Here is a 57,671-nt window from a genome sequence, read left to right on the forward strand (position 1 = left end):
ACCCGATCCCATCCCGAACTCGGAAGTGAAACGCAGCTGCGCCGATGGTAGTGTGGCTCAAGCCATGCGAGAGTAGGTCATCGCCAGGGTTTACACCCAAAACCCCGCTGCTCACGCAGCGGGGTTTTTCTTTGTGCGCAGTAAATGCGGGTAGTGCCGGCCGCTGGCCGGCACCCGATGGCATTACATCACCCGGTAGATCCACGCCATGCGTGGATGCCCTCTGCGAGGAGCCAAGGCGCCAACCAAGGTTGGCCGCTACCAACAGCAGGCCCGCACAGCAATCGATTGCCGGGCAGCAGCCGGCAACTTTGTGCGCGGTAAACACCGGGTAGTGCCGGCCGCTGGCCGGCAACCCGATGGCATTACATCGCCCGGTAGATCCACGCCATGCGTGGATACCCCCTGCGACGAGCAGCGGTGCCAACCAAGGTTGGCCGCTACCAACAGCAGGCCCACACAGCAATCGGTTGCCGGCCAGCGGCCGGCACTACCAGGGGCAGGTCACGCATAAAAAGACGGCGCCCTGCGGGCGCCGTCCTGATCAAACTCGAATGGAAGGTCCGGATCAGGCGACCCGCGAGACCTCGAGCGGTTCCTGCTGGCGGAATACCGAGACTGCTTCGGTCAATGTGCCGGCCTGGTTCTGCAGCTCGCGTGCGGCAGCGGTGGCTTCTTCCACCAGCGCCGCATTCTGCTGCGTGGCCTGATCCATCTGCACCACTGTCTGGTTGATCTGCTCGATACCGATCGACTGCTCCTGCGACGCCGCGGATATCTCGCGCATCAGGTGGCTGACATCCTCCACGCCGCCGACGATTCCCTGCATGCGCTGGCCGGCATCGGCCACCAGCTGGGCACCTTCGCCCACCTGCCGGCCCGCTTCGTCGATCAGCTTCTTGATCTCCTGTGCGGCCGCCGCCGAACGCTGCGCCAGCACGCGCACCTCGCTGGCCACCACGGCAAAGCCTCGGCCCTGCTCGCCGGCGCGTGCCGCCTCCACCGCTGCGTTCAAGGCCAGGATATTGGTCTGGAAGGCAATGCCGTCGATGACGCCGGTGATGTCGCCGATCCGCTTCGAGGCACCTTCGATGGCCTGCATGGTATCCACCACCCGCTGCATGGCCGTGTTGCCGTCACTGGCAGCGTTCTGCGTGGAGGCCGCCAACGCACTGGCCTCACGCGCATGGGCGGCGTTCTGGCGCACGGTGGCGGTCAGTTCCTCCATCGATGCTGCGGTCTCCTGCAGGTGCGCGGCCTGGCGCTCGCTGCGCTCGGACAATGCGCCGTTGCCGGCCGCAATCTCGCTGGCGGCGGTACTGATCGACGCCGCACATTCCTGGATGCGGCCGACCATGCGTGCCAACTGCCCGGCCGTGGCATTGGCATCGCGTTGGATGGCAGCGAAGGCGCCGTGATACTCGCCGTGCATGCGCCGATCCAGATCGCCGTTGGCCAGTGCCGAGAGCATCTGCCGCACTTCGTTGACGGTGCTGCCGAGCGTATCGAGCAGCTGGTTGATGCCACCGGTCAGGCCATCGAGGAAGCTGGCGCCTTCAGTGGCCTGCAGGCGCTGGTCGAGGTCACCGGCCGCTGCCGCTGCGACGATGCCGGCCACGGCATTCTCCAGCGCGAGCTCATGGGTGCGGTCATGCCATTCCACGGCGAAGCCCAGGCGCACGCCCTGCGCGTCGAACACCGGTGTGACCACCTGCGCGAAGTGCACCGGGCCGATCTGCACCTTGCCGTTGTGCGCTACCTGCAGGCCGTTGAGGATCGCGCGGATGCGGTCCGGGTTGGCGTGGAAACGATGGATGCTGCTGCCGACCAGGCGCTCGGCGTCGAAATCGGGGAAGGCCTGTCGCAACGTCGCCTGCTGGTTGCGCAGCAGTGCCACCACCGAGCGGTTCACGTAGCGGATCACATGGTCGTTGTCGGCGATCATCATCGCGGTGCGCGAGGCATCGAGGGCCTGGCGGATCTGCGCGTTCTCGGCATGTGACGCGGCTTCGCGCCCACGCTGGGCCTGCACGTGGCGTGCAGTGTCGGCCAGGGCATGGGCCAGTGAACCCGGCGCATAGGCGCCGGTATCGGCATGCGCGCCAAGATCGGCACCGGTGGCGATATCGCGTGCGAGCGCGGCAAGCCGACGCGGGCCGTGGCCGAGGGCCTCGGTCTGCTGCCGAAGGCGCAGTGCGACCTGGCCGAGGAACAGGGTCAGGCCCGCGAGCATGCCGGCCTGCAGCAGCGTCGGCCACAGCGCGGCACCGCCCTGTAGCGGTGCCAGCAGGGCGAGGGTACCGACGCCACCGGCCAGCCACACCGGAAGGCGATCGCGATGGCCCAGCAGCACGCCCAGCAGCAGGGCAATCGGCAATGCCGGTGACAGGCTGATGATCGCGCACAACACAGCCAGCTGCAGCGACAACAGCAACGCCAGACCGTTGCGGGCGACGGCCCGGCCCGCCTGGGCCCCGCCCAACCACGCGGCTGGCAGCACGGCGACGGCCGCCAACGCGGCAGCCTGCACCTGCGGGCCGCGCAGGGCCAGCGCCAGGCCAGCCAAGGCCAGTACCGCGCTGCCGATCAGCAGGCGGCGGTCAGCGCGGTGCGCGAGCTGCTGCAGGTGCGGCAGACGGGCGGTATCGGGGGGACGGGAGGATGCAACGGACATCGGCGACTCCTGGATCAGCAGACGACAACGGCCACGCCGCGGCGCACGCAGGAGTGCGTGACCAGGGCGCGAGCCGGGAATTCGGGGAATGCGACGCGATCAGCGACGCGGAGACGGGACACCGCGGCCACATCCTGTGGGTGACGGTGCAATGGAGCAGGCATGCGGACTTCCTTGCAGAACCAGACACACGCCGCAGGCCCGACCGGACCTGCGTGCTGCGGACGCAGGGGACCGCAACTGATGTATCGGCCGCAGACGCGCAGAGTGAAGCGCGCGGATACCTTTGCTCAGCCCGCGTTGTCGTTGCTGAAGAAGCGCAGGATCACGCCTGCGATCTGTTTTGGATCTTCCATGTGCAGGTGATGGTTGCCGGGAAACACCGCCAACCGCCCATCGCGCAGGTGCTGCAGGCGATCGCTGCGCATCGGCTCGGGGTAGTAGGACTGCGCTGGCGTGGCATAGATCACCTGCGTCGGGCAGGCGATGGCCTGCAGCAGGTTGTCGATCTGGCCTTCGCTGAGACGGATCGCAGTGGGCAGCATCAGGCGCGGATCGCTGCACCAGCGGTAGCCACCCTCGACCGGTTCCACGCCGCGCTCGACCAGCAGCCGTGCACAGTGCTCGCTGAGCTGGTTGGTCATCATCCGTGCGCGGATCGGCGCGGCGAGGTCGGGGAACACGCGCAGCTGCTTGCGTGCCAGCGCCCGCGTCGCGTTCACGTGTTCGCGCAGGCGATGCGCGGTGTCCTCTTCGGGGCCACGCAGGCCACCGAGTGCTTCGATCGCCACCAGGCGCTCGACGCGGTCACTGACCGAGGCGGTGAGGCTGGCGATGCCGGCGCCCATCGAATGGCCGAGCAGGTTGAAGCGGTCCCAGCCCAGTGCATCGGCGACGTCAAGCACGTGGCAGATCGCGGCGGCCGTGGTGTAGCTGGCACCGGCCGGCAGATGTGCACTGTGGCCATGACCGGGCAGGTCGATGGCAACCAGCTGCAGCGACGACAGGTGCGGCGCCAGCGGCACGAAGCTGGCCGCGTTGTCGAGCCAGCCGTGCAGGGCCAGCACGCGCGGGCCATCGCCGTGGTTGCGCAGGCCGGCGACGCGCGCGCCACCGACCTCCAGTTCAAACGGTTGCAGACTCATGCCAGCGAGGCCACGGCCAGCCGCGCAAGCGCGCGTGCGTGCTCCGGTTCGGCGTTGAGGCAGGGGATGTAGCGCATCGTCGCGCCGCGCTCGGCCAGTGTTTCGGTGAAGCCCATGGCGACCTCTTCCAGCGTCTCCAGGCAATCGGTGGCGAAGCCGGGGCACACCACGTCGATCTGCTTCACGCCGGATTCGGCCAGCGCCCACAGGCTGGGCTCGGCATATGGCTGCAGCCAGCGCTCGCGGCCGAAACGCGACTGGTAACCCATCTGCCACTCGTCCCTGCCCAGTTCCAGCGCCTTGGCGATGGCCTGTGCGCTGGCCTCGCAGCGCTGCGGATACGGATCGCCGGCATCGGCCAGGCGCTGCGGGATGCCATGGAAGGAGAACATCAGTGTCTGGCCGCGACCGTGCTGTTCCCAGTAGCGGCGGATCGAGCCGGCCACGGCCTCGACCCAGCCCGGATCGACCGAATAGTCGCGCACCAGGCTGACGGTCACGCCAGGATTGCGGCGCCGCCAGGCATCGACGCGGTCTTCAACCGAGGCAGTGGTGGTGGTGGAGTACTGCGGATACAGCGGCAGCACCACGATGCGGCGCGCACCGTCGGCTGCCAGGCGGTCGAGCTCGCTGGCCAGCGCCGGTTCGCCGTAACGCATCGCATGGCGCACTGTCAGGGTCGGCAACAGGGCCTGCATCGCCTGCGCCAGCTGGCGCGTATGCACCATCAGCGGTGAGCCGTCGGGCAGCCAGACCTGGGCGTACTTGGCCGCCGAACGACTGCTGCGCAGGGGCAGGATCAGTCCGCGCAGCAGCGGCTGCCACAGCAGTGGCGGGATCGCGACCACGCGGCGGTCGGACAGGAATTCAGCCAGGTAACGGCGTACGGCGGGGGCCGTCGGCGTCTCGGGCGTGCCTAGGTTGACCGCCAGCACGGCGGTATCGGGTGCGTCGAGCATGGGCGGTATTGTCGCCGATCCGGTGTCGCGCCGGGATGCAGGGTTCGGATTGCAGGCATAGCGCGCATCAATGTGAGCAGGGAACGCTCATTGGGGATTCATGACAACGCTACTAATTTCAGTCACTTGCTATATCTTCCTATGGACTGACTTCTGGAGCCTGCCATGCGTCGCCCGATCCAAGCCCTGCTGATCGCCGCCAGCCTGCTGTCCAGCCAGGCCATGGCCGGGCCGCAGGAAGACCAGCGTGCGCGCAATGCCGTGCGCGTGCTGGCTGAAATCCAGGAAATCCCTGAACAGGGCATTCCGGATAAATTGCTGGACGAAGGCCGCGCGGTCATCGTCATTCCCGACACGATCAAGGCCGGTCTGGTCATTGGCGGCCGTCGTGGCCACGGCCTGATGTCGGTGCGCATGCCCAACGGCGCCTGGTCCAACCCGGTGTTCGTGAAGCTCACCGGCGGCAGCATCGGCTTCCAGGCCGGCGTGCAGTCCTCCGATGTGGTGCTGGTGTTCCGCAACGACCGCAGCTTGGACAACCTGGTCAACGGCAAGTTCACGCTGGGTGCCGACGCTGGCGTCGCCGCCGGTCCGGTGGGCCGCAACGCCGCCGCGGCCACCGACGGCCAGCTGAAGGCCGAGATCTGGTCCTGGTCGCGCGCCCGCGGCCTGTTTGCCGGCGTCGCGCTGGATGGCGCGGTGCTGCAGATCGACGATGCCGCCAATCTGGACGCCTACGGCAGCAACACCACGCCGCGGATGATCTTCGAAGGCCGCGCCGCCGGTTCGCCGTCGATGGATGTGGTCGCCTTCCGCGATCGCCTGGAAGAGGCCACCTACGCGGCGCGCAACAACCGCAGCGGCAACGGCGGCAGCGCGCCGCGCCCGGCTGCCGCCCCGGCAGCTGCCCCGGCGCCTGTTCAGGCAGCACCGGCTGCGCCGGCTGAGGCCACCACCGCGCCGCTGCAGAACGTGCCGCAGACCCCGCCGCCGCAGCAGCAGGGCTTCCAGCCGGTGAATGACGGCGAGATCCGTACGGAAACGCTGGGCGGAAACTGACTTTCGTCACGCGCGCCGGCTGACAGCCGGTGCGCTATGCTCGACAGCCTGATCACTAACGTAACGAGCGTCTTTATGGGCAGTTTCAGCATCTGGCATTGGTTGGTCGTGCTGGCCATCGTCCTGCTGGTTTTCGGCACCAAGCGCCTGACCAGCGGCGCCAAGGACCTCGGTTCGGCGGTCAAGGAATTCAAGAAGGGCATGCGCGACGAGGACAAGCCGAACGCGCAGCTGGGCGATGAGTCGCGCAGCCAGGACGCCTCGCGCACCGCGCAGGACGAGCACGACCGTAACGCTCGCTGATCCGGAGCGGTTGCGGTGTTCGATATCGGCTTCAGCGAACTGCTGGTGATTGCAGTGGTCGCCCTGGTGGTGCTCGGTCCCGAGCGCCTGCCCAAGGCGGCCCGCTTCGCCGGCCTGTGGGTGCGTCGCGCCCGCAATCAATGGGATTCGGTGAAACAGGAACTGGAGCGCGAACTGCAGGCCGAGGACATCAAGCGGCAAATGCAGGACGTGCGCCAGGGCATGCAGGACGCCGAGAACCAGCTGCGCGCCAGCGGTGAAGCGATCCGTCGCGAAGCCCAGCAGGCGCAGCAGCAGGGCGATGACCTGGTGCAGCAAGTCCGTGCACCGGCGCCCGCGGATCTGCCGCCGCACATGAGCGCCGCGCCCGATGCCGTTGAACCAGCGCAGGACGGTGGTGCCGCCGAGCCGGTTTCGGCCGCGCCCGCTGAAGCTGGTACGCCGCCGCCGGCGCAGAGCCCGGAGCGCCAGCCATGAGTGAACAGGATTTCGGCGAGAGCTCGCTGGTAGAACACCTGGTGGAACTGCGCGGCCGGCTGGTGCGCGCATTGCTGGGCCTGGGCGTGGTGCTGCTGGCGCTGCTGCCGTTCACCCAGAAGCTCTACAACGCGCTGGCCGAACCGCTGGTTTCGCAGCTGCCGAACGGGCAGACGATGATCGCCACCAACCCGGCCGGTGCCTTCTTCGCACCGCTGAAGCTGACCTTCTTCGTCGCGTTGTTCGTGGCGGTACCGTGGCTGCTGTACCAGCTGTGGGCGTTCGTCGCGCCCGGTCTGTATGCACGCGAGAAGCGCCTGGCGGTGCCGCTGCTGGTGTCATCGGTGCTGCTGTTCTACACCGGTTGCGCCTTTGCGTATTTCCTGGTGCTGCCGGCGGTGTTCCACTTCCTCACCACCTTCAGCCCGGACGTGATCGCAATCACACCGGATGCGAATGCCTATCTGGACTTCGTGCTGGCGATCTTCTTCGCCTTTGGTGGCAGTTTCGAACTGCCGGTGGCGATGGTGATCCTGGTGCTGCTGGGCTGGGTGACGCCGCAGCAGTTCAAGGAAGGCCGCGGCTACGCGATCGTCGGCATCTTCGTGCTGGCGGCGGTGCTGACCCCGCCGGACGTGGTGTCGCAGCTGATGCTGGCGATTCCGATGTGCCTGCTGTACGAGCTGGGCATCCACGCCGCGCGCTGGCTGGTGCCGTCGTCGGTAGTGAAGAAGCCCGCCGCCTGAAAGACAAAAAGGGGACGGAGGGGATTAAGTCGTTAAAGGCAAAAACGACTTAATCCCCTCCGTCCCCTTTTCTATCCACGCATGGCGTGGATCTACCTGCGTTCTGGTCAGGCGTGGAACACGTCGCTGGAGGTCGGCGTGGTCGGGATCGGCGGCGCCGCGCGGCTGCCGCGGTGCACGAACATCTGCTTCCACGCGGCGTAGACCGCGCCGACATACAGCGGCATCAGCACCGTGGTCAGTACCAGCTGGGCGATGAAGGCGGCGGCCAGCGGGCCGCCGATCAGCATCGCGATCTGGATCACGATCACGAACAGGATGTACATGCAGAACGCGGCGATCAGGCCGAGTGCGGCGAACACGATCATCGCGCCGATGTTCTCGATGCAGCCCTGCAGGCTCAGGCGCAACGCGTGCATGCCGCTCTGCTTGTCGAACACCACCAGCGCCGGCTGGGTGAACATCGCCAGCGACAGCGCGACCGCACTCAGGAACACCAGCAGCATCCACAGCGCGATGCGCTTGGCCGGCAGGTTGGCAACCAGCGCGGCGGCATCGTCCGGCTTGATCTGCTGGCCACTGCGGCTGATCTCTTCCATCTTGGTCATGACCTCGCTGAAGGCGGTGAAGCCCTCGCGGCCGATCATCAGGAACAGCAGCGCGCCCAGCAGCAGCACCGCCAGCACCTGGATCGCCAGCGGCACCAGCAGGTGGCTGACGCGGTGGTCGCGGATCGGCTGCAGCAGGTGCGAGGCCAGGCCCGGGCGGCCTTCATCGATCTCGCCCACGGCATACAGCATGCCGCCGAACATGATCGGTGAAATGGCCAGCGTCATAAGCTGCACGGCCATGCCGGCGGCGCCGGGAATCAGCGTCGACAACAAGGTGACCACCCAGCTCACTAGCAGCCAGGTCAGGCCGATCCGGGCCAGCTGCAGCGGCGCACGCCGGTACAGGGAGAACGTATCCAGCAACCACTGGGCGCCCGCCGAAGCCGGCAGCTTGCGAATCTCTTTCATGGACATCCGGGAAGGACAGGAGGGGGCCGGGCGGCTGCCCGTGCCGCCGATTATCCCTGTTTTGCCACCGGCTGGGCTGAAGACAGCCGTGCCTGGCGGACGAAGCGCCGCAACAGCTGGCGGGCCAGCGGCGCGGCGCTGACCGCGCGCTCGATGCTGCGGGCGCAGCCGCCGTGGCGGCCGATGCAGTCGGCGCGGGCACGCACGTAGCCACGCATGTGGTGGGTGGCGAACTCCGGATGGAACTGCACGCCCCAGGCCTGGCGGCCCCAGCGGAAGGCATGGCAGCCATCCAGCGGTGAACGGGCCAGCACCTCGGCACCATCGGGCGCGCGCAGCACGGTCTGCAGATGGGTGGCATGGGCGGCAAAGTGCTGCGGCAGGCCCTGGAACAGCGGGTCCTGCGCGGCCTGCGGCTGCAGTTCCAGTTCGATCGTGCCGGACTCGCGGCCGGCCGGGTTGTAGGCCACCTCGCCACCCAGCGCATGTGCCAGCAGCTGGTGGCCGTAGCAGATGCCGAATACCGGCAGGTCGTCGTGGGCGGTCTGGCGCAGCCACGCGGCGCTGCGCTCGCTCCAGTCGGCATGGTCGGTGACGAAGGCGGCCGAGCCGGTCACCAGCACGCCGGCGAAGGCATGAGGGTCGGGCAGGGCGCCACCGTGCTCGACATCGACCACCACCGTCTCGTGTTCTTCCAGCCCGGCGGCGACGCGGATCCAGTGCGGAAAGCGCCCGTAGCGGCGCAATGACGGCACCGGTCGGCCGGTTTCAAGGATCAGGAACGGGGCTGGGTTCATCCGGGGGCGGCAGCACTGACAGGACTTCCTCGATTGTAGTCAGCCCCTGCGCCACCTTTTCAAGCCCGGCCTGGCGCAGGGTTCGCAGCCCTTCAGCCCGCGCGGCACGGGTGAAACCGGCCAGGTCCATGTCGGCGCGGATCTGCCCGCGCAGCCGCGAACCCAATGGCAGCAACTCATACAGGCCGATGCGGCCGAGGAATCCGGTGCGCCGGCATTCCAGGCAACCGACCGGCCGACAGGGCGTGGCGGCATCTGGATATGCAGCATGGCTATCAGCCAGCACCGCCCAATCGGCCGCGCCGAGGCTGTGCGGCTGCTTGCAGTGCGGGCACAGCGTGCGCACCAGGCGCTGGGCGAGGATGCCGTTGAGGGTGCTGGCCAGCAGGTAATGCGGCACGCCCAGGTCGAGCAGGCGGGTGACCGCCGAGGGCGCGTCGTTGGTATGCAGGGTGGACAGCACCAGGTGGCCGGTCAGCGAGGCCTGCACCGCCATCTGTGCGGTCTCCAGGTCGCGGATCTCGCCGATCATGATGATGTCCGGGTCCTGCCGCAGCAGGGTGCGCACGCCGCTGGCGAAGTCCAGGTCGATGTTGGCCTGCACCTGCATCTGGTTGAACTCGGGCGCGATCATCTCGATCGGATCCTCCACCGTGCACACGTTCACGTCCGGCGTGGCCAGCCGCTTCAGCGTGGAATACAGGGTGGTGGTCTTGCCCGAGCCGGTCGGGCCGGTGACCAGCACGATGCCGTGCGGGCGCTCGACCAGCGCATTCCAGCCGGCGGCCTCCTGCGGGCTGAAACCGAGCTGGTCGATGCTCTTGAACGCGGCATCCGGGTCGAAGATGCGCATCACGCACTTCTCGCCGAAGGCGGTGGGCATGGTCGACAGGCGCATCTCGACCTCGCGGCCACCCGGCGAGCGGGTCTTGATGCGGCCATCCTGCGGGCGCCGGCGCTCGGCCAGGTCCATGCGGCCCAGCACCTTGATGCGGCTGACCACGGCGGTCATCACCGCTGGCGGTATTTCGAACACCTTGTGCAGCACGCCGTCGATGCGGAAGCGCATGCGCCCCATCTCGCGGCGCGGCTCCAGGTGGATGTCCGAGGCGCGCTGTTCGTAGGCGTACTGCAGCAGCCAGTCGACGATGTGCACGATGTGCTGGTCGTCGGCATTGACGTCGCCGGTGCGGCCCAGCTCCACCAGCTGCTCGAAGCTGGGCAAGGTGGTGCTGGCCTCGCCGCGCACATCGCCACGGGCGCCGCGCACCGAGCGGGTCACCCCGTAGAACTCCATGGTGTAGCGGTGCAGGTCCAGCGGGTTGACCACCGCCAGCTCGATGCGGCGGCGGGTCAGGTGCTGCAGGTCACGACGCCATTCCTGCACCAGCGGCTCGCTGGTGGCTACCAGCACGCGCTCGGCATCCACCGCCAGTGGCAGGAAGCGATGGCGGCGGGCGTAGGCATGCGACACCAGCGCGGTCACCGCAGCGACGTCCACCCGGGTCGGGTCGATGCGCAGGTAACGGCTGCCGGTGCGCTGCGCCAGCCACTCGGTCAGGCGTTCCAGGGTCAGTTCGCCGCCGCCGGTGGCGGCCAGCTTGAGGTTGGACAGCAGTACCAGCGGATGCACTTCACTGGCGTTGCGCGCGCCCTGTGCGGAAAACCGCATGCGCTCGCGGTCATGCTCGGCCACCAGCCCATCGGCGGTCAGGGCCGAGGCAATCTGCTCGAAATGCAGCCGTCCCCAGGGCAGTGGGACGCCGTCCGCCTCGCCGGGCGTGCCTGCCGGCAGCCGATGTTCCATCTGCCTGCTCCTCCCGGGTACGGAATGCCCCGCAGGTCGGCCGTTATACTAGCGCACCCCCTTGCCGGCCAAGACTCGTACGCATGTCCGCGACCCCGACCGTTCCGATCACCTTCCAGGGCCTGATCCAGACCCTGAACCAGTTCTGGGCCCAGCAGGGCTGCGTGCTCATCCAGCCGCTCGACCTGGAGGTGGGCGCCGGTACCTTCCACCCGGCCACCTTCCTGCGTGCGATCGGTCCGGAAGGCTGGAATGCGGCCTACGTGCAGCCGTCGCGGCGCCCGACCGATGGCCGTTACGGTGAGAACCCGAACCGCCTGCAGCGCTACTACCAGTACCAGGTGGCGATGAAGCCGGCGCCGGACAACATCCAGCAGCTGTACCTGGATTCGCTGAAGGCACTGGGCATCGATCCGCTGGTGCACGACCTGCGCTTCGTCGAGGACAACTGGGAATCGCCGACGCTGGGCGCGTGGGGCCTGGGCTGGGAAGTCTGGCTCAACGGCATGGAAGTGACCCAGTTCACCTACTTCCAGCAGGCCGGTGGCCTGGAATGCCGCCCGGTGCTGGGCGAGATCACCTACGGTCTCGAACGCCTGTGCATGTACCTGCAGAACTGCGACAACGTCTACGACCTGGTCTGGACCTACGGTCCGGACGGCCAGCCGGTGACCTACGGTGACGTCTACCACCAGAACGAGGTGGAGCAGAGCACCTACAACTTCGAATACGCCGACGTGGAAGAAATGTTCCACCGTTTCGACGCCTGCGAGCGTGAGGCGCAGAAGCTGGTGGAAGTGAACCTGCCGCTGCCGGCCTACGAGCAGGTGATGAAGGCCAGCCACACCTTCAACCTGCTGGATGCGCGCCGTGCGATCAGCGTGACCGAGCGCCAGCGCTACATCCTGCGCGTGCGCGCGCTGGCCCAGGCGGTGGCCAGGGCGTACTACGAGCAGCGCGAGAAGCTGGGCTTCCCGGGCGCGAAGAAGGCCTGACGGTCCTCCCGCACCGACCCGCTTTTCATCAACTACCCGGGGCGCCGGACGCGTTGCGCGCTGCGCCCCCACCACAGGATCGAACCGATGAGCCAACTGTCCCCCCTGCTGATCGAACTGGGCACCGAGGAACTGCCGGTCAAGGCGCTGCCGGGCCTGGCCCAGGCGTTCTTCGACGGTGTCGTCGAAGGCCTGCGCAAGCGCGGCGTCGCGCTGGAACTGGACGATGCGCGCCCGCTGTCGACCCCGCGCCGACTGGCCGTGCTGCTGCCGGGCGTCGGCCTGGAACAGCCGGAGCAGCACAGCGAAGTGCTGGGCCCGTACCTGAACATCGCGCTGGACGCCGAAGGCCAGCCGACCAAGGCGTTGCAGGGCTTCGCCGCCAAGGCCGGGATCGACTGGACCGCGCTGGAGAAGACCACCGACAACAAGGGTGAGCGCTTCGTGCACCGCGCGGTGACCCCGGGCGCGAGCACCGCCAGCCTGCTGCCGGAGATCCTGCACGAGGCGATCGCGGCGATGCCGATTCCCAAGCCGATGCGCTGGGGCGACCACGCCTGGGGCTTCGCGCGCCCGGTGCACTGGCTGGTGCTGCTGCACGGCGCCAACGTGGTCGAGGCCGAACTGTTCGGCCTGCAGGCCGGCCGCGTCAGCCGTGGCCATCGCTTCCACCATGACCAGGCGGTGTCGCTGGCGCAGCCGCAGGACTACGTTGAAGCGCTGCGCGCCGCGTTCGTGCTGGTCGACCCGAGCGAGCGCCGCGCGCGCATCGTCGCCGAGGTCGAGGCCGCTGCGGCCAAGGCCGGTGGCAGCGCCCGCATCACCGACGACAACCTGGAGCAGGTGGTGAACCTGGTCGAATGGCCGTCGGCGGTGCTGTGCAGCTTCGAGCCCGCGTTCCTGGCGGTGCCGCAGGAAGCGCTGATCGAGACGATGGAGATCAACCAGAAGTTCTTCCCGGTGCTGGATGCCGCAGGCACGCTGACCGAGAAGTTCATCGGCATCGCCAACATCGAATCGAAGAACGTGGCCGAAGTGGCCAAGGGCTACGAGCGGGTGATCCGTCCGCGTTTCGCCGATGCCAAGTTCTTCTTCGACGAGGACCTGAAGCAGGGCCTGGTGTCGATGGGTGAGGGGCTGAAGACGGTGACCTACCAGGCCAAGCTGGGCAGCGTGGCCGACAAGGTGGCGCGCGTGGCTGCATTGGCCGAAGTGATCGCACCCCAGGTTGGCGCCGATGCCGCGCAGGCCAGGCGGGCTGCCGAACTGGCCAAGAACGACCTGCAGTCGCGGATGGTCAACGAGTTCCCGGAGCTGCAGGGCATCGCCGGCCGCCACTACGCCGTGGCCGGTGGCGAATCGGCCGAGGTGGCGCTGGCCATCGACGAGGCCTACCAGCCGCGCTTCGGTGGTGATGACATCGCGCTGTCGCCGCTGGGCAAGGTGCTGGCCATTGCCGAGCGCGTCGACACGCTGGCCGGTGGCTTCGCCGCAGGCCTGAAGCCGACCGGCAACAAGGACCCGTTCGCCCTGCGCCGCAACGCGCTGGGCCTGGCCCGCACGATCATCGAAAGCGGCTTCGAGCTGGACCTGCGCGCGCTGCTGGCCAGCGCCAACGCCGGCCTGGCCGCACGCAACGTGCAGGCCGACGTTGGCGAGCTGTACGACTTTATCCTCGACCGCCTGAAGGGTTACTACGGCGACAAGAACGTGCCAGCCACGCACTTCAATGCGGTGGCCGAACTGAAGCCTGTCTCGCTGTATGACTTCGACCGCCGCCTGGACGCGATCGGCACCTTCGCCGCGCTGCCGGAAGCCGAGGCGCTGGCTGCGGCCAACAAGCGCATCCGCAACATCCTCCGCAAGGCTGAAGGCGACATTCCGGCCCAGATCGACCCGGCGCTGCTGCAGGAAGACGCCGAGCGCGCGCTGGCTGAAGCGGTCACCGCGGCCATCGACGACACCGGCGCCAGCCTGCATCAGAAGGATTACGTGGCGGTGCTGGCGCGCCTGGCTCGCCTGCGCCCGCAGGTCGACGCGTTCTTCGATGGCGTGATGGTCAATGCGGAAGATCCGGCGCTGCGTGGCAACCGCCTGGCGCTGCTGACGATGCTGGGCGAGCGCCTGGGCAAGGTGGCAGCGATCGAGCATCTGTCGAGCTGATGCCCGTATCGGTAGTGCCGGCCGCTGGCCGGCATTGCCACCGCGCATCGCATCGACCTGTGGATTGCCGGCCAGCGGCCGGCACTACCGGAACACTGTCGGCGGATGTCCATCGGGATCATTGCCGGCATCGCGCAGGATGCCGGCATCCTCGCCTGCGATCACGAGGATCGCCCCAAAGGCGCGTATTTTGACCGCCACTTAACAACCGATCCCGAATGACGTGATGCATTTCGCATCGTCACCTTCGGTCGGTATGCTGTGCCGCATGCAGCCAAAGAAATACGCCCTGCCGCTGATGGTCCTGTCGCTGGCCGCCACCTCCGTGGCCCACGCGCGCGGCACCATCGACAAGGTGGACATCAAGGGATTGGACAAGGGCGACGACGCCGCAATCATCGAGAACATCCAGGAATCGCTGTCGCTGTACGACACGATCGGCAAGGAACAGGGCGAATCGCGCCTGGAGTACCTGCTGTCACAGGCCGAGCGGCAGACCCGCCAGGCACTGGAACCCTTCGGGTACTACAACCCGGTGATCAAGGTCGAGGCGCCGCGTGAGGACGAGCATGTGCGGGTGCTGATCCATGTCGACAAGGGCACCCCGGTGACCGTTCGCCGTGAGCACATCGACATCACCGGGCCGGCGATGTATGACCAGTACCTGCAGGATGACCTGGCCGCATTCAAGCCCCGCAAGGGCCAGCGCTTCGAGCACACGCAGTACGAAGCCAGCAAGATCACCATCACCCGTCGCCTGGCCGAGCGTGGCTACTTCGATGCCGACTACACCCAGCGCCAGGTGCAGATCACCCGCGCCGACAACGCAGCCGACATCGACCTGACCTGGGACAGCGGCCGCCGCTACAACATGGGGCCGGTGCGTTTCGAGCAGGATTACTTCGTCGACAAGCTGTTCGACCCGCTGGTGTACTGGGAACAGGGCAGCTACTTCCACGAGGGCAAGCTGGACCGGCTGCGCGAGTCGCTGACCAAGCTGGACTACTTCAGCGTGATCGACATCCAGCCACGGCCCGACCAGGCCGATGCCAACGGCGAAGTGCCGGTGGATGTGAAGCTGACCCGCGCCAAGCGCACCATCTATACCGCGGGTCTGAGCTATGGCAGCGAGAGTGGCCCGGGTGTGCGCGGCGGCATCGAGCGGCGGTTCCTGAACAACCGCGGGCACAAGATGAACACGCAGCTGGACTATGCGCAGAAGCGCAAGAGCCTGGTGACCAGCTACCGCATCCCCGCCTTCAACTGGCTTGACGGCTGGTACACCTTCGCCGCCAGTGCGTATGACGAGCAGACCGATTACATCGACCTGCGCAACTTCAAGCTGATCGCCAGCCGCAGCGGCGAGATCAACGAGCACTGGACCGCGATCGCCTCGATCAACGCACTGCGCGAGCGTTGGCGCTATGCCTCCGGCACTGAATTCACCGATGCCGTCTACAACACCTCGACGCTGGTGTACCCGCAGATGGTTGCCGACTACGTCAACGTCGACGACGAGATGTTCCCGCGCAAGGGCATCAGCGGTACTGCGACGATGCGCGCCGGTGTGGAGGGCGCGGGTTCGGACACCAGCTTCGTACAGGCCAACGCCGTGCTGCGCTGGTACATCCCGGTGGGTGAAAGCAACCGCCTGATCCTGCGCGGCGAGGGGGGTACCACCTGGACCAGCGATCTGGTGGCGATGCCGCCGAGCCTGCGCTACTTCGCGGGTGGTGACCGCAGCATCCGCGGTTACGCCTACCGCGAAGTCGGCCCGCGCACACCCAAACCCGACAAATACGCGCTGGGCGCCAAGAACCTGGTGATCGGCTCGGCCGAGTACGAGCACTACTTCAATGGCGGCCCGTGGGGCGCGGCGGTGTTCGTCGATACCGGCAGCGCATTCGACAACACCATTGATCTGCACACCGGCGTCGGCTTCGGCGTGCGCTGGAAATCGCCGGTGGGCCCGGTGCGCGTGGATATCGCGCATGGCCTGAACAATCCGGATTCGCAGTTCCAGCTTTACCTCAACATCGGAGCGGACCTGTGAGCACGCCCGCACCCACCCCGAACACGCCGCCGCCGCGCGTGCGTTTCTACCGCCGCCGCCGCTTCTGGGCGTGGTCCGGCGTGGGCGTGATCGGCCTGGTGCTGCTGGCGTTGCTGGCGGTGTACTGGCTGCTGCAGACCGTGGCCGGCCGCGATGTGCTGCTGGCACAGGTGGTGGCGCGGCTGCCGGTGGGCGCCAGCTTCACCTGGGACAAGGTGGACGGCCCGGTGGCCGGTCCGCTGACCCTGTACAACGTCGACTTCCGCTACGACGACATCCATTTCCACGCCGAGCGCGCGCACCTGGAGCCGGACCTGCGCCCGCTGCTGGGCCGCAAGCTGCTGCTGGACAAGCTGGAGCTGACCAACGCGACGCTGAACCTGGCCAAGAGTGACGAGCCGTTCAAGCTGCCGTCGTGGCCCGATTCGCTGCCGCAGATCGAAATGCCGCTGGCGATCCAGGCCGATGCCATTGCCATCGACGGCTTCCGCATCAGCCAGGCCAACGAGCCGGTGATCGACATCAGCCGTGTGCGGGGTGGCATCGAGATCGCCAACGGCGAGCTTCAGGCGCACAAACTGGTCGTGGACAGCGACATGGGCAATTTCACCGCCCAGGGCCGCTACATCCCGGCCAAGGACTACGACACCGACGTGACCGTCACCGCAGTGTTGCCGGCCCCGCGTGGGCGTACCGCAGCGACGGTGGGGCTGGTGGCACGCGGTGACCTGGCGCACATGGAAGTGGCCGTAGCCGGGCGCGCGCCGAAGCCGCTGCACGCGATGCTGGTGTTCGATGGCCGCACCGATCCGAGCTGGAGCGCCAGCATCCGCAGCGACGAACTGGATCTGGCGCTGCTGTCGCCGGCACTGGCCAGCTCGGCGATCGCACCACTCGCACTGGACTTCACCGCGGCTGGCAAGGGCGGCAACGCCAACCTGCGTGGCAAGGTGAAGCAGGGTGATCAGGAGCTGGAGCTGGCACCGTCGGTGGTGTCGCTGCAGGACCAGGTGCTGAAGGTGTCGCCCCTGCTGGTGAAAGGGCTTGGCGGTGAGGCACGGCTGGAAGGCACCGCCGACTTCAGCCAGGAAGACCAGCAGAAACTCAATTTCTCGGTGGTCGCCCATGACCTGACCTACGTGCCGGCGCCCGATCCGAACACGGCCGGCAGCGCACCGGTGCCGGTCACCCTGAAGGAAGCGCGCTTCGGCCTGGCCGGTACCTTGAAGGCGTGGGCCGCGATCGGCCGTGCCGATGTCGAACGCGAAAAGCAGAAGGCACAGCTGCAGTTCGACGTACGCGGCAATGACCAGGCCGCGTCGATCCACCAGCTGCAGGCGCAGACGCCGGGTGGGCAGCTGCAGGTGGAAGGCCAGGTGGCGTGGGCACCGCAGCTGGACTGGGATGCCAAGGCCACGCTGAAGGACTTCGACCCCGGCTATTTCGTGCCGGGCTGGAACGGCCGCCTGTCCGGCAACCTGGCCTCCAAGGGCCGCCAGCTGCCGCCGCCGGCAAACGCGCCGCCGGGCACGGCCGGCACGCTGGAAGCCACCGTCGACCTGCCGTCGCTGAAGGGCATCCTGCGCCAGCGCAATCTCGACGCACAGGGCAAGTTCGCGCTGCAGGGCGCGCAGGGCCAGGGCGATCTAAAGCTGTCGCTGGGCAGCAGCCGGGTGACCGCGTCGGGCAAGGTGGGTGATCGCCTCGACATCGACGCGCGTTTCGAACCGCTGCAGCTGAGCGATCTGCTGCCCGGCGCCGATGGCGGCCTGCGTGGACAGGTACAGGTGAAGGGCCCGCGCGATGCGCCGGACATCACTGCCGACCTGGTCGGCAACAACCTCAACTGGGACGGCTACGGCGCCGAGAGCGTGAGCATCAAGGGCCACCTGCCATGGCGCGGCGACAGCGGCACGCTGGCGGTGCAGGGCCAGCAGGTCAACGCCGGCATGCTGCTGGAACGCTTGAACGTGGATGCGCAGGGCAGTGTCTCCAACCTGCGCCTGGCCGCGCAGACCCGCAACGAGATGGGCGCTATCGAGCTGCAGGGCAGCGTCCGCCAGCAGGGCGCGCAGTGGCGCGGCGAACTGGCGTCGCTGCGTATCGCACCGGTGAAGGGCGATGCCTGGTCGTTGCGTGCACCGGCGGCGTTCGCGATCAACGGCAGCACCTACACCCTGTCCGAAGCCTGCCTGGCCGCGGCCAGCAGCGGCGCGCTGTGCGCACAGGCCAACTGGCCGCGTGAGGGCCTGGTGGTGCGCAGTGATGCGCTGCCGCTGGCGCTGGTGCAGCCGTGGCTGCCGCCGCAGTCCGGCCGCCGCATCTACCTGCGTGGCGATGTCAGCCTGGACGCGCAGATCCGCCCGCGCGGCAATGCCTGGGAAGGCCATGTAGAGGTGCGCTCGAAGGAAGGCGGCGTGCGCCTGGGCGAGAACCGCAACACCGTGGGGGATACCACCCGCGGCGAGCTGGTGCGTTATGACCAGTTCTCGCTCAAGCTCGACATGACCCCGGCCAGCATCAAGGGCTACCTGGGCATGGGCTTCCAGGGCAACGGCTTCGTCGATGCCAGGATGCAGACCGGCTGGGAGGCCAGTGCGCCGCTGAACGGCGAGCTCTACCTCAACATGTCGCGACTTTACTGGCTGGAGCTGTTCTCGCCGGACATCGTGCGCCCGACCGGCCTGATCGAGGGCCACGTCAGCCTGCGCGGTACGCGCGGCCAGCCATCGCTGGGCGGTGACGCCCAGCTGAGCAACTTCAAGGGCGAATTCCCCGCGCTGGGCCTGACCTTCGACCAGGGCAAGGGCAGCTTCGTGGCCCAGCCCGACGGTTCGGCAAAGATCATCGCGCAGGCCAACTCGGGCCAGGGCACGCTGTACGTGGATGGTGGCCTGTCGTGGTTTGGTGATGCACAGCCGCTTCAGCTGAAGATCCACGGCGAGAACGTGCTGCTGTCCAACACCAGCGAGCTGCGCATCGTCGCCAACCCCAACCTCGACTTCACCCTGGCCAAGGCGGCGATGGAGCTGCGCGGCACCGTGCACGTGCCCGAGGCCGACATCGATCTCGAACGCCTGGATCGTGGCACCTCGGTGTCCGAGGACGTGGTGGTGCTGGACCCGGCCGACCCGGAAGAGTCGCGCACCTCGCCACTGGACATGGACCTGACCGTCAGCCTCGGTGACAAGGTGAAGATGACCGGCTTCGGCCTGAAGGGCGCACTGACCGGCAAGATGCAGGTCTGGGCCAAACCTGGTCGCGAAATGACCGCCAATGGCGGGCTGGAAGTGAGTGGACGCTACAAGGCGTATGGGCAGGACCTGACCATCACCCGTGGCAACCTCACCTGGAACTACAACGCGGTGTCCGACCCGCGCATCAACATCCGTGCCGAGCGCCGGATCGGTGATGTCACCGCCGGCATCGACGTGACCGGGCGTGCACAGCAGCCGCGCGCGGACGTGTGGTCCGAGCCGGCGATGTCGCAGTCCGAGGCACTGGCCTACCTGGTGCTGGGGCGCAGCCTGACCGGTGCCAGCAGCGACCAGGCCCAGCAGGTCAACGCGGCCTCGGCGGCGCTCTCGGCTGGCAGCGGCCTGCTGGCGTCGCAGCTGGGCGCCAAGCTGGGCCTGGACGATGCCGGCGTGAGCCAGTCGCGCGCGCTGGGCGGCTCGGTGATCGGTGTTGGGAAGTACATCTCGCCCAAGCTGTACGTCGGCTACGGCGTGTCGCTGGTCGGTGCCGGTTCGGTGATCACGCTGAAGTACCTGCTGCGTCGCGGCTTCGACGTGGAAGTGGAGTCGAGCACGGTGGAAAACCGTGGTTCGATCAACTGGCGGCGGGAGAAGTAACCCGCCGCACATGGATGCATCATTGCGGCGATCTGCGCCGCAGCACCTGGGTGCGGGCCCAATAGCCCAGCACGATCACCAGCCCCAACCAGGGAAAAATCAGGCCGGGAATCATGCTGACGCGGTCCAGGGCGCCATGGTCGGCCATACCGAGCCGCTGGCGCTGCGTGGTGGTACCGATGAATGCCACCAACCAGAGCGCGAACACCAGTCCACGAGCCAACAGGATCCCAGACATATCCGGGAACGACTCATGCTGGAACAGCAGCAGAAGGCCGGCACCGACAACGACAATAACTGGAAGCGAGGCGACCTGCCGCCAGCTTCCAGCCGCAACCGGGTTCACCTGCCAGCTGATCAGCATCCGTAATCCGCAGATCAGGTACCAGCCGAATGGAATCAGCAGCGTGCCGATCGCGAGGCTGAGCGCGGCCTTCGCACCGCCGGTCATGCCGCCCTCGGTGGAGGCCAGTGGCCAGCTGTTGATCACGCCGACCAGGCAGATCGTGCCGCACAGCAGGCCGGCCAACCAGGCCCGAAGGGCGGCCACCTGCGAACGCAGAGGATCCTGACGGCTGCCGAAGCGACTCCAGAACGCCACCTGCGTGGCGGACAGGCCTGGCGGCAGCTCACGATCGGGCCAGTAACGCAGTGCCGCCAACGTCAGCACCGTGATGTCGGGCCGCGACCACGGCAGCGACTCCAGCAGGTTGCGCCAGCGGCTGCGCGGGCGGCGCAACCGGTCCAGTACCGGGCGCATATCCGGGCGCACGATGGAGGTGTCCAGCCGCGAAACATGCCACGCCAGGCGCTGCCGGCCCGCATCCGTGAGCATCCAGGCCTGATCGCAGCGACGCACGATCCGCTGCAGATCCTCGGCATCGAGTCCGTTGCCGATATCATCCCAGCCGAAGCTGCTGGCCACGTGCTCGACCACCTCCCGCGGCAGAGGCGGGGACGCCTCGCGCAGTTGCTCCAGCAGGGACGCCGCGATGAGCGGCTTGTCATGCAGGGACCATAGCTCGGGTTGAGCCTGCAGCCAGGTTTCCAGCGCGGGCACGGTCGTGTCATCGTCGCTGCCCCGGGCAGCTGCAGCCAGTCGGATCAGGATGGCCGCGACCATCTGATCCACTGAACGCAGTGGCGATCGCTCGCCGTCGCCAGCAGGCGCGAGCGTGGGCTGCGGTGCCAGGGCGTGCGCCGTTGGTAACGCGTCAGGCCCGTGCGGATCGCTCTGCGACGGCTCTACCACCTTGTCCAACCCGGTGTCGGCTGGCGGCATCGGTGTGGTCTGCACGATCCGGACAGGGTCATGGCCGTATGGCCCGCGTTCCTGCTCCAGCTGGCGATCCAGCGCGATCGCTGCGTGTATCGCATCGATATGTGCACGCGACGCCGGTTCCAGCGATGGATCCTGCATCGGCGGCAAGGCGTGCTTGTCCTGATCGATGTCGAGGGGCTGATCGCGTTGTTTCACCCATGACAACGCAGACTGGTAAGCCTCATGCAGGTGCTGGAACGCAACCGGATCATCGTCAGGCCGGGTTACCCGCAACAGCCTGGCGTAGGCTCGCTTGATCGCCCGCTCGTCAGCATCCTCGTCCAGTTCGAGGACGTCCAGCCCCCGCCTCATGCATCGATCTCCAGCGAATCCATGGCGTGGGTCAATTCCTCGCGGTGGCGTTCGATACGGGCCAGGTCCTGGCTCTCCAGCGCAGCATGGAACTGCGACAGCCATCTCTGCAGGGTATCGCGCTGGTCGAGGCACTCTTCGTAAAGCCGACCCAGTCGGGCCACTACGGCCAGGTTCGGTTGATCGTCGCGCGGATGCACTTTCAATGACTGCAGTGCCGCGAGCCGCTGCTGGATCTCGTCCGGTGACAGCAGGCCGGGGTTCTGTTCCAGGATCAGCTCATGCCGGGTCCCGCTGGCATGTTCGGTCACCTCCACCTGCAGCAATCCGTTGACGTCGTAGGTGAAGCGGGCAGTCACGCTTTTTTCCTGGGCCGGGCCCTTTCCCTTCAACGGAATGCGGATTTCACCCAGTTTGATGTTGCGGTCCACGGTGGGGCTTTCGCCCTGGTAGATGTCCAGTACCAGCTGTGTCTGTGCATCGTTGATTGGGCAGAAATCGTCCTCGCGGCTGACCGGCACCACGCTGTTGCGCTGGATGATCGGATGGAAGTAGCCGCCGCGCTCCTGGCCGGATGCATCGCGACGGCACACCTGTATGCCCAACGTATAGGGGCAGACATCGGTCAGCACGGTTTCGCGCAGTGACTGGTCGCGCGCTTTAAGGCCGGCCGCCACGGCCGCGCCCATGGCGATGGCCTGGTCCGGGTTGACATGCCGCAATGGCAGGCGACCGAACATGCGGGTCACCAGCCGGCTGATCATCGGCATGCGGACGGCACCGCCCACCAGCACGATGTCGTCCAGCGCCTCCGGCTTCAGGCGGGCATCACGGATGGCCCGTTCGATGGGCGCACGCATGCGCTGCAGCAGGGGGTCGCACAACTGCGCGTAGCGTGCCTCATCCAGCTGCCAGTCCAATTCGCGGCCTTCCAGGTTGAACTGCAGGTGGCCGCTGCCCTGTTGGCTCAGTTCGCGCTTGAACAGTTCCAGCCGGCGCAGCAGCTGTGCACGTTCGCCCGGGGCGATCATGGCCGCCCGCAGGCCCTGTTCGGCCAGCAACGCCTGCTCGAGCACCCGCAGGAAGTCTTCCCCGCCAAGGAAGTTGTCGCCGGCGCTGGCATGGACTTCCACCACACCTTCGAACAGCTCCAGGATGGAGACATCGAAGGTGCCACCGCCAAGGTCCAGTACCAGCACCCGAGCTTCCTCCTCGCGCTGCTGCAGGCCATAGGACAGCGCGGCGGCGGTGGGTTCGTTGATCAGGCGCTCGACCCGGATGCCAGCCAGTTCGCCGGCGGCGCGGGTGGCCTTGCGCTGGGCGTCGGAAAAATACGCAGGCACGCTGATGACCGCTTCTTCCACTTTCTGCCCGAGCACGGCTTCCGCATCGGCCAGCAATGAACGCAGCACCAGCGCCGAAAGCTCCTCGGGACGGAATACGCGATCGCCCAGCCGGGTTTCACGGTTGCTGCCCATCCAGCGTTTGAAATGGGCCACGCTCCGGTCAGGGTGGCTGATCAGGCGATCGCGAGCCGGAGCACCCACCAGCACGACGTCGCCGTCGAGACTGACTACCGACGGGGTCAACAGCTCGCCATGGGCATTGGGGAACAGGCGCGGTCCATCCGACGAATGCACACCGATGAGTGAGTGCGTCGTGCCCAGGTCGATTCCAACAATCATCTGCTGACGTCCGTTGTGCAGGGAACCGCGATTGTAGGAGTGGCCCCGACCCCCTGACCATCGGGCGTTGCCCGACAGCGCCCCACGGGCTATGGTCCCGGGCTGTTCTGTCGTACCGGATTGCCTCATGTCACCACGCAAAGCCCTTCCCACCGCCCTGGCCCTGGGCCTGACCCTCGCCGCCGGTGCCCACGCCGATGAAGGCATGTGGATGCCGACGCAGCTGCCGGAGCTGGCCAAGCCGCTGCAGGCCGCAGGTTTCAAGGGCAATCCAGCCGACCTGGCCAATGTCACCGCGCCGCCGCTGAGCGCCGTGGTGCGCGCCGGTGGTGGTACCGGTTCGTTCGTGTCCGCCGACGGCCTGCTGCTGACCAACCACCACGTGGCGATGGGCGTGATCCAGTACAACAGCTCGCCCGAGCACGACCTGATCACTGGTGGCTTCATCGCCAACGGCCGTGCCGACGAGCGCCCGGCCAACCCGGACTTCCGCGTGCTGGTTACCGTCGGCTTCGACAAGGTGACCGACCAGGTGCTGGCGCAGGCCCGTGGCAAGACCGGCCGTGCCTACTTCGACGCCGTGGACGCGGCCAGCAAGCAGATCGTGGCCGAGTGCGAGAAGGACGGCAGCGTGCGCTGCTCGGTGGCCAACATGTACTACGGCACCGATTTCTACCGGATCGCCCAGCTGGAACTGAGCGACGTGCGCCTGGTGTACGCGCCGCCGCGCGCGATCGGCAACTACGGCGACGAGATCGACAACTTCATGTGGCCGCGCCACACCGGTGACTTCACCCTGCTGCGCGCCTACGTGGGCAAGGACGGCAAGCCGGCCGCCTACAGCAAGGACAACGTGCCCTACCAGGCGCCGGCACACCTGCAGATGTCGGTGGAAGGCCCGAAGGAAGGCGACTACGCGATGCTGGCCGGTTACCCGGGCATCACCTACCGCCATCGTACTGCGGCCGAATTCGCTGGCCAGATCGATACCGTGCTGCCGCGCCGCGTATCGGTGTTCCAGCAGATGATCGACACCATCGAGGCCGCCAGCGCCAAGGATGCACAGGCGCGCACCCGCTACGCCTCGCAGCTGCAGTCGTTGAAGAACAACCGCAAGCGCGCTGCCGGTGAGCTGGAAGGCCTGCTGCGCAGCGACGCCAAGGCCCAGCGTGCCGCCGACGAGACGGCGATGCTCGCTGCCACCGACCGCAAGTACCAGGGCGACATCAAGGCGTTGCTGGCCAACCTGTCGCAGGGCGCGGCGGTGGGCGAGCGCGACCTGCTGCTGGAGCAGATGGCCGCGCAGAGCCAGCTGCTGCGTTCGGCGTTGCTGCTGGAGCGCCTGCGCATCGAATCGGCCAAGCCGGACGCGCAGCGCGAAAGCGGCTACCAGCAGCGCGACCAAGCGATGATCGAAGGCGTGCTCAAGCAGGTCCAGCGCCGTTACGCACCGGAGGTCGAGAAGGCGCTGCTGACCACCCTGCTGACCCGCTACCAGCAGCTGCCGGACGCGCAGCGCGTGGCCGAGTTCGACGCGGCCTTCGGCCGTACCCCGCAGCAGCTGGCCAAGGCGCTGGACACCCTGTATGCGGGCACCCAGCTGGGTGACGAGGCGCAGCGCCTGTCGCGTTTCGCTGCCGCACGCGAAGGCAAGGCGCTGGCCGCCGATCCGCTGATCGCCGTGGCCGGCCCGCTGGTGGCCGCGCAGCTGCGCATCGAGAACGAGAGCAAGACCCGCGAAGGCGAGCAGCTGCGCCTGCGCCCGGCCTACATGCAGGCGCTGTTCGCCTGGCGTGCCAAGCAGGGCCGCGCCGTGTACCCGGATGCCAACCGCACCCTGCGCATCAGCTACGGCAAGGTCGAGGCGCTGCACCCGCGCGATGGCGTGACCTACTCGCCGGTGACCACCGTGGCCGGCATCGTCGAGAAGAACACCAACGCCTATCCGTTCGATGCGCCCAAGCCGCTGCTGGCGGCGATTGCCAAGGGTGACTTCGGCAGCACCGCCGACCCGGCGCTGAAGACCCAGACGGTCAACTTCCTGACCAACCTGGATACCACCGGCGGCAACTCCGGCTCGCCAGTGCTCAACGCCAAGGGTGAACTGATCGGCCTGAACTTCGACAGCAACTGGGAATCGGTCAGCGCCAGCTGGTGGTTCGATCCGCGCTACAAGCGCGCTGTGCACGTGGACATGCGCTACCTGCGCTGGCTGCTGGCCAAGGTCTACCCGGCGCCCGAGCTGCTGAAGGAAATGGGCGTGCCGGCCCAATAAGAAGCCGGCCACGACCAACGGTCGTGGCCCGCACCGCGTAGGCCCCCACCTTGGTGGGGGTGGTTGCTCCCAACGAGCCCGCACCCCCGGCCATGCCTGGCCTACACTGCGGGTTCTTCCGACGGAAACGCACGCGTGGTCTCCAGCTGGATCTTGCTGCTCGTCTCGGTTGCCTATGCAGCGCTGCTGTTCGGCGTGGCGTGGTGGGGTGACCGCCGGCCGATGTATCCCGACCGGCCGTGGCTGCGGCCGGTGGTGTACAGCCTGGCGCTGGCCGTGTACTGCTCGTCGTGGACCTTCTACGGCGCGGTGGGTACGGCCGTGCGCAACGGCATCGGCTACCTGCCGATCTATATCGGTCCGTTGCTGCTGCTGTTGTTCGGCTGGCGCATCATCGAACGCCTGGCGCTGATCGCCCGCAGCCAGAACGTGGTCTCCATCGCCGATTTCATCTCCTCGCGCTTCGGCCGCTCGCGGCGGTTGGCCGCACTGGTGGCGATCATCGCCCTGATCGGCATCATTCCGTACCTGGCCCTGCAGTACAAAGCGGTGGCGATGAGCCTGCAGGTGCTGACCGGCAACAGCGGCCCGACCGGCTTCTTCACCGATCCGGCGCTGTACGTGGCGCTGCTGATGGCGCTGTTCGCCACCCTGTTCGGCACCCGCCAGGTCGACGCCACCGAGCACCACCACGGCATGATGCTGGCGATCGCCTTCGAATCGGTGATCAAGCTGCTGGCGATGCTGGCCGTGGGCGTGTTCGCCTACCTGTGGCTGAGCAACCGCACCGATGCGGTGGTCGAGTCGGTGCATACGCTGTTCACCGGCCTGCCGCCGGTGGGCTTCATCTCGCAGACCCTGCTCAGCTTCCTGGCCATCATCTGCCTGCCACGCCAGTTCCACGTGGCCGTGGTCGAGTGCGGTGACGTGCGCGACGTACGCCGCGCGCGCTGGATGTTCGGTGGCTACCTGGTACTGATCTCGGGCATGGTGCTGCCGATCGCCACCGCCGGCGTGACCCTGTTCGGCACCGGCGGCAGCGTCGCCGACGACTCGATGGTGCTGGCCCTGCCGCTGGCCGAAGGCCGCAACGCGCTGGCGCTGATCGCCTATGTGGGCGGCTTCTCCGCCGCCACCGGCATGGTCATCGTGTCGTCCATTGCGCTGGCCACCATGGTCAGCAACGACCTGGTGATGCCGGTGCTGCTGCGCCGCAGTGGCGACCATCAGGAAGCCGCCGACGTTGCCTCGCGCGTGCTGTGGATCCGCCGCCTGGCGATCCTGCTGCTGGCGCTGATGGCGTACAGCTACTACCGCACCAGCAGCAACGACAGCACGCTGGCCTCGTACGGCCTGATGGCGTTCGCGGCAGTGGCGCAGTTCGCGCCCGGGCTGATCGGTGGCCTGTACTGGCGCGGCGCGAGCCGGCGTGGTGTCGAGGTGGGCATGCTGCTGGGCTTCGCCACCTGGCTGTACACCCTGCTGCTGCCGGCGATGACCATGGCCGGCTGGGTCGATGCTGGCTGGGTGCAGCACGGCCCGTTCGGCATCGAGTGGCTGCGCCCGCAGCAGCTGTTCGGCATGACCGGCTGGGACCCGCTCACCCATGGCACGTTCTGGTCGCTGCTGGTCAATGCGGCGACGATGATGCTGGTGTCCGCACGCTGGCGGCCCGGTGTGGACGAGCGGCTGCGCGCCGCGCCGTTCCTCGACCCGTATGCCGAGCGCCCGTCGGTGGCCGGTGGCTGGCCCGGTCATGTGCATGTGGGCGACCTGCTGGCACTGGCTTCGCGCGTGGTCGGCGAGCGCCATGCGCGGCGCTCGTTCTTCGAGCAGGCACAGTCGCTGGGCCGCGAGCTGCAATCCTCGGCGCCGGCCGACCGGCCGTGGGTGCAGTTCACCGAACGCCTGCTGGCCGCGTCGATTGGTGCGGCCTCGGCGCGCCTGCTGCTGACCAGCCTGCTGCGCGGCTCGGGCATGGACCTGGGCGAAGTGGTGGCGGTGCTGGACGAAGCCGGGCAGGAACTGCGCTTCAACCGCGAGATCCTGTCGACCACGCTGGAGAACATCAGCGCCGGGGTCAGCGTGGTCGATCCGGACATGCGCCTGACCGCATGGAATCGTCGTTACCAGGACATGTTCGGCTACCCCGACGGCATGCTCTACGTAGGTCGCCCGGTGGCCGACCTGATCCGCTACAACGCCGAGCGCGGCGAGCTGGGCGAGGGTGATATCGAAGTGCAGATCAACCGACGCATCGGCTACATGCGCGCTGGTTCGCCGCACGTGTTCGAGCGCACCCGCAGCGACGGCAAGGTGATCGAGATGCGCGGGCAGGCGTTGCCCGGCGGCGGTTACGTGACCAGCTACAACGACATCACCGACTACAAGCACGCGGAAAAGGCCCTGCTGGAAGCCAACGAAACGCTGGAACAGCGCGTGGCCGAGCGTTCGCATGAGGCCGAGGTCGCGCAGCAGTCGAAGACCCGCTTCCTGGCGGCGATCAGCCATGACGTGCTGCAGCCACTGAACGCCGCACGCCTGTTCGCTTCCGCGCTGCGCGACAGCGATCACGTGAGCGATGAGCAGAAGCACCTGGCCGAACGTGTGGATGCGTCGTTGCGTGCGGCCGAAGAGCTGCTCGATGGCCTGCTGGACGTATCGCGGCTGGATGCCGGTGGCCTGCACCCGGTGATCGGCGAGTTCGACGTGAGTGCGTTGATGCGCGAACTGGCCGCGCAGTACACCCCGGTCGCCGCCGGCCGTGGCCTGCGCCTGGACCTGTTCGCGCGACCGGCATGGGTGCGTAGTGACCGCCGCCTGCTGCGCCGCGTGCTGCAGAACTTCCTGGCCAATGCGCTGCGCTACACGCGCCAGGGACGCATCGTGCTGGCCGTGCGCCAGCGCGGCGACGAAGTGGAGCTGCAGGTCTGGGATACCGGTCCCGGTATTCCCGAGCACCACATGCGGCAGATCTTCGACGAGTTCCACCGCTACCAGCAGCCCTTCGACTGGGGTGAGCAGGGCTTGGGCCTCGGCCTGTCGATCTGCCAGCGCATCTCGCGCCTGCTCGATCATCGCCTCAATGCGCGCAGCCGGGTCGGCAAAGGGTCGATGTTCTCGATCATCCTGCCGCGGGTCGCACCGCTGCCGGGCTACACCGAACTGGCCGCGCCGGTACAGGCCGTCGCCGCGCCGGTGCGCAGCGATTCGCTGGCCGGCCTGCGCGTGCTGTGCGTGGACAACGACGAGGAGATCCTCGACGGCATGCGCGCACTGCTCGGCCGTTGGCAGGTGCAGGTGATCACGGCATCGACGGTGAATCAGGCGTTGGAGAAGGTGGCCGAACGGCCACAGGTGATGCTGGTCGACTACCACCTGCACGACCGCATGGATGGCCTGGACGCGCTGGTGGCCCTGCGCGAAGCCGCCGGTTACCCGCTGCCGGGTGCGCTGCTGACCGCCGATGGTCGCGACGAGCTGAAGCGGATGGCGCGCGAGCGTGGCTATCGCGTGCTGACCAAGCCGATCAAGCCGGCCTCGCTGCGCGCCTTCCTCGGCGCGCTGCGCGACGCGCAGTAGTGCCGGCCGATGGCCGGCAACCACGACGTGAAACCATGCCAGGCAAGCCTGGCATCTACCAAAGCTTCATCGGCCTGGCAGTAGATCCACGCCATGCGTGGATGTGACGTCAGGTAGTGCCGGCCGCTGGCCGGCAACCACGTAATCGCGGAAGCGTTACCCCACGCCGTGCAGGTGCTCGTACAGGATCGTCGCGCCGATGATCACCAGGATCACGCCACCGATGATCTCGGCACGCTTGCCGACCATGCTGCCCAGCACGCGGCCGAGCATGATGCCGACGGTGACCATGGTCAGCGTGCACAGGCCGATGACCGCGGCCATCACGCCGATATGCACGTCCATGAAGGCCAGGCCGATGCCCACCGCCATCGCGTCGATGCTGGTGGCGAAACCGGTCAACGCCAGCTTCCAGAAGCCATGGTGCTGGGAGGGGTCTTCGTCCTCGTCGGCACTTTCCGGGCGCAGGCCGTTGTAGATCATGTGGATGCCCAGTGCGCCGAGCAGGCCGAAGGCGATCCAGTGGTCGAAGGCTTCGACGTACTGCAGCGCGGCGCGGCCGAGCAGCCAGCCGATGATGGGCGTGATCGCCTCGATGACGCCGAAGATGATGCCGGCCCGCAGTGCATCGCGGAACACCGGCTTGCGCATGGCCGCACCCTTGCCGATCGCCGCAGCGAAGGCATCGGTGGACATGGCAAAGCCGATCAGGAGGATCGAAATGGGGGACATGGGCAGCTGCTGAGGTTGGGCCAGGACGGACGCACGGCCTGCGCTCGCGCCCAACCTGACGTTGCGCGCGCGGGCCGCTGGTCTCGCCAACCATCATGGTTGTCCACGCCACGGCGCACCGGCCGAGTATGTTGACGTGGACGATTCCTGCAAAGGAATCCGGCTACTCCCCAAGGGGACGCGAAGCTTAGCATCGCGATTCGCGCGTGGCGCATTTCCAGCGAAACGCGCAGGCACGGCTGGTTTGTATAGCGAAGGCTATATCGCGGGCGCAGCGGTGCCTGGTAGTGCCGGCCGCTGGCCGGCATGCGCAACGGCGAGAGCGTGCCAAGCAAGCTTGGCACCTACCGAAGCGGTTTCGGGTGATTTCAGGGGCTGAAGGCGATTGCCGGCCAGCGGCCGGCACTACCGTCAGTCTTCTTCCGGCGGCAGCACGATGGCGTCGTCGTCGATCGCCAGCTTGCCGGCCATCAGCACGGCCTGGGTGCGGTTGGTCACGCCCAGCTTGCGCAGGATGGCGGTGACGTGGGCCTTGATCGTCGCTTCGGAGACGTTGAGGTCGTAAGCGATCTGCTTGTTCAAGCGGCCTGCGCCCAGCATCTGCAACACACGGAACTGTTGCGGGGTCAGCTCGCGCAGTCGCTGGCCGACTTCGCGTTCCTCGCGCTCGGTGGGCGGCACGTTGTGCGCTTCCGGCGGCGCCCAGGTCTCGCCATCGAGGATGGTGCCCAGTGCGTGGCCGATGGTGTCCGAATCCGCAGACTTCGGAATGAAGCCCAGCGCGCCGTGGTCGAGCGCGCGGCGCATCACCGTCGCCTCTTCGCGCGCGGACACCACTACCACCGGCAGGTGCGGATGCAGCGAGCGCATGTGCACCAGTGCATTGAAACCCTGCGCACCGGGCATGTTGAGATCCATCAGGACCAGGTCGGCGTCGTTGTGCTGGTCGGCCAGCGCGTACAGCGCTTCCACGCTGTCTGCCTCGAACAGCTGCACGCCGGGGATGACCCGCTGCACGGCGCCGCGCAGGGCTTCGCGGAACAGCGGGTGGTCATCGGCAATCAGGAGGGTGGTCATGGTCGGGGGGAACCGTGAGGGAAAGCAGATGGGGTCAGAGCCCTTTCCTTGCGGAAAGGGATCCGACCCTGGTCGTACGTCAGCGCACCTTGCGTTCGTCCACCAGCGACGCCACCACCGACGGATCGGCCAGGGTCGAGGTGTCGCCAAGCTGGTCGGGCGCGTTCTCGGCGATCTTGCGCAGGATGCGGCGCATGATCTTGCCCGAGCGGGTCTTCGGCAGGCCCGGTGCCCACTGCAGGTGGTCGGGCGTGGCGATCGGGCCGATCTCCTTGCGCACCCAGGCAATCAGCTGCTTGTGCAGCTCATCGCTCGGTGCCTCTTCGGCCACCAGGGTGACGTAGGCGTAGATGCCCTGGCCCTTGACGTCGTGCGGGAAGCCGACCACGGCCGCCTCGGCCACCTTCGGGTGCGAAACCAGCGCGCTTTCCACTTCGGCGGTGCCGATGCGGTGGCCGGACACGTTGATCACATCGTCGACGCGGCCGGTGATCCAGTAGTAGCCGTCCTCGTCGCGTCGGCAACCGTCGCCGGTGAAGTAGCTGCCCGGGTAGGTACGGAAATACGTATCGATGAAACGCTGGTGGTCGCCGTACACCGTGCGCATCTGGCCCGGCCAGGAATCGCGGATGATCAGGTTGCCCTCGGTCGGGCCGTCCTGGATCTCGCCATCGGCATTGACCAGCGCCGGCTGCACGCCGAAGAAGGGCAGGGTGGCCGACCCCGGCTTGAGATCCATCGCGCCGGCCAGCGGCGAGATCAGGATGCCGCCGGTTTCGGTCTGCCACCAGGTATCGACGATCGGGCAGCGGCTGTCGCCAACCACCTCGTAGTACCAGCGCCAGGCTTCCGGATTGATCGGCTCGCCGACGCTGCCGAGCAGGCGCAGCGAGGCGCGCGAGGTCTTCTTCACCGGCTCCTCGCCTTCGCGCATCAGCGCGCGGATGGCGGTCGGGGCGGTGTAGAAGATGGTCACCTTGTGCTTGTCGATGACGTTCCAGAAACGCGAGGTGTCCGGGTAGTTCGGCACGCCTTCGAACATCAGCGAGGTCGCGCCGTTGGCCAGCGGCCCGTACACGATGTAGCTGTGGCCGGTGACCCAGCCGACGTCGGCGGTGCACCAGTAGATGTCGTCCTCGCGCAGGTCGAACACCGCTTCATGGGTGTAGGCCGCGTACAGCAGGTAACCGCCGGTGGTGTGCAGCACGCCCTTCGGCTTGCCAGTGGAACCGGAGGTGTAGAGGATGAACAGCGGGTCTTCCGCGTTCATGCGTTCCGGTTCGCAGGTGGCCGGCTGGCTGTCCACCACATCGTGGAACCAGCGGTCGCGCGGGGCCTGCATGTCCACCGCACCGCCGGTGTGCCGCACCACCAGCACGGTTTCCACGGTATTGGTGCCCGGCAGCTTCAGCGCGGCATCAACGTTGGCCTTCAGCGGAATCCTGCGGCCACCGCGCAGGCCCTCGTCGGCGGTGATGATCAGCTTGCTCTGGCAGTCGCTGACGCGGTCGGCGATCGAGTTCGGCGCGAAGCCACCGAACACCACCGAGTGGATCGCACCGATGCGCGCGCAGGCAAGCATGGCCACGGCGGCGTCGACGATCATCGGCAGGTAGATGGTGACGCGGTCGCCCTTCTTGACGCCGAGATTGCGCAGTGCATTGCCGAGGCGGCAGGTGCGCTCGTACAGCTCGCGGTAGGTCACGTGCTGGGCCGGTGCATCCGGGCCGTCCGGCTCGAACAGCAGGGCGGTCTTGTCGCCGCGCGTTTCCAGCTGGCGATCCAGGCAGTTCACGCTGGCATTGAGCTCGCCATCTTCGAACCACTTGATGTGGAAGTCGGACAGGTCGTAGCTGACGTTCTTGATCCTGGTCGGCTTGCGCATCCATTGCAGGCGCTCGGCGGCCTTGCCCCAGAAACCATCCGGGTCGGTCACCGACGCCTGGTACTGCTGTTCGTACGACGTCTTGTCGATGCGTGCCTTGGCGGCGAACTGCGGATCGACGGGGTAGATATCAGCCATGGCACCCTCACTTGCACGTTGACTTTGTATGTGCGGTCGCAGCATCGCAGCGACCGATCCCCCTCAGTTTGCCCCATCCACCCCCGGCCGCGTCACCACCCTGGTTAGACCATGGTCGAAAGTGAGCGCCCAGCAGGGCCGGGTTCGACCAATGGCGAATAGCCGCTATACATAATCGCCCCGCAGTCTCGGCTCGACCGTGCCCCACGCGCGGCATCACCTTGCCACTTGGGAGAGAGGGCAACATGAGCCACCGTACGTTGAAAGCCGTGCGCACACCTTTGGCGGCCTGCCTGTTGGTCGCCCTGGTCGCACCGGGCATGGCGTTCGCTGAGACCGCCAAAGAGAAGGCACTGGAAGCACGCGTTGCCGAACTGGAACGCCAGGTCCAGCTGCTGCTGTCTTCGCAGCAACAACAACAGACCCAGATCAGCCAGACCCAGCAGGCGGTGACCGAAGTGCGCACGGTGCAGGCCGGGCAGAAGCCGGTTGCTTCGGTGCCGGCCGGCAAGCAGCCGATCCAGGTCACCACCATCACCCCGGGCGCCGCGCCGGGTACCACGGTCAAGATCGGCGGCTTCATCAAGGCCGACTTCCTGGCCACCCAGACCAGCGATGGCCAGCTGGCCGACGACGCCACCGGCCGCTCGCTGTACCTGCCGGGCCAGACCCCGGTGGAAGGCGCCGGCGGCAGCGGCAAGCGTTCGGGCACCGACTTCAACGCCCATGCCAAGTTCTCGCGATTCAACCTGGGCATCGACAACGTGAGCGAATCGGGCAACAAGGCCGGTGCGTTCTTCGAGATGGACTTCTTCGGCAACTCGCTGGGCAACCAGACCGCCACCAATACCTACGGTGTGACCCTGCGCCACGCCTACATGTACTGGAACAACTGGATGGCAGGCCAGACCTGGTCCAACTTCATGGACGCGGCCGCGCTGCCCGAAGCGGTCGACTTCGTCGGGCCCACCGACGGCGTGATCTTCGTGCGCCAGGCCCAGGTGCGCTACACCCAGGGTGGCTTCAGCGTCGCGCTGGAAAACCCGGAAACCACCACCCTTACCGGTACCCGCAACCCGGTCACCGGCGCCTGGACCAACACCAGCGCCAACTCCGACCGTGGCAGCCTGCCTGACCTGACCCTGCGCTATGGCTGGAAGGGTGACTGGGGCACCTTCGGTGTCGGCGGCATCGTCCGTCAGCTGAAGGTCGACAACCAGGCCACCGGCGCCAAGGCCGACAAGGTGGCTGGCGGCCTGACCCTGGGCGGCAAATGGGTGATGGGCGACAGCGATTCGCTGCACTACCAGCTGACCGGCGGCGAAGGCATCGCCCGCTACATCGGTCTGGGCATCACCGCCGACAGCGCCTATGACGTGGCCCGCGACGAGCTCAACCCGACCGGCGTGCTGGCCGGCTACGTGGGCTGGCGGCATGCGTTCTCGCCGAAGCTGCGCACCAACCTGATCTATGCGCGCAGCGACTACGACAACGACAGCATCCTGGGCCCGCTGGTGACCAAGAGCGTGCAGAGCATCCGCGGCAACATCTTCTACTCGCCGCTGCCCAAGGTCGATATCGGCGCCGAGCTGATGTACGGCCGTCGCGAAGTGGAGAACGGCAACAAGGGTGACATCACCCGATTGCAGTTCACTACGAAGTACAGCTTCTAAGAGCGTGCCGGCCAGCGGCCGGCACCTACCGAGATTGAATGCCGACCAAGGTCGGCATCTACAGAGGGAAAACGTCCCATGTCCAGCACTGCATCCAGCCCGCACAATGCGGCGGGCACCCTGACCAAGGGCCACAAGAAGGTCATCTTCGCATCGAGCCTCGGCACGGTGTTCGAGTGGTATGACTTCTTCCTGTACGGCTCGCTCGCGGCCATCATCGCCAAGCAGTTCTTCAGTGGCGTCAATGAAACCACGGGCATGATCTTCGCCCTGCTGGCGTTTGCCGCCGGCTTCTTCGTGCGTCCGTTCGGCGCGGCCTTCTTCGGCAGCCTCGGCGACCGCATCGGCCGCAAGTACACCTTCCTGGTCACCATCCTGATCATGGGCATCTCGACCTTCCTGGTCGGCGTGCTGCCCAACTACGCCTCGATCGGTTTCGCCGCACCGGTGATCCTGATCATCCTGCGCCTGGCCCAGGGCCTGGCGATGGGCGGCGAGTACGGCGGTGCCGCCACCTACGTGGCCGAGCACGCGCCGGACGACAAGCGTGGCCTGTACACCAGCTTCATCCAGTGCACCGCCACGCTCGGCCTGTTCCTGTCGCTTCTGATCATCCTGGCCTGCCGCATGACGCTGGGCAACGAGGCCTTCGAAGCCTGGGGCTGGCGCATTCCGTTCCTGGTCTCGATCCTGCTGCTGGGCATTTCGGTATGGATCCGCCTGCAGCTGAGCGAATCGCCGCTGTTCCAGCAGATGAAGGCTGAAGGCAAGGGCTCCAAGACCCCGTTCCGCGACAGCCTGAAGGGCGGCAACCTGAAGCTGATGCTGCTGGTCCTGCTCGGTGCAGCGGCTGGCCAGGCCGTGGTCTGGTACGGCGGACAGTTCTACGCGCTGTTCTTCCTCAGCAGCATGCTGAAGGTCGATGCCACCACCTCCTACCTGCTGATCGCCGCAGCGCTGGCACTGGGCACGCCGTTCTTCATCTTCTTCGGCTGGCTGTCCGACCGCATCGGCCGCAAGAAGATCATCCTGGCCGGCTGCCTGCTGGCGGCCATCACCTACATCCCGATCTTCAAGGGCCTGACCCACTTCGCCAACCCGGCCATCGAAGAAGCCCGCAGCAGCTCGCCGGCCCTGGTCGTGGCCGATCCGGCTACCTGCTCGTTCCAGTTCGATCCGGTTGGCCTGCGCAAGTTCACCAGCTCCTGCGACGTGGCCACCGCCGCACTGACCAAGGCTGGTGTGCCGTACGACGTGCAGCCCGCCGCCGCCGGTTCGCTGGCGATGGTGAACGTGGGCAGCGCCAGCGTCACCTCGTATGAGGCCGCCGGCCTGACCAAGGAAGAAGGCAAGGCCAAGGCTGACGCGTTCGGTGCGGAACTGAAGACCGCCCTGACCACTGCCGGCTACCCGGCCAAGGCCGATGGCGCCCGCATCAACATCGCCGGCACCATCTTCATGCTGTGGCTGCTGGTGCTGTACGTGACCATGGTCTACGGCCCGATCGCCGCCTACCTGGTCGAACTGTTCCCGACCCGCATCCGCTACACCTCGATGTCGCTGCCGTACCACATCGGCAACGGCTGGTTCGGTGGCTTCCTGCCGGCGATCTCGTTCGCGCTGGTGGCCGGTACCGGCAACCTCTACTACGGCCTGTGGTACCCCATCATCATCGCGCTGATGTCGGTGGTGATCGGCGGCCTGTTCCTGCGTGAGACCAAGGACGTGGATATCACCAAGTAACCGGTGTGCCGACCAACGGTCGGCACCCACCGGGTTTCAAGGGCCGCGGTGCAGACCGCGGCCTTTCTGTTTGTGGGGCGTGCCCACTCGGCTCGCAATCCGGTAATGCCGGCCGCTGGCCGGCAACCTCATGAATCTCCGCGGACATGAAGCCCTTGCCGGCCAGCGGCCGACACTACCTTTGCGTCGCGCAGCACCCCGTATAGTCGACCCATGACCACCACCGCCCCAGCCGACCTCCCCGCCATCCTGCACACCCTGCGCAGTGCCTGGCAGTCGCAGCGGCCCACGCTCGACCAGCGCGAAGCCGACCTCCGCCGCCTGCGCGAGGCGCTGAAACCGCGCCTGGACGAGATGGCCCAGGCCATCGCCGAGGACTTCGGCCACCGTGCCCACGTTGAATCGAAACTGGCCGATGGCATGAGCGTGCTGTCGGCCATCGACCACCTGCGCCGCCACCTGCGGCGCTGGTCGAAGCCGCAGCGGGCATCGGCGGGCTGGAAGCTGTGGCCGGCGCGCGCGCAGCTGCGGCCGACGCCGCTGGGCGTGGTCGGGGTGATCTCGCCCTGGAACTATCCGGTCACGCTGGCGCTGGTGCCGCTGGCCACCGCGATTGCCGCCGGCAACCACGTATTGCTGAAGCCTTCGGAACACACTCCGCGCACCAGCGCGTTCCTGGCCGATCTGCTGGCCAGCGTGTTCCCGCCCGATCGGGTGGCGGTGGTGCAGGGTGGGGCGGACGTGGCGGCGGCGGTGTCCTCGCTGCCGCTGGACCATCTGTTGTTCACCGGTTCGACGGCGGTCGGCCGCAAGGTGATGGCCGCCGCGGCTGAGCATCTGGTACCGGTCACGCTGGAACTGGGCGGCAAGTCGCCGGCCATCGTCTGCCGTGATTTCCCGTTGGATAAAGCCGCCGCGCGGCTGGCCACCGGCAAGTGGTTCAACGCGGGCCAGACCTGCATCGCGCCGGATTATGTGCTGATCGATACGGTCCGCCAGCGCGAGTTCGTACAGGCGCTGCAGCAGCAGGTGCGCGAGCGCTATGGCGACTTCAGCGATGCCGACGACTACACCCGCATCATCAATGAAGGCCAGTACCGGCGCCTGCAGGGCTACCTGGCACAGGCGCGGCAACGCGGGGTGCCGGTGATTCCGCTGGCGCAGGTGGACGACGCGCGCGCCGACCGCGAGCGCCTGCTGGTGCCGACCGTGGTGCTGGACCCGCCGGACGACCTGGACCTGATGCGCGAGGAGATCTTCGGGCCGATCCTGCCGGTGCGGGCCTATCCGGACCTGGAGGCGGCGCTGGCCGACGTGTTGTCCCGCGACCGGCCGCTGGCGCTGTATCCCTTCAGCCACGATACGGCGACGGTGGAGCGCATCCTCGGCCAGGTGGTGGCCGGCGGGGTGACGGTGAACGACACGCTGCTGCACTTCGCCGCCGATGGCCTGCCGTTTGGCGGGGTCGGGGCCAGCGGCATGGGCGCGTACCATGGCCGGGCCGGGTTCGATGCGATGAGCAAGCGGCTGCCGGTACTGTGGCAGTCGCGCTGGGCCGCCAGCGACCGGCTGCGCCCGCCGTACTCGAAGATTGCGGGGTTGTTGAAGCTGCTGCTTCGGTAGTGCCGGCCGCTGGCCGGCAACTGCGGGGTCTTGCCGACGGTTCATGGGGTTGCCGGCCAGCGGCCGGCACTACCGGCGGGTGCCCACCTGGGGTGGCACGCGTGCCAAGCGCACCCGGGTAGAATGCCCGCATGAAGATCGCCTCGTGGAACGTCAATTCGCTCAATGTCCGCCTGCCGCACCTGGAGCAGTGGCTCAGGGAGTTCGGCCCGGACATCGTCGGTATCCAGGAAACCAAGCTGGAGGACCACAAGTTCCCTGATTCTGCGCTGATCGCCGCCGGCTACCGCAGCGTGTTCGCCGGCCAGAAGACCTACAACGGCGTGGCGCTGCTGTCGCGTGAGCCGGCGCAGGACGTGCAGATCGGCATTCCCGGCTTCGAGGACGAACAGAAGCGCGTCATTGCCGGTACCTTCGGCGACCTGCGGGTGATCAACCTGTACGTGGTCAATGGCCAGGACATCGGCACCGACAAGTACGACTACAAGCTGCGCTGGCTGGAAGCGGTGCATGCCTGGATCGCCGAAGAACTGCAGCGGCATCCGAAGCTGATCGTGATGGGTGACTTCAACATCGCCCCGGACGCGCGCGATGTGCACGATCCGGAGGTGTGGAACGACAACCACATCCTGACCTCCACCGCCGAGCGCGGCGCGCTCAACAAGCTGCTGCAGCTGGGCCTGCACGATGGCTTCCGCCTGCACAACGACGAGGCGGGCACCTTCAGCTGGTGGGATTACCGTGCCGCCGGCTTCCGCCGCAACCTGGGCCTGCGCATCGACCTGACCCTGGTCTCCGACGCGTTGAAGGGCAGCGCGGTGGCCTCGGGCATCGACCGCGAGCCGCGCACCTGGGAACGCCCGAGCGACCATGCGCCGGCCTGGGTGCAGATCGGTTGAACGAACAGGGCCCGACGATTGCCGGGCCCGTTCTGGAACATCTGCCGGCCAGTGGCCGGCACTACCCTCAGATCACCGTATGCTCTTGCGGGTGAACAGGTTGACGATCGCCAGCAGGATCACCGCGCCGATCAGCGAGAACAGGAAGGTGCGGATGGTGATCGCTTCGTTGATGCCGCCGCCGAACAGCCAGCCGGAAATCAGCGCGCCGACGATGCCGACCACGATGTTGAGGATGATGCCCTGCTGGGCATCGCGCTTCATGATGATGCTGGCCAGCCAGCCTACGATGCCGCCGACGATCAGCCAGATGATGATGCCCATGATCGAACCTCCGGTGGGGAACTGTGACCAGTTGACGCGCAGGGCTGTGAACCCGTCGTGCAATTGCGTGACGGGCGCGTGCGGATGAGCCTGCCAGCCACCCTCGACGGCCCGTGGCGCTTCGGTCCGGTAACGGTCTGGCGGCGTCCGCACGTGCCGGGCCAGCGCGGTGAACCGCAGGCCCGGCAGGTACTGGCGCAGGCGCTGGGCACCGATCCGCAGACGCTGCCACTGGTCCGTGACGACAAGGGCCGGCCGGAGCTGAGCGGCCCGTTGGCCCACTACGGGACCGGCTGGAGCCACAGCGGTGAGGTGCTGCTGGTGGCGCTGGGCGAAGGCGTGCGGCTGGGCGTGGACCTGGAACTGCTGCGGCCGCGGCCGCGTCTTCTGGAAATCGTGCGGCGCTTCTTCCACCCGCAGGAGGTGGCCTGGCTGGAACGCCTGGACGAGGCCGACCGCGAGCACTGGTTCTTCCGCGTATGGTGCGTCAAGGAGGCGATCCTGAAGGCGCACGGGCAGGGCATCTCGTTCGGGCTGCACCGCCTGCAGCTGGCGCCGGGGGCCGATGGCGCCCTGCACCTGCGCTGGTGCGACCCGGAGCTGGGCGAGGCCGCGCGCTGGCACCTGCACGAATGGCAGGCCACCGGCCAGTTCCGTGCGGCGTTGGCCTGGTATCCGCACTGAAGCGGGGAATCAGTGCGCAAAACCGGCGATAATGGCGGCATGAGCGAACACCCACTTCCCGCCAGCGTGGCTGCCACGCTGGAACAGGGCCTGGCCAGCATGGGCCTGGACGCCGCGCTGGCGCCGCCGCTGCTGCGCTACCTGGCCCTGCTGCACCGCTGGAACGGCACCTACAACCTCACCGCCATCCGCGACCCGCAGGAGATGGTTACCCGCCACCTGCTCGATTCGCTGGCGATGCAGCCGTTCGTGGCTGATGGCAGCCTGGCCGACCTCGGTACCGGCCCCGGGTTGCCCGGCATCCCGCTGGCGATCGCCTGCCCGGGCCTGCAGGTCACCCTGGTGGAGAGCAACGGCAAGAAGGCGCGCTTCATGCGCGAGGCCGTGCGCCAGCTCGGCCTGGGCAACGCCCGCGTGGCCGAATCGCGGGCCGAAGCGCTGGACGAGGCCGGTCGTTACGACCAGCTGACCGCGCGCGCAATGGATACCCTGGCCGGCATCGTCCGTGTCGGTGGCCATCTGCTGCGCCCCGGTGGCGTGCTGCTGGCCATGAAGGGTGTCTACCCGCATGAGGAGATCGCGGAACTGCCGGCTGGCTGGCAGGTGCGTGAGGTGACCCCGCTGAGCGTGCCCGGCCTGGCCGGCGAACGCCACCTGGTCACCGTTACAGGTCCCTGATTCCCGCCGCCAGCCCTTTGTGGAACAACGGGTTGGCGATCCACGATTTCCGCAAGGGGCCGGTTGTACGCATAATGACCGGTCCCAACCATCCGTCGACGAGGCACACCCGCATGGCCCGCATCATCGCCATCGCCAACCAGAAGGGTGGCGTCGGCAAGACCACGACCGCCGTCAACCTGGCCGCTTCCCTGGCCAACGCACCCAAGCGCGTGCTGTTGGTCGACCTGGACTCGCAGGGCAACGCGACCATGGGCAGCGGCGTGGACAAGCGTGAGCTGGCGGCCTCCACCTGCGATCTGCTGCTGGGCGAGAACAGCGCCGCCGATGTGCGCGTGCAGACCGCCGAAGGCTACGACCTGCTGCCGGGCAACATCGACCTGACCGCCGCCGAGATCCAGCTGATGGGCCAGAGCGAGCGCGAGCAGCGCCTGAAGCGCGCATTGGCGCCGATCCGCGACGAGTACGACTACATCCTGATCGATTGCCCGCCGGCGTTGTCGCTGCTGACGCTCAACGCGCTGGCCGCCGCCGATTCGGTGATCGTGCCGATGCAGTGCGAGTACTACGCACTGGAAGGCCTGAGTGCGCTGGTGGAAACCATCGAAGCGCTGCGCACCAGCCTGAACCCGGCGCTGGAGATCGAAGGCGTGCTGCGCACCATGTTCGACGTGCGCAACAACCTGGCCAACGCAGTGTCGGCCGAGCTCACCGAGCACTTCGGCGACCGCGTGTTCCGCACCATCGTGCCGCGCAACGTGCGCCTGGCCGAGGCGCCCAGCCATGGCCAGAGCATCGTCGGCTACGACCGCGCCTCGCGCGGTGGCGTGGCCTACCTGGGCCTGGCCGGCGAGATCATCCGCCGCAACAACGAACGCAACAAGGCCGCCAAGGCCGTGGAGACCGTCTGATGACCAGCAGCAAGCCGGCAGCCAAGAAGCGAGGCCTCGGCCGTGGCCTGGACGCGCTGCTGGGCCCGAAAGGCGCGGTCAGCCAGGTGCAGGCCACCGCTGCGGTGATCGAACCGCTGCCGGGTGAAGTGCTGCGCAAGTTGCCGGTCGGCCAGCTGCAGCCGGGCAAGTACCAGCCGCGCCGCGAGATGGACGAGGGCAAGCTTTCCGAGCTGGCCGACTCGATCAAGTCGCAGGGCGTGATCCAGCCGATCCTGGTGCGCCAGCTGCCGGCAGGCAACTACGAAATCGTCGCCGGTGAGCGCCGCTGGCGCGCATCGCAGCTGGCCGGCCTGGACGAAGTGCCGGTGGTGGTGCGCGAGCTGGAAGACCGCACCGTCATCGCGATGGCGCTGATCGAGAACATCCAGCGCGAAGACCTCAATCCGCTGGAAGAAGCCGAGGCGCTGCAGCGCCTGATCAGCGAGTTCACCCTGACCCATGCCGAGGCCGCCGAGGCCGTCGGCCGCTCGCGCGCGGCGGTGTCCAACCTGCTGCGCCTGCTGGAGCTGCCGGTGGCGATCCGGCTGCTGCTGGAAACCCGCCGCCTGGAAATGGGCCACGCCCGCGCGCTGCTGACCCTGGCTCCTGAGCTGGCTGGCAAGCTGGCGCAGGAAGCGGCCGATGAAGGCTGGTCGGTGCGCGAGGTCGAGCGCCGTGCGCAGGCCTTCGCCGCCGGCAAGGTGCCGAGCAACCGCCCGGTGGCGACGCCGAAGGTGCAGCAGGCCGACATCGCCTCGCTGGAAACCGAACTGTCCGAAGCACTGGGTGCCAAGGTGGCGATCAACCACGGCCGGGGCGGCAAGGGCAAGCTGATCATCCACTACACCGATCTGGATACCCTGGACGGCGTGCTGGAAAAGCTGCGTACGCGCCAGGGCTGAGCCCGGCGCAGCGCCAGGGGGTGCGGCCTGTTCCCGCCGCGTCCTGCAGATGACAGGGAACGCACCGCCGCGCGTGCCGGGGATGCACTGCTCTCCGGTCCGTGGCCTCATCCAGGGAACAGGACATGAGCAACGAATACGAGGACGTCAGCCCGGACGGCACCCAGATACTGGTACATCGCCGCGAAAAGGACTTCGTGCCCGCCATCGGCGAAGAACAGCACATCGAGGCGATCAGCGCCCACCTCGAACGCCATCTGGGCCCGGTGTCCGGTGTCTTCCACGAGATCATCTCCGACCTGGTGCACATCGACGTGCACGTGGTGCCGGCCAATGACCACTGCCCGTACCTGCGCCTGGTCACCTCCGGCATGAGCGACCTGCCGATGACCGTGCCCGCCGAGGTGGACGCGGACGTGCCGCGCTACATGGAACTGATGGTGACCCTGCCGGCCGACTGGCCGATCTCCCAGGACGCCTTCGAGGACGAGCGCAATTACTGGCCGGTGCGCCTGCTGAAGGGCATGGCACGGTTGCCGCACGAGTACGACACCAGGCTGGGCTTCGGCCACACCATTCCCAACGGCCATCCCAGCGAGCCCTACGCGCCGGGCGTGGGTTTCGATGGTGCCATCGTGCTGTCGCCGGTGACCGCCCCGGAGGACTTCGCCACGCTGGCGCTGGAGGACGGCAGGACCATCAGCTTCATGAGCCTGGTTCCGCTGTACCCGGAAGAGATGGACCTGAAGCTGAAGAAGGGCGCCGAGGCGCTGCTCGACCGCTTCGATGCGAAGAACATCCAGGACGTGATCGAACCCGGCCGCATCAACGTGGCGAAGAAGCGTTTCGGATTGTTCTGAGACCGGTAACATCAGGGGCCTGAATTTCGTTTCCAGGCCCCTGTCATGACCATCCTGCTCACCGGCGCTGCCGGCTTCATCGGTGCCTACACCGCCCGCGCGCTGCTGGAGGCCGGCCAGCCCGTGGTGGGCCTGGACAACTTCAACGACTACTACGACCCGCAGATCAAGCGCGACCGCGTGGCCGCGCTGTGCCCGGCGCTGGACCTGCGCACCCTGGACCTGACCGACCAGCAGGGCCTGGCGGCACTGTTCGACGAGGTGAAGCCGACTGCGGTGATCCATCTGGCCGCGCAGGCCGGCGTGCGCTATTCGCTGGAAAACCCGCACGCCTACGTCGACAGCAACCTGGTCGGCTTCGTCAACATGCTCGAACTGTGCCGTCACCGTGGCGTGCAGCACCTGGTGTATGCCTCCAGCAGCTCGGTCTACGGTGATTCGGCCACGCCACCGTTCTCCGAGGACCAGCGCGTGGACCAGCCGCGCTCGCTGTACGCGGCGACCAAGGCGGCCAACGAGCTGATGGCCTACACCTACGCACAGCTGTACGGCCTGCATGCCACCGGCCTGCGCTTCTTCACCGTGTATGGCCCGTGGGGCCGGCCGGACATGGCACCGCTGCTGTTCTCGCGCGCGGTGCTGGCCGGGCGGCCGATCGACGTGTTCAACGAGGGCCGCATGCAGCGGGATTTCACACATGTCTCCGACATCGTGTCGGGTATCCTCGGCGCGCTCGCGCATCCGGCCGATGGTCCGGTACCGCACCGGGTGTTCAACCTCGGCAACCATACGCCGGTCGAGCTGGAGCGCTTCATCAGCGTGATCGAGCAGGCCGCCGGTCGCCCCGCGCAGAAGGTCTACAAGCCGATGCAGCCGGGCGACATGGTGCGCACGATGGCCGATACCCGGCGCGCCCATGACGCATTCGGCTTCGACGCGGTGACCCCGATCGAAGAAGGGTTGCCCCCCGTCGTGCAGTGGTGCCGCGAGTATTTTGGCGACCGCGCCTGAGGTAGGATCCTCACACAGCCGGATTCATCTTCGGATAACCTCGGCTTCGGAGAATGCGCGGTCTTTGTCCCCCTTTGGCCGAGTGCCTTATGAGCCAACCCGAGCTTTCCGTTGTCGTCCCGGTGTTCAACGAACGCGACAACGTCGCCCCGCTGGTTGCCGAAATCACCGCTGCACTGCGTGGCCGGCTGCCGTTCGAGATCATCTACATCGACGATCACTCGCGCGATGACACCCTGGCGGTGCTGCAGGGGCTGAAGGCGACCACGCCGGAACTGCGGGTGCTGCACCATGTGAACCAGAGCGGGCAGAGCACCGCCGTGCGCACCGGCGTCAAGCACGCACGTGCGCCGTGGATCGCGACCCTGGATGGCGATGGCCAGAACGATCCGGCCGACATTCCCAAGCTGCTGGCCGCGCGCGAGGCCGCCGAGGCGCAGGTGAAGCTGTTCGCCGGCTGGCGGGTCAACCGCCAGGACAGCGGCAGCAAGCGCTGGGCCAGCAAGTGGGCCAACGCCATCCGCGCACGCATGCTGCGCGACGATACGCCCGATACCGGCTGCGGCATCAAGCTGTTCGAGCGCAGCGCGTTCCTCGACCTGCCGTACTTCGACCACATGCACCGCTACCTGCCCGCGCTGATGCAGCGTGCCGGCTGGAAGACCACCAGCGTGCCGGTCAACCACCGCCACCGTACCGCCGGCGTGTCCAAGTACAACAACCTGGGCCGTGCACTGGTCGGCATCCGTGACCTGCGCGGCGTGGCGTGGCTGATCACCCGCAGCAAGCGCACCGCAGTGGAGGAGCGTTGATGGATCTGGAGCTGCACTGGCTCGACCAGCCGCTGACCTGGTTGTACTGGACCGGCCTGCATGTGACCGGCTGGAAGCTGATCGGCTATACCGGCGCGCTGATGTTTGGCGGCCGCTGGCTGGTCCAGTTCATCGCGTCCAAGCGTGCGGGCAAGCCGGTGATCCCGCGCCTGTTCTGGTACATGAGCGTGGTCGGCAGCCTGATGACGCTGAGCTACTTCCTGTTCTCGGCCAAGCAGGACTCGGTGGGCGTGCTGCAGAACCTGTTCCCGGCGTTCACCGCGCTGTACAGCCTGCAGCTGGACATCAAGCACCGGGGCTGGAAGCGGGACAAGGCCAGTCACTGAGGCCCCGGGTTCGGATCCCCGACGCATCCACGCATGGCGTGGATCTACTGCATGTTCGGCGGCCGGTTCCCGGCCCTGCCTGCCGTGGGTAGAGTCGACTGTCAGTCGACTTTCGCGCGGAGCGCGGACTTTGCCACGTCTGGCGGAAGAGCAGCCGACTGACAGTCGGCTCTACCACGCGCCTTCGGCGCTGGGGCCCCGGCCTGCGGTCGGTTCCCGGTCCTGCCTGCGCTGCAGGCAGGACCTTCGTCCCATGCCACGGGCCGTGGGCGGTGCCATCATCGGGGTCTGCCTTCCCGGGAACCTGTGCTCGTGAAAACCCGTCTTGCCGTTGCCCTGCTGATTGCCCTGTCCGCGCCCGCCGTGGCCCTTGCCGTGCCCCCTGCCACCGCCGCACCGGCCAGCGTGGCCACCGAATCGCCCGCCGATGCCGCCTTCCGCGCGCTGTACGAGAAGGAATGGAAGTGGCGCCAGCAGGGCGGCGGTGAGGCCAGCGAGGACGAAGACGCGCCGGCCAATGCCACCCGCATGCCCGATGTCGGCCCGGCCGCGCAGCAGGCGCGCCTGAAGGTGTGGGACGAGACCCTCGCCGCGCTGAAGAAGATCGACCCGAAGACCCTGTCGCCCGACAACCAGGTCAACTACGCGATCTACCACGACCAGGTGTTCAACCTGGCCGAAGAGACGCGCCTGCGCGGCTACGAGATGCCGTTCAACGCCGACTCCTCGTTCTGGTCCAACCTGTCCTTCATGGCCCGGCGCGAGATGAAGACCGTGCAGGACTACCAGAACTACATCGCACGGCTGAACGATGTGCCGCGTTACTTCGGCCAGCAGACCGAGAACATGCGTGCCGGCCTGAAGCGTGGCTTCAGCGTGCCGCGTGCCGTGCTCGATGGCCGCGAAGTGTCCATCGCCACCGTCGCCGAGCTGAAGGACCCGACCGGATCGCCGTTGTACGCGCCGTTCAAGAAGCTGCCCACCACCATCCCGGCCGCCGAGCAGGCCAAGCTGCAGGCGCAGGCGCGTGAAGCGATCAGCGGCAAGGTGGTGCCGGCGTTCCAGCAGCTGCGCACCTTCTTCGTCAAGGAGTACGTGCCGCAGGCGCGCACCACCCTGGCCGCCGAAGCGATGCCTGATGGCAAGGCGTACTACAAGCAGCAGATCCACGAATACACCACGCTGGACCTGTCGCCGGACGAGATCCATCGCATCGGCCTGGATGAAGTCGCACGCATCCAGAAGGAAATGAACGACATCATCAAGCAGGTGAAGTTCAAGGGCAGCTTCGCCGAGTTCCTGACCTTCCTGCGTACCGATCCGCAGTTCTATGCCAAGACGCCGGAAGAGCTGCTGTCGCGTGCCGCGTGGATCTCCAAGCGGGCGGACGGCCAGCTCGGCAAGTACATGACGCTGCCGCGCGCGCGCTTCACCATCGTGCCGGTGCCGCCGGATATCGCGCCGTTCTGGACCGCCGGCCGTGGTGGCATGGGCACCTACTGGCTCAATACCTACAACCTGCCGTCGCGCCCGCTGTACAACCTGCCGGCACTGACGCTGCATGAGTCCGATCCGGGCCACGCGCTGCAGGGCGCGATCGCCGCCGAACAGAAGAACCTGCCCGAGTTCCGCCGCAACGCCTACATCTCCGCCTATGGCGAAGGCTGGGCGCTGTACTGCGAGAAGCTGGGCGTGGAGATGAGCATCTACGAAACCCCCTACGAGGATTTCGGCCGCCTGACCTATGAGATGTGGCGCGCCACGCGCCTGGTGATCGACACCGGCGTGCACAGCAAGGGCTGGACCCGCGAGCAGGCGCTGGCCTACCTGCGTGACCACACCGCGCTGAGCGAGCATGAAGTGACCACCGAAGTGGACCGCTACATTTCCTGGCCGGGCCAGGCGCTGAGCTACAAGCTGGGCGAGATCGCCATCGTGCGCCTGCGCGCGCAGGCCGAGAAGGAACTGGGCGACAAGTTCGACATCAAGGGCTTCCACGACACCCTGCTCAAGCAGGGCTCGGTGCCGCTGCCGGTGCTGGAACAGCAGATCCAGGCCTACATCGCCGAACGCAAGAAGGCCTGACCGTTACCGGGTAGTGCCGGCCGCTGGCCGGCAACCTGCACGCACCGCGATCGTTCGACATTGCCGGCCAGCGGCAGGCACTACCTCGGACCGGGAAACGGGGTCGGATCACAGGATCCGACCCCGTGGTCTTTCACCCCACCGCCCGCGGCTTGGCTACCCGCGCCGCGAAGGTCGGCAGCACCAGCAGGGTCAGCACGGTGGCGGTGATCAAGCCACCGATCACCACCGTCGCCAACGGCTTCTGCACTTCCGCACCGGAACCGCTGGCAATCGCCATCGGAATGAAGCCGACGATCGCCACCAGCGCCGTGGTCAGCACCGCGCGGATGCGGCTGGAGGCACCGTTGATCGCTGCCTGCAGCGGCAGGTCACCGGCATCCAGGCGTTCGCGGATCGCCTGCATCAGCACCAGGCCGTTCAAGGTCGCCACGCCGGAGACGGCGATGAAGCCGACCGCCGCCGACACCGAGAACGGCATGCCACGCAGCAGCAGTGCGAGGATGCCGCCGACCAGCGCCAACGGTACGCAGCTGAACACCAGAATGGCTTCCTTGCCGCTGCGCAGGGCCATGAACAGCAGGCTGCCGATCAGCAGGAACACCACCGGCACCACCGTTGCCAGTCGCTTCTCCGCGCGCTGCAGGTTCTCGAACTGACCGCCCCAGGTCAGGTACGCACCCGGCGGCAGCGCCACGTCTGCCACCGCCGCCTGTGCTTCCCCCACGAAGCCGCCCAGATCACGGCCACGCACGTTGGCCTGCACTACCACGCGGCGGCTGCCGTTGTTGCGGCTGATCTGGTTCGGTCCTTCGCTGACCGTGATGCGCGCGACCGACGACAGCGGAATCACCAGCCCCGAAGGCGTGGCGATCGGCAGCGAGGCCAGCTGGTCCGGATCGTTGCGCGAGGCATCGTCCAGGCGCACCACCACGTTGAAGCGGCGATCACCTTCGAAGATCTTGCCGGCCGCGGTGCCGCCAATGCCGGTGGACAGTGCATCACTGACGTCTGCGGCAGTCAGGCCGTACTGCGCCGCCGCCACGTGGTCGATCGCCACGTTGAGCGTAGGCAGGCCGGAGATCTGTTCCACCCGCACGTCGGCCGCGCCGTTCACCGCACGCAGCTTCAGCGCCACCTGGTTGGCCACCTTCTGCAGCTGGCTGAAGTCATCGCCGAAGATCATCACCGCCAGGTCGGTACGCACGCCGGAGATCAGCTCGTTGAAGCGCAGTTCGATCGGCTGGCTGAACTCGAAGCTGTTGCCCAGCTGCTGCCCGGCCAGTTTCTCGAAGCGTGCCACCAGTGCTTCCTTGTCCAGCTTCGGATCGGGCCAGTCCTTGCGCGGCTTCAGCACGATCACGCTGTCGGAGATGTTGGTCGGCATCGGGTCGATGGCCGCCTCGGCGGTACCGGTACGCGAGAACACGGTCTCCACTTCCGGCTGCGTGGCGATCGCCTTTTCCAGTGCCAGCTGCATCGCCAGCGACTGCTCCAGCGAGGTCGACGGCACGCGCAGGGCCTGCATCGCCACGTTGCCTTCGTCCAGCGTCGGCATGAACTCGCGGCCCAGCAGCGAGAACGCGCCGATGCCCACCACCACCATCATCACCGCAGCTGCCAGCACCGTGCGCGGATGCGCCACGGCCTTGCGCACCACCGGTTCGATGCGTGCACGCAGCACGCGGATCAGCTTGGTCTCGTGCTCGCCATCTTCGGCATGCGTATCGCCGTCCTTCAGCTTCGGCTCGCGCACCAGCAGCGCGGCCATCGCCGGAACGAAGGTGAAGGAGAACAGGAAGGCACCGACCAGGGCCAGCATGAAGGTCGCCGCCATCGGGTGGAAGGTCTTGCCCTCCACACCTTCCAGCGTGAGGATCGGCGCGAACACCAGCAGGATGATCAGCTGGCCGAAGGCCGCAGGGCGCGCCATCTTCATCGCCGAATCGGCGGCCACGCGCAGCCGCTCCATTGCGGTCAACGCACGGCCCAGTTCGGCGCGGCGCTGGCCCAGCATCAGCAGCGTCGACTCGACCACGATCACCGCACCGTCCACCAGGATGCCGAAGTCCAGCGCACCCAGGCTCATCAGGTTGCCGCTGATGCCGAAGCGGTTCATGCCGATCACTGCGAACAGGAACGACAGTGGAATCACCAGCGCGGTGATCGTTGCTGCACGCAGGTTGCCCAGCAGCAGGAACAGCACCACCACCACCAGCAGCGCGCCCTCGGTGAGGTTCCTGGCCACGGTCTTGATGGTGGAATTGACCAGCACGCTGCGGTCCAGCACCGGCGCGGCCACGATGTCGGCCGGCAGCGATTTGTTCACCTGTTCCAGGCGCGCCGCAGCTGCCTGCGCCACGGTGCGGCTGTTGCCGCCGGCAATCATCAGCGCGGTACCCAGCACGGCTTCATGGCCGTTGCGGCTGGCCGCACCCAGGCGCGGCGCGCGGCTCAGTTCCACCGTGGCCACATCGGCCACGCGCACCACCACGCCATTGCGGGTCGCCACCGGGGCCTGTGCCAGATCCTCGGTGGTCAGCGCCAGGCCATCGGCACGCACCACCAGGCCTTCGCCGGCGCGCTGCACGAAACCGGCACCGGCCTGCACGTTGGAACGCTGCAGGGCGGTGACGAGATCGGCCAGGCCGAGGCCGTGCGCGGCCAGCCGGGCGCTGTCCGGATGCACGCCATATTCCTTGACGTAGCCACCGACCGTATCGACGCCGGCCAGCCCCGGGCTGGAACGCATCTGCGGCGCGATGATCCAGTCCTGCACGGTACGCAGGTAGGTGGCACGTTCTTCCGGCGTGCGCAGCAGATTGCCTTCCGGCGTGCGGTAGACCTCGCCGGCCTGCCAGCCGGCTTCACCCGGCTTGGCCAGCCTGGCCGGATCGAACGCGGTGAAGTCCACGGTCCACATCAGCACCTCGCCAAGGCCGGTGGTAACCGGCGACAGCATCGGCGACGCGCCATCGGGCAGGTCTTCCGACGCTTCGCGCATGCGCTCGGCTACCTGCTGGCGGGCGAAGTAGATGTCCGTGGCATCGGTGAAGATCGCGGTGACCTGCGAGAAGCCATTGCGTGACAGCGAACGCGTGGTGGTCAGGCCGGGAATGCCGGCCAGCGCGGTTTCCAGCGGGTAGGTCACCTGCCGCTCGATCTGCTCCGGGGTCAGCGCCGGCGCCACCGTGTTGATCTGCACCTGGCGGTTGGTGATGTCCGGCACCGCGTCGATCGGCAGCTTGCCGAGCTGGAACAGGCCCACGGCGGCGATCAGCGCGGCCATGAACACCACCAGCCAGCGGTGGCGCACCGCTGTTTCAATGATCAGCTTGAACATGGTCGCCTCCTCAGTGGCCGTGCTCGGCTTCGCCCTTGGCCAGTTCGGCCTTGAGCAGGAAGGCGTTGGCACCGACGATGCGTTCGTTGCCGGTCAGCCCACCGAGGATCTCGATACGGTCGCCGGCGCGACGCCCGGCCAGGACCGGCTGCGCCTTGAAGCCGCCTTCGACGGCGACGAACACCACACTGCTGCCATCGACGTTCTGCACTGCATCGGCCGGGACGCTGAGCGAGCCGTCCTGACCTTCGGTGACCACCACGGCCGACACCGGCGAACCGGCCGGCGGCAGCGACGCATCCACCGGCGTGGCACGGATGACCGCGACGCCGCCCTGCTGGCGCACATCGGCAGCCGAACCGGTGACGGTGGCGGTGAAGCTGCCACCCGGCACGCTGACTTCCAGCTTCATGCCGGGCGTGACCTGCGCGGCCAGCGCCGGCGGTGCGGTGAACACCAGCTCGTTCATCGTCGGGTCGGCGACGTCGGCCACCGCGCTGCCGGCGGCGACCACGCCGCCCGGCGTGACCTGCACGTTGCCGACGATGCCGGCCACCGGGCTGGTGATGCGCACGCGACCGCTGGCATCGGGCGCACCGTTGGCGGCGGCCTGGGCCTGCGCGGCAGCAGCCTGGGCCTGTGCCGCCAGCGAACGTGCACGGGAGGCTTCCATCTCCTGGCGGGCGACCACGCCCTGGTCGACCAGCGCCTTGTCGCGGCCATAGGCCAGCCGCGCGGCTTCGGCTTCGGCCGCTGCGGCCAGCGCATTGGCGCGGAACACCGCCGCTTCGCCGCTGACCACGATCGCCAGTGCCTGGTTCTGCTTCACCGCGGTGCCCGGTGCGACCAGAACGCGTTCGACGCGGCCGGTCACGGTCGACGCCACCGAGGCGCGTGCACCGACCGACGGTTCGACCCGGCCGGACAGGCGCGTGGAGCCACCGCCACCGCGACCGATCGCGACCACTTCGATACCGGAGGCCTTGATCTGCTCCGGGGTCAGCTGCACCACGCCTTCGTCGGCGTCAGCAGGTGCCTTCGCGGTTTCTGCCTTGGCTTCCTTGCTGCCGGCGGCATGGCCGTGGCCATCGTCGGTGCCGGCCTTGGCCGCAGCGGGGTTTTCATTGGCAGGCGTCTGCGCGTTGCCGGCGCAGCCAGCCAGCAGGACGGTCAGCAGTACGCCGCCGATCAGCGGGAAAGTACGGGAGAGAGTCATGGAGCCTCCACAAAGGGTGCGCGCCCTTCCAGGCGGGCAAGATCGATTTCCGCGGCGACGCGCGACAGGCGCGCATCCACGGCGGTGCCGCGGGCGGCGATGAGGGCGCTGCGCGTGCTGCGCAGTTCCAGCTGCGAGATGCGTCCGGCGTCGAAGCCAATGCGGGCCAGGCGATACGCCTCTTCGGCGGCGACCACGCTTTCATCGGCGGCGCGGGTACGGCTGCTGGCGGCCTTCAACCCGGCCACCGCAGAGAGGCGCTCGGCCTCGCTGTCGCGGCGCTGCTGGTCCAGGCGCGCTTCGGCCGCGCGCTGGTCGGCATTGGCGGCGCGGATGCCACCGCGGTTGCGGTCGAACAGCGGGATGCTGAGGCTGACCCCGAGGTTGTAGGCACGCTCGCCGCCTTCGCGGAAGCGGGTCTGCGCGGCGGTGACACTGAGGTCGGGCAGGGCACGCTTGCGCTCCACCTCGACCAGCTTGCCCGCCGCATCGGCTTCGGCTTCGGCGATGCGCACCGCCAGTGCCACGTCGGTGGCGCCACGCGGTAGCGGCGGCGCACGGTCGAGCAGGCTGTCGTTGATCGACTGCACCGGTGCATCCAGCAGTGCAGCACCGGCCAGGCGGGCCAGCGCGGCATCGCGGAACGCCTGCGCTTCATCCAGCGCGGCGCTGGCGTTGGCCACCTCGCTCTGCGCCTGCACCGCACGCAGCTGCGGTTCGCGGCCCTGCTTGACCAACGCGTTGACGGCGTTGGCGTCAGCGCGGGTGAGGGTCAGTGCTTCTTCGGCCAGGGTGTAGCGGCGCAGTGCACTTTCCGCCTGTGCGTAGACCACCGCCAGCTGGCTGGCCACGTCGCTGCGGCTTTGGGCACCACGCAGGTTGGCCGCCTGGGCTTCGGCCCGGGCCGCACGGACGCGCGCGCCACGCTGGCCCCAGACCTCCAGCGGCTGGGACAAGGTGAGCACGGTATCGGCCTTGCCCATGCCGCCATAGGAGCCGGTGCCCCAGGCGTTTTCGGCGGAGTAGGAAAGGGAAGGGTTGGGCAACGCACGGGCCTGGTCGGCGCGCGCGTCGGCGGCCTCGGCCAGCGCCGTACCCACGCGGGTGCCGGGCAGCTGGTCCAGGCGTTCAAGCAGGCTGTCGTAGGAAGGGGCGGCTTGTGCCGACGCCTGCATTGCCGGGGCCAGGCCCAGCAGCACGGCGACGACCAGCCCGGCCGCGCGCGGCGACCGAGGTGTCAGGATCGACATAGGGGGATTCCGGTTGTGAGTGAAACGGGAGCCCGCGATTGCGGGACGCGCTCAACTCACGCCCGGGGGGGACGCGTCAATTCATCCTGGGCGACCGCATAGGTCGCCACGTCGCCGGCATTCATCCAGCGCGCCGGCAGTGGCGCACCGAAGGCGGCGAGGGTGCTGGCCGGCAGGCTCAGATTGGAGTGATGGCAGTGGTTGTGGCCACAGGCACCGACATGCTTGCCGTCGGTATCGCCATCGGCATCCGGTGCGGTCTCAACATGCACCGTGCTGGCGTGCGGTTCCACCGTGCAGGCCAGTGCGTCGGCCACCGGCACGACCACGAATGCCGCCATCAGCAGCATCAGCAGGTACGAGCGAAGGTGGCGGGCGATCCGGCGCATGGAAGGGAGGCTAGCAAGCGGTTTTCGCCGGATACAATATCAATGGCCGCTTCGGGAATACGTCGGAATCTCCCGTTCAGGTGGGCCGGGCGCGGGGTCGGATCCCTTTCCGCCGGAAAGGGCTCTGACCCCGACACCTTGCTGCCGGCCAGCGGCCGGCACTACCGGTCTGCAGGCAGCTTCGCGATCACCTTGATCTCGAACTGGAACCCATACAGCCAGGTCACGCCGATGCCGGTCAGGGTCGGGTGCGGCGCCTCGCCCCAGTACTCGGGCACGATCGCCCAGGCCTTCTCAAAGTTCTTCTCCGGATCGACCAGGAACACGGTCACGTCGATCACGTCATTGAACGTGCAGCCTGCAGCAGCCAACACCGCATTGAGATTCTCGAAGGCGCGGCGGACCTGCGTTTCGAAGTCCGGTTCGGGTGAGCCGTCCTCGCGGCTGCCGACCTGGCCGGAGACGAACAGGAAACCGTTGGATCGGATCGCCGGCGAGTAGCGGTTGCGCTCGTACAGGGCCTGGCGGCCGGCGGGGAAAACGACATCACGCTGTGACATGGGGAAGAACCCGTGGGTGAGGACGCCTATCCTCCGCGCCAGCGCTGTCTGGATAAACCGCGATGATCGGCCTAGATTGATTGCAAATCCCAAACAATTGCAGTCAGCCATGGACCGTTTCGAGGCGATGCGGGCCTTTGCCCGCGTGGTGGAGACCGGCAGCTTCACCCGCGCCGCGCAGACCCTGCAGATCAGCCGCACCACGGCCACCCAGCTGGTGCAGCAGCTGGAGGCGCACCTGCGGCTGCGCCTGCTCAACCGCACCACGCGCCGGGTCAGCGTCACCGCCGATGGCGCGGCCTACTACCCGCGCATCGCCCGCCTGCTGGCCGAGCTGGAAGAAGTGGAGGGCGGGCTGGGCGACGCGGCCACCCAGCCACGCGGGCGGCTGCGCGTGGATGTGCCCGGGCCGTACGCGCGGTTGCGGCTGGTGCCGGCGTTGCCGGATTTCCAGGCGCGCTACCCGGAGATCCAGCTGGACATCGGCGTCAGCGACCGCGAGGTCGACGTCATCGCCGACAACGTCGATTGCGTGATCCGGGGTGGCACCCCGACCGACCCGGCACTGGTGGCGCGACCGCTCGGCGCGCTGCCGATCGGTTTCCACGCCAGCCCCGGCTATGTGCAGCGTTTCGGCCTGCCGACCGATCCGCGCGCTCTGGAAGGACGCGACCACCACATGGTCGGCTTCCTCAGCCCGCGCAGTGGCCGCGCACGCGTGTTCGTTGCACAGCGCGGCGATGAGCGCGTTGAGGTGCAGGGCCGCTATACGGTCGGCTTCGATGATGGAAACGCCTATCTGGCCGCTGCGTTGGCGGGGCTGGGCGTGGTGGCGCTGCCCAGCTACATGGCCGAGCCGCACGTGGCGCGCGGCGAGCTGCTGCCGGTGCTGCAGGACTGGCAGCTGCCGCCGATGCCGATGCATGTGATGTTCCCGCCGAACCGGCACATGAGCCAGCGGCTGCGGGTGTTCATCGATTGGGTGGTGGAGGCGCAGGGGTGACACACACCGGGCGTGCGAAAATCACCACAGCACGCAACAGGAAACAGCCTCACGCATGAGCCGCATCGTCGCACTGGATACCGAAACCACCGGCATCTCCCACCGCCTGGGGCACCGGGTGATCGAAATCGGTGCCGTCGAACTGATCGATGGCCAGCTCACCGGCCGCCAGTTCCACACCTACCTGCAGCCGCAGCGCAAGGTGGATTGGGGCGCACAGCGCGTGCACGGCATCAGCGATGCGATGCTGGTGGGCAAGCCGCTGTTCTCCAGCAAGGCGGCCGAACTGCTGGAGTTCCTGCGCGGCAGCGAGATGGTCGCGCACAACGCTACCTTCGATGTGGGCTTCCTGGACAACGAGCTGCGCCTGTCCGGTATCCCCGGCACGCTGGCCCAGCACTGCCGCATCACCTGCAGCCTGAAGCTTGCGCGGGGACGCTGGCCGGGTCAGGGCAACAAGCTGGATGATGTGCTGCAGCGCCTGCGCATTCCCAGCCAGCGCGGCCTGCATGGCGCGTTGAAGGATGCGCACCTGCTGGCGCAGGTGATTCCGCACCTGCGCTGAGGCCTGGCCGCTGTCACACCGGCCGCAACCATCGCTCGATCATTGCAACGCCACAGGCCACCCCGTCCTCATGGCGCATCGCCACGCCCAGGGCCGCCGCGCGTGCGCGTGTTGCGTCGGTTTCAACGAAGGTGATGGCTGCCGCCAGCGTTGCTGCGTCCAGCCGCTTCGGTGACAACGGTGCCGGTGCCACGCCCAACCGATACAGACGATCAGCCCAGAAGAACTGATCGGCGGCGAACGGCATCACCAGCGAAGGAACACCGGCGCGGCAGGCCGAATGCGTGGTGCCGCTGCCACCGTGATGGATGGCGAATGCGCAACGCGGGAACAGCGCTTCGTGTGGAGTCGGCCCCAGTACGAAGACCGAATCGGGCAAGCGCATCGCAGGCAGTCCCACCCAGCCAGGAAACAGCAGCACCCGGCGTGGCGCCAGCGCCTGCAGCAGGGCCGGCAACACGCGCTCGCGATCAAAGCCGGTCATGCTGCCGAAGCCCAGATACACCGGCGCCGGGCCGGCATCGAGGAAGGCCTGCAGATCGGCCGGGGGTATCCAGGGCGCATCAGGAAGGCGCCATTGGCCACAGACGATGTGGTCGGCCGGCCAATCCGCCGGTGGCGGCAGCAGCTGCGGCGAGATGCCATAGAGCATCGGCAGGCCGGGCCACAGCGAGCGGCGCGGCGATTGCCCCAGCTGCTTGCGGGCTGCGTTGATCGGCCGACGGAACTGGCGCCAGATCAGGCCGTTGACCAGCCCATAGCTGGCGCGGTTCAACCAGCCCGGCGAGCGTCCCGGTGGCAGGAACGGAGAGCGGAAGGCCCGCGTCGGGGTCAGCGGGATCATGCCGGTGCCGATGACCGGAAGTCCGCGGCGTTCGCCCACGCTCATGCCGACAAAGGCCGCCAGGCCACCGGTCAGAATCGCATCGCAGCCTTCGGCAGCGGCATCGGCCTGGCGCATCCAGCCGCTGACATGCTGCAGCGCCATCCGTGCCAGCCCGCTACTGGCGGCGGCAACACCGTTGCCACGCGAGACCAGCGCGACCACTTCGTCATGGATGTCACCTTCAAGAGCCGCATGGGGCACATCCAGTGCCTGCGCGCTGCCCAGGGTGCCGCCATCGGCAAGCAGTGTCACCTCGTGGCCTGCGCCGATCAGCCCATGGCAGAGCATGGCCAGGGGACGCGTATCGCCTTCGGTTCCGTAGGTCAGGGCCAGCAGCCGCATGGAAAGCTCCGCAGTGAACCGGAGCAGTATGCCGGTTGGCGGGCTCCCGGCCCTGCCGGTTCAGCCGCAGCCTGTGGGTAACTTGCGCAAGTGCTTGAACCCGTGCATAATGCGCGGCTCGCTGTGTCCGGTTTTCTACCGGGCGGCGCCCCCCGGGAGCACGTCCCCGGCCGCCCAACGCCAGCGTAACCCTTTGATTCTCTTGACGTGTGGTGGGCAACCATCGAGGCCGCCGTCTCCCGGGCTACGGGCTGACAACTACTACTATCGAGGTGCGCAATGTCCCGCGTATGCCAGGTTTCCGGCAAGCGAGTGCAGACGGGTAACAACGTCTCGCACGCCAACAACAAGACCCGTCGTCGTTTCCTGCCGAATCTGCACGAGCGCCGTTTCTGGGTGGCCAGCGAGAACCGCTGGGTCAAGCTCCGTGTTTCCGCGCATGCACTGCGCACCATCGACAAGAACGGCATTGATTCCGTTCTGGCT

The 57,671-nt window shown here is 67.5% G+C and carries 44 protein-coding genes, 1 rRNA gene and 1 riboswitch (1 of these 46 running past the window's edge); of the genes, 27 read left to right on the forward strand and 18 right to left on the reverse strand.

The genetic code is table 11. The annotated features are described in order from the left end of the window. Positions 1 to 89 (forward strand): 5S ribosomal RNA (gene rrf, locus AC5P60_RS06080); the annotation flags it as partial. A 479-nt stretch (positions 90 to 568) separates the two neighbouring features. Here rrf and AC5P60_RS06085 read toward each other — a convergent pair. From AC5P60_RS06085 to hemH, 3 genes are all read right to left on the reverse strand, one after another. After that, positions 569 to 2,674, reverse strand: a complete 2,106-nt coding sequence (locus tag AC5P60_RS06085) for a methyl-accepting chemotaxis protein (protein WP_184014061.1) — start codon at positions 2,672 to 2,674, stop codon at positions 569 to 571. A 290-nt stretch (positions 2,675 to 2,964) separates the two neighbouring features. Next, complete coding sequence (locus AC5P60_RS06090; RefSeq protein ID WP_033835365.1) at positions 2,965 to 3,819, reverse strand: alpha/beta fold hydrolase; 855 nt, start codon at positions 3,817 to 3,819, stop codon at positions 2,965 to 2,967. Further along, entirely contained in the window at positions 3,816 to 4,778 is a 963-nt protein-coding gene (hemH, locus tag AC5P60_RS06095; protein WP_111188159.1) for a ferrochelatase, read from the reverse strand. The genes AC5P60_RS06090 and hemH overlap by 4 nt, the downstream gene beginning before the upstream one ends. Before the next feature lie 165 nt (positions 4,779 to 4,943). Between hemH and AC5P60_RS06100 the strand changes: the two genes are divergently transcribed. The 4 genes from AC5P60_RS06100 (at position 4,944) to tatC (ending at position 7,363) form a co-directional block, all read left to right on the forward strand. Then, positions 4,944 to 5,837 (forward strand): lipid-binding SYLF domain-containing protein, encoded by an 894-nt coding sequence (locus AC5P60_RS06100; protein WP_005411678.1) that lies wholly within the window; start codon positions 4,944 to 4,946, stop codon positions 5,835 to 5,837. Between the two features lie 75 nt (positions 5,838 to 5,912). Continuing rightward, entirely contained in the window at positions 5,913 to 6,140 is a 228-nt protein-coding gene (tatA, locus tag AC5P60_RS06105) for a Sec-independent protein translocase subunit TatA (protein WP_005420453.1), read from the forward strand. A 15-nt stretch (positions 6,141 to 6,155) separates the two neighbouring features. Further along, entirely contained in the window at positions 6,156 to 6,617 is a 462-nt protein-coding gene (gene tatB / locus AC5P60_RS06110) for a Sec-independent protein translocase protein TatB (RefSeq protein WP_049403615.1), read from the forward strand. Further along, positions 6,614 to 7,363, forward strand: coding sequence for a twin-arginine translocase subunit TatC (gene tatC / locus AC5P60_RS06115; protein ID WP_005411675.1), 750 nt, complete (start codon positions 6,614 to 6,616; stop codon positions 7,361 to 7,363). The genes tatB and tatC overlap by 4 nt, the downstream gene beginning before the upstream one ends. Positions 7,364 to 7,470: 107 nt before the next feature. On the opposite strand, the gene AC5P60_RS06120 is transcribed toward tatC, so the two are convergent. The 3 genes from AC5P60_RS06120 to AC5P60_RS06130 are packed head-to-tail and all read right to left on the reverse strand — an operon-like array spanning position 7,471 to position 10,986. After that, on the reverse strand, positions 7,471 to 8,382 hold the full coding sequence (locus AC5P60_RS06120; RefSeq protein ID WP_005411674.1) for a BPSS1780 family membrane protein: 912 nt from the start codon (positions 8,380 to 8,382) through the stop codon (positions 7,471 to 7,473). A gap of 50 nt (positions 8,383 to 8,432) precedes the next feature. Beyond that, positions 8,433 to 9,179 carry a glutamine amidotransferase gene (locus AC5P60_RS06125; protein WP_012481650.1) on the reverse strand — a complete coding sequence of 249 codons (747 nt, stop codon included), beginning with the start codon at positions 9,177 to 9,179 and terminating at the stop codon, positions 8,433 to 8,435. Beyond that, positions 9,151 to 10,986 (reverse strand): GspE/PulE family protein, encoded by a 1,836-nt coding sequence (locus AC5P60_RS06130; RefSeq protein WP_483693430.1) that lies wholly within the window; start codon positions 10,984 to 10,986, stop codon positions 9,151 to 9,153. The genes AC5P60_RS06125 and AC5P60_RS06130 overlap by 29 nt, the downstream gene beginning before the upstream one ends. An 83-nt stretch (positions 10,987 to 11,069) precedes the next feature. Between AC5P60_RS06130 and glyQ the strand changes: the two genes are divergently transcribed. The 4 genes from glyQ (at position 11,070) to AC5P60_RS06150 (ending at position 20,051) form a co-directional block, all read left to right on the forward strand. Beyond that, positions 11,070 to 11,981 (forward strand): glycine--tRNA ligase subunit alpha, encoded by a 912-nt coding sequence (gene glyQ, locus AC5P60_RS06135; protein WP_033835361.1) that lies wholly within the window; start codon positions 11,070 to 11,072, stop codon positions 11,979 to 11,981. An 87-nt stretch (positions 11,982 to 12,068) separates the two neighbouring features. Continuing rightward, positions 12,069 to 14,144, forward strand: coding sequence for a glycine--tRNA ligase subunit beta (gene glyS / locus AC5P60_RS06140; RefSeq protein ID WP_483693429.1), 2,076 nt, complete (start codon positions 12,069 to 12,071; stop codon positions 14,142 to 14,144). Positions 14,145 to 14,400: 256 nt separating this feature from the next. After that, positions 14,401 to 16,197 carry an autotransporter assembly complex protein TamA gene (locus AC5P60_RS06145; RefSeq protein ID WP_005414924.1) on the forward strand — a complete coding sequence of 599 codons (1,797 nt, stop codon included), beginning with the start codon at positions 14,401 to 14,403 and terminating at the stop codon, positions 16,195 to 16,197. Beyond that, positions 16,194 to 20,051, forward strand: coding sequence for a translocation/assembly module TamB domain-containing protein (locus tag AC5P60_RS06150; protein ID WP_495201711.1), 3,858 nt, complete (start codon positions 16,194 to 16,196; stop codon positions 20,049 to 20,051). The genes AC5P60_RS06145 and AC5P60_RS06150 overlap by 4 nt, the downstream gene beginning before the upstream one ends. A 19-nt stretch (positions 20,052 to 20,070) precedes the next feature. Here the strand turns inward: AC5P60_RS06150 and AC5P60_RS06155 are convergent, their stop codons facing one another. Then, the gene (locus tag AC5P60_RS06155; protein WP_483693427.1) at positions 20,071 to 21,684 is read right to left on the reverse strand and encodes a J domain-containing protein; all 1,614 of its coding nucleotides are present in this window, start codon (positions 21,682 to 21,684) and stop codon (positions 20,071 to 20,073) included. Further along, positions 21,681 to 23,369 carry a molecular chaperone HscC gene (locus AC5P60_RS06160; protein ID WP_164207756.1) on the reverse strand — a complete coding sequence of 563 codons (1,689 nt, stop codon included), beginning with the start codon at positions 23,367 to 23,369 and terminating at the stop codon, positions 21,681 to 21,683. Before AC5P60_RS06160 ends, AC5P60_RS06155 begins: the two co-directional genes overlap by 4 nt. A 127-nt stretch (positions 23,370 to 23,496) precedes the next feature. Between AC5P60_RS06160 and AC5P60_RS06165 the strand changes: the two genes are divergently transcribed. Both AC5P60_RS06165 and AC5P60_RS06170 read left to right on the forward strand, forming a co-directional pair. Next, the gene (locus AC5P60_RS06165) at positions 23,497 to 25,644 is read left to right on the forward strand and encodes a S46 family peptidase (RefSeq protein WP_483693426.1); all 2,148 of its coding nucleotides are present in this window, start codon (positions 23,497 to 23,499) and stop codon (positions 25,642 to 25,644) included. A gap of 135 nt (positions 25,645 to 25,779) precedes the next feature. Continuing rightward, positions 25,780 to 29,226 (forward strand): hybrid sensor histidine kinase/response regulator, encoded by a 3,447-nt coding sequence (locus tag AC5P60_RS06170; RefSeq protein WP_483693425.1) that lies wholly within the window; start codon positions 25,780 to 25,782, stop codon positions 29,224 to 29,226. Positions 29,227 to 29,382: 156 nt separating this feature from the next. Here AC5P60_RS06170 and AC5P60_RS06175 read toward each other — a convergent pair whose 3' ends face one another. The 3 genes from AC5P60_RS06175 to acs form a co-directional block, all read right to left on the reverse strand. Beyond that, on the reverse strand, positions 29,383 to 29,958 hold the full coding sequence (locus AC5P60_RS06175; protein WP_033835355.1) for a manganese efflux pump MntP: 576 nt from the start codon (positions 29,956 to 29,958) through the stop codon (positions 29,383 to 29,385). An 88-nt stretch (positions 29,959 to 30,046) separates the two neighbouring features. Further along, a riboswitch (yybP-ykoY riboswitch) is annotated at positions 30,047 to 30,136 on the reverse strand. A gap of 233 nt (positions 30,137 to 30,369) precedes the next feature. Beyond that, positions 30,370 to 31,035 carry a response regulator transcription factor gene (locus tag AC5P60_RS06180; protein WP_005411662.1) on the reverse strand — a complete coding sequence of 222 codons (666 nt, stop codon included), beginning with the start codon at positions 31,033 to 31,035 and terminating at the stop codon, positions 30,370 to 30,372. A 79-nt stretch (positions 31,036 to 31,114) separates the two neighbouring features. Next, positions 31,115 to 33,058 (reverse strand): acetate--CoA ligase, encoded by a 1,944-nt coding sequence (gene acs, locus AC5P60_RS06185; protein ID WP_483693424.1) that lies wholly within the window; start codon positions 33,056 to 33,058, stop codon positions 31,115 to 31,117. 245 nt (positions 33,059 to 33,303) lie between these two features. Here acs and AC5P60_RS06190 point away from each other — a divergent pair, with 245 nt between their 5' ends. The 4 genes from AC5P60_RS06190 to xth all read left to right on the forward strand — a co-directional run bounded on the left by AC5P60_RS06190 (position 33,304) and on the right by xth (position 38,996). Continuing rightward, positions 33,304 to 34,731, forward strand: a complete 1,428-nt coding sequence (locus tag AC5P60_RS06190) for a DcaP family trimeric outer membrane transporter (protein ID WP_005411660.1) — start codon at positions 33,304 to 33,306, stop codon at positions 34,729 to 34,731. Positions 34,732 to 34,809: 78 nt separating this feature from the next. Next, positions 34,810 to 36,474 (forward strand): MFS transporter, encoded by a 1,665-nt coding sequence (locus AC5P60_RS06195; protein WP_033835354.1) that lies wholly within the window; start codon positions 34,810 to 34,812, stop codon positions 36,472 to 36,474. Positions 36,475 to 36,687: 213 nt separating this feature from the next. Further along, on the forward strand, positions 36,688 to 38,097 hold the full coding sequence (locus AC5P60_RS06200) for a coniferyl aldehyde dehydrogenase (RefSeq protein WP_483693423.1): 1,410 nt from the start codon (positions 36,688 to 36,690) through the stop codon (positions 38,095 to 38,097). A 131-nt stretch (positions 38,098 to 38,228) separates the two neighbouring features. Then, the gene (xth, locus tag AC5P60_RS06205; RefSeq protein WP_033835352.1) at positions 38,229 to 38,996 is read left to right on the forward strand and encodes an exodeoxyribonuclease III; all 768 of its coding nucleotides are present in this window, start codon (positions 38,229 to 38,231) and stop codon (positions 38,994 to 38,996) included. Positions 38,997 to 39,068: 72 nt separating this feature from the next. Here xth and AC5P60_RS06210 read toward each other — a convergent pair whose 3' ends face one another. Then, positions 39,069 to 39,320, reverse strand: a complete 252-nt coding sequence (locus AC5P60_RS06210) for a GlsB/YeaQ/YmgE family stress response membrane protein (RefSeq protein ID WP_005411656.1) — start codon at positions 39,318 to 39,320, stop codon at positions 39,069 to 39,071. Between the two features lie 84 nt (positions 39,321 to 39,404). Between AC5P60_RS06210 and AC5P60_RS06215 the strand changes: the two genes are divergently transcribed. From AC5P60_RS06215 to AC5P60_RS06255, 9 genes are all read left to right on the forward strand, one after another. Further along, positions 39,405 to 40,004: a 4'-phosphopantetheinyl transferase family protein gene (locus tag AC5P60_RS06215; protein ID WP_033835351.1), complete on the forward strand. Its 600-nt coding sequence runs from the start codon at positions 39,405 to 39,407 to the stop codon at positions 40,002 to 40,004. A 39-nt stretch (positions 40,005 to 40,043) separates the two neighbouring features. Further along, positions 40,044 to 40,682 (forward strand): 16S rRNA (guanine(527)-N(7))-methyltransferase RsmG, encoded by a 639-nt coding sequence (rsmG, locus tag AC5P60_RS06220; RefSeq protein WP_012481632.1) that lies wholly within the window; start codon positions 40,044 to 40,046, stop codon positions 40,680 to 40,682. Between the two features lie 113 nt (positions 40,683 to 40,795). Further along, on the forward strand, positions 40,796 to 41,593 hold the full coding sequence (locus tag AC5P60_RS06225; RefSeq protein WP_005411653.1) for a ParA family protein: 798 nt from the start codon (positions 40,796 to 40,798) through the stop codon (positions 41,591 to 41,593). Continuing rightward, positions 41,593 to 42,516 carry a ParB/RepB/Spo0J family partition protein gene (locus AC5P60_RS06230; RefSeq protein WP_033835350.1) on the forward strand — a complete coding sequence of 308 codons (924 nt, stop codon included), beginning with the start codon at positions 41,593 to 41,595 and terminating at the stop codon, positions 42,514 to 42,516. Before AC5P60_RS06225 ends, AC5P60_RS06230 begins: the two co-directional genes overlap by 1 nt. A gap of 125 nt (positions 42,517 to 42,641) precedes the next feature. Beyond that, positions 42,642 to 43,376: a suppressor of fused domain protein gene (locus AC5P60_RS06235; RefSeq protein ID WP_495201712.1), complete on the forward strand. Its 735-nt coding sequence runs from the start codon at positions 42,642 to 42,644 to the stop codon at positions 43,374 to 43,376. A 45-nt stretch (positions 43,377 to 43,421) separates the two neighbouring features. Continuing rightward, positions 43,422 to 44,387 carry an NAD-dependent epimerase/dehydratase family protein gene (locus tag AC5P60_RS06240; protein WP_005411650.1) on the forward strand — a complete coding sequence of 322 codons (966 nt, stop codon included), beginning with the start codon at positions 43,422 to 43,424 and terminating at the stop codon, positions 44,385 to 44,387. 89 nt (positions 44,388 to 44,476) lie between these two features. Further along, positions 44,477 to 45,199 (forward strand): glycosyltransferase family 2 protein, encoded by a 723-nt coding sequence (locus AC5P60_RS06245; protein WP_483693420.1) that lies wholly within the window; start codon positions 44,477 to 44,479, stop codon positions 45,197 to 45,199. Next, positions 45,199 to 45,546, forward strand: coding sequence for a lipid-A-disaccharide synthase N-terminal domain-containing protein (locus AC5P60_RS06250; protein ID WP_005414908.1), 348 nt, complete (start codon positions 45,199 to 45,201; stop codon positions 45,544 to 45,546). Before AC5P60_RS06245 ends, AC5P60_RS06250 begins: the two co-directional genes overlap by 1 nt. Positions 45,547 to 45,858: 312 nt before the next feature. After that, positions 45,859 to 47,631 (forward strand): DUF885 domain-containing protein, encoded by a 1,773-nt coding sequence (locus AC5P60_RS06255; protein WP_483693419.1) that lies wholly within the window; start codon positions 45,859 to 45,861, stop codon positions 47,629 to 47,631. Positions 47,632 to 47,764: 133 nt separating this feature from the next. On the opposite strand, the gene AC5P60_RS06260 is transcribed toward AC5P60_RS06255, so the two are convergent. From AC5P60_RS06260 to AC5P60_RS06280, 5 genes are all read right to left on the reverse strand, one after another. After that, the gene (locus AC5P60_RS06260; RefSeq protein ID WP_483693418.1) at positions 47,765 to 50,974 is read right to left on the reverse strand and encodes an efflux RND transporter permease subunit; all 3,210 of its coding nucleotides are present in this window, start codon (positions 50,972 to 50,974) and stop codon (positions 47,765 to 47,767) included. Between the two features lie 10 nt (positions 50,975 to 50,984). Beyond that, positions 50,985 to 52,190 carry an efflux RND transporter periplasmic adaptor subunit gene (locus AC5P60_RS06265; RefSeq protein WP_483693417.1) on the reverse strand — a complete coding sequence of 402 codons (1,206 nt, stop codon included), beginning with the start codon at positions 52,188 to 52,190 and terminating at the stop codon, positions 50,985 to 50,987. After that, the gene (locus tag AC5P60_RS06270; protein ID WP_483693416.1) at positions 52,187 to 53,440 is read right to left on the reverse strand and encodes a TolC family protein; all 1,254 of its coding nucleotides are present in this window, start codon (positions 53,438 to 53,440) and stop codon (positions 52,187 to 52,189) included. Before AC5P60_RS06270 ends, AC5P60_RS06265 begins: the two co-directional genes overlap by 4 nt. 56 nt (positions 53,441 to 53,496) lie before the next feature. Then, entirely contained in the window at positions 53,497 to 53,829 is a 333-nt protein-coding gene (locus AC5P60_RS06275; RefSeq protein ID WP_033835343.1) for a hypothetical protein, read from the reverse strand. A gap of 161 nt (positions 53,830 to 53,990) precedes the next feature. After that, positions 53,991 to 54,389 carry a RidA family protein gene (locus AC5P60_RS06280; RefSeq protein WP_483693415.1) on the reverse strand — a complete coding sequence of 133 codons (399 nt, stop codon included), beginning with the start codon at positions 54,387 to 54,389 and terminating at the stop codon, positions 53,991 to 53,993. A gap of 109 nt (positions 54,390 to 54,498) precedes the next feature. Between AC5P60_RS06280 and AC5P60_RS06285 the strand changes: the two genes are divergently transcribed. Further along, positions 54,499 to 55,392: a LysR family transcriptional regulator gene (locus tag AC5P60_RS06285; protein WP_483693414.1), complete on the forward strand. Its 894-nt coding sequence runs from the start codon at positions 54,499 to 54,501 to the stop codon at positions 55,390 to 55,392. 55 nt (positions 55,393 to 55,447) lie between these two features. Further along, on the forward strand, positions 55,448 to 55,957 hold the full coding sequence (gene dnaQ / locus AC5P60_RS06290; protein WP_005411640.1) for a DNA polymerase III subunit epsilon: 510 nt from the start codon (positions 55,448 to 55,450) through the stop codon (positions 55,955 to 55,957). Between the two features lie 13 nt (positions 55,958 to 55,970). Here the strand turns inward: dnaQ and AC5P60_RS06295 are convergent, their stop codons facing one another. After that, positions 55,971 to 57,185, reverse strand: a complete 1,215-nt coding sequence (locus AC5P60_RS06295; RefSeq protein WP_033835342.1) for a glycosyltransferase — start codon at positions 57,183 to 57,185, stop codon at positions 55,971 to 55,973. A gap of 279 nt (positions 57,186 to 57,464) precedes the next feature. On the opposite strand from AC5P60_RS06295, the gene rpmB reads away from it, so the two are divergent. Continuing rightward, positions 57,465 to 57,671, forward strand: partial view of a 50S ribosomal protein L28 gene (rpmB, locus tag AC5P60_RS06300; protein WP_005411638.1) — the 5' portion only. The gene runs 30 nt beyond the window's last position; only the first 207 of its 237 coding nucleotides appear in the window; the start codon lies at positions 57,465 to 57,467; its stop codon lies beyond the right edge, outside the window.

This window comes from Stenotrophomonas sp. YJH_SMC_120, assembly GCF_059368675.1.

Bases quoted from the DNA above. Each gene is read 5' to 3' on its own strand.
- AC5P60_RS06230 (WP_033835350.1), top strand. From the start codon at position 41,593: ATGACCAGCAGCAAGCCGGCAGCCAAGAAGCGAGGCCTCGGCCGTGGC.
- AC5P60_RS06200 (WP_483693423.1), top strand. From the start codon at position 36,688: ATGACCACCACCGCCCCAGCCGACCTCCCCGCCATCCTGCACACCCTG.
- rsmG (WP_012481632.1), top strand. From the start codon at position 40,044: ATGAGCGAACACCCACTTCCCGCCAGCGTGGCTGCCACGCTGGAACAG.
- AC5P60_RS06145 (WP_005414924.1), top strand. From the start codon at position 14,401: ATGCTGTGCCGCATGCAGCCAAAGAAATACGCCCTGCCGCTGATGGTC.
- AC5P60_RS06295 (WP_033835342.1), bottom strand. From the start codon at position 57,185: ATGCGGCTGCTGGCCCTGACCTACGGAACCGAAGGCGATACGCGTCCC.
- AC5P60_RS06235 (WP_495201712.1), top strand. From the start codon at position 42,642: ATGAGCAACGAATACGAGGACGTCAGCCCGGACGGCACCCAGATACTG.
- xth (WP_033835352.1), top strand. From the start codon at position 38,229: ATGAAGATCGCCTCGTGGAACGTCAATTCGCTCAATGTCCGCCTGCCG.
- tatC (WP_005411675.1), top strand. From the start codon at position 6,614: ATGAGTGAACAGGATTTCGGCGAGAGCTCGCTGGTAGAACACCTGGTG.
- AC5P60_RS06260 (WP_483693418.1), bottom strand. From the start codon at position 50,974: ATGTTCAAGCTGATCATTGAAACAGCGGTGCGCCACCGCTGGCTGGTG.
- AC5P60_RS06085 (WP_184014061.1), bottom strand. From the start codon at position 2,674: ATGTCCGTTGCATCCTCCCGTCCCCCCGATACCGCCCGTCTGCCGCAC.
- AC5P60_RS06285 (WP_483693414.1), top strand. From the start codon at position 54,499: ATGGACCGTTTCGAGGCGATGCGGGCCTTTGCCCGCGTGGTGGAGACC.
- AC5P60_RS06180 (WP_005411662.1), bottom strand. From the start codon at position 31,035: ATGACCACCCTCCTGATTGCCGATGACCACCCGCTGTTCCGCGAAGCC.
- AC5P60_RS06250 (WP_005414908.1), top strand. From the start codon at position 45,199: ATGGATCTGGAGCTGCACTGGCTCGACCAGCCGCTGACCTGGTTGTAC.
- glyQ (WP_033835361.1), top strand. From the start codon at position 11,070: ATGTCCGCGACCCCGACCGTTCCGATCACCTTCCAGGGCCTGATCCAG.
- AC5P60_RS06130 (WP_483693430.1), bottom strand. From the start codon at position 10,986: ATGGAACATCGGCTGCCGGCAGGCACGCCCGGCGAGGCGGACGGCGTC.
- AC5P60_RS06160 (WP_164207756.1), bottom strand. From the start codon at position 23,369: ATGATTGTTGGAATCGACCTGGGCACGACGCACTCACTCATCGGTGTG.
- acs (WP_483693424.1), bottom strand. From the start codon at position 33,058: ATGGCTGATATCTACCCCGTCGATCCGCAGTTCGCCGCCAAGGCACGC.
- AC5P60_RS06125 (WP_012481650.1), bottom strand. From the start codon at position 9,179: ATGAACCCAGCCCCGTTCCTGATCCTTGAAACCGGCCGACCGGTGCCG.
- tatA (WP_005420453.1), top strand. From the start codon at position 5,913: ATGGGCAGTTTCAGCATCTGGCATTGGTTGGTCGTGCTGGCCATCGTC.
- AC5P60_RS06280 (WP_483693415.1), bottom strand. From the start codon at position 54,389: ATGTCACAGCGTGATGTCGTTTTCCCCGCCGGCCGCCAGGCCCTGTAC.
- AC5P60_RS06225 (WP_005411653.1), top strand. From the start codon at position 40,796: ATGGCCCGCATCATCGCCATCGCCAACCAGAAGGGTGGCGTCGGCAAG.
- AC5P60_RS06155 (WP_483693427.1), bottom strand. From the start codon at position 21,684: ATGAGGCGGGGGCTGGACGTCCTCGAACTGGACGAGGATGCTGACGAG.
- hemH (WP_111188159.1), bottom strand. From the start codon at position 4,778: ATGCTCGACGCACCCGATACCGCCGTGCTGGCGGTCAACCTAGGCACG.
- AC5P60_RS06175 (WP_033835355.1), bottom strand. From the start codon at position 29,958: ATGTCCCCCATTTCGATCCTCCTGATCGGCTTTGCCATGTCCACCGAT.
- AC5P60_RS06265 (WP_483693417.1), bottom strand. From the start codon at position 52,190: ATGACTCTCTCCCGTACTTTCCCGCTGATCGGCGGCGTACTGCTGACC.
- AC5P60_RS06165 (WP_483693426.1), top strand. From the start codon at position 23,497: ATGTCACCACGCAAAGCCCTTCCCACCGCCCTGGCCCTGGGCCTGACC.
- AC5P60_RS06195 (WP_033835354.1), top strand. From the start codon at position 34,810: ATGTCCAGCACTGCATCCAGCCCGCACAATGCGGCGGGCACCCTGACC.
- AC5P60_RS06240 (WP_005411650.1), top strand. From the start codon at position 43,422: ATGACCATCCTGCTCACCGGCGCTGCCGGCTTCATCGGTGCCTACACC.
- AC5P60_RS06120 (WP_005411674.1), bottom strand. From the start codon at position 8,382: ATGAAAGAGATTCGCAAGCTGCCGGCTTCGGCGGGCGCCCAGTGGTTG.
- AC5P60_RS06100 (WP_005411678.1), top strand. From the start codon at position 4,944: ATGCGTCGCCCGATCCAAGCCCTGCTGATCGCCGCCAGCCTGCTGTCC.
- AC5P60_RS06190 (WP_005411660.1), top strand. From the start codon at position 33,304: ATGAGCCACCGTACGTTGAAAGCCGTGCGCACACCTTTGGCGGCCTGC.
- AC5P60_RS06215 (WP_033835351.1), top strand. From the start codon at position 39,405: ATGAGCCTGCCAGCCACCCTCGACGGCCCGTGGCGCTTCGGTCCGGTA.
- AC5P60_RS06245 (WP_483693420.1), top strand. From the start codon at position 44,477: ATGAGCCAACCCGAGCTTTCCGTTGTCGTCCCGGTGTTCAACGAACGC.
- dnaQ (WP_005411640.1), top strand. From the start codon at position 55,448: ATGAGCCGCATCGTCGCACTGGATACCGAAACCACCGGCATCTCCCAC.
- AC5P60_RS06210 (WP_005411656.1), bottom strand. From the start codon at position 39,320: ATGGGCATCATCATCTGGCTGATCGTCGGCGGCATCGTAGGCTGGCTG.
- AC5P60_RS06275 (WP_033835343.1), bottom strand. From the start codon at position 53,829: ATGCGCCGGATCGCCCGCCACCTTCGCTCGTACCTGCTGATGCTGCTG.
- glyS (WP_483693429.1), top strand. From the start codon at position 12,069: ATGAGCCAACTGTCCCCCCTGCTGATCGAACTGGGCACCGAGGAACTG.
- AC5P60_RS06090 (WP_033835365.1), bottom strand. From the start codon at position 3,819: ATGAGTCTGCAACCGTTTGAACTGGAGGTCGGTGGCGCGCGCGTCGCC.
- AC5P60_RS06270 (WP_483693416.1), bottom strand. From the start codon at position 53,440: ATGTCGATCCTGACACCTCGGTCGCCGCGCGCGGCCGGGCTGGTCGTC.